The sequence below is a fragment of the Niastella yeongjuensis genome, assembly GCF_900110245.1.
In the GTDB taxonomy this organism is placed as follows: domain Bacteria; phylum Bacteroidota; class Bacteroidia; order Chitinophagales; family Chitinophagaceae; genus Niastella; species Niastella yeongjuensis.
The window spans coordinates 173014-230684 of record NZ_FOCZ01000005.1 but is presented as its reverse complement, the minus strand read 5'-3'; the positions used below and the strand labels follow the sequence as shown (position 1 = coordinate 230684).

The window sequence follows — 57671 nt, the reverse complement described above, 5'->3', positions numbered from 1 at the left end:
TTACAGATCGCAGGAGACCGGTTCAGCCCAACCTATACAAAACAACTGCAACGCTATCGGTATGGCATGGGCGTGTTTAAGATTGACTGGGCATTGCAGGAACCTATTCCATTTACCGCGCCTGAATGCCGTAACGCTGGTACCGTACATATCGGAAATACTATAGAAGAGATTGTTGAAGGAGAACGGTTAACAGCTGCAGGTATTCATCCGGAAAAACCATTTGTATTATTGGCCCAGCCAAGTGTGTTTGATGCAACACGAGCGCCGGCTGGTAAACACACGGCCTGGGCTTATTGCCATGTGCCAAATGGTTCTACCATCGATATGACAAGCGCCATCGAGAACCAGGTAGAACGGTTCGCCCCGGGTTTTAAAGACCTGATCATTGGGCGGCATACCTACAACACCCTGGAAATGGAAGCCTATAATCCTAATTATATTGGCGGCGATATCAACGGGGGGATTATCGATCTGCGGCAATTGTACACCCGGCCCGCTATGCGCTGGTCGCCTTATACAACACCGGCCAAAGGAATATACATCTGTTCTTCCTCAACACCGCCGGGAGGGGGTGTGCATGGCATGTGCGGGTATCATGCAGCCCGCAGAACCCTGCACGATGTATTTGATATAGATATACAAAAAGATTAAACAGAAAATATTAACTTGAAGGAACGGGATTCCTACAGCTATAAAATAATTATAACATGTCGTACCAGAACGCTAACGTAGACAACCTTACCACCAACGAGATCATCAATGAACCGGCTCCTGCAAAGAAATCCTTTTTTGCAGCTTTTACCGAAGACATCTGGGCCGTGACCATTGGCAGCACCATCATTGTGGCCATATTGTTATTGTCGACCCTGGTAACCGGGTTCAAATTGCAGTTGCCGGTATATCAATGGGAAACTACCGGTGACCTGGTAAATAAAGTGCTATCGCTTAAAAACATACTGGTGATCCTTCAAACAGGATTGATCTTCCTGCTTTTGAGCGGAACTGCGATTGGTTTATCGGGTGGCAGCATTAAGAATTTTGCAGCCGGGTTTGCTCTGATCTATGTACTGGCCATTATTGCGCAGGTGATTGCGGGCAACAAGCTGGTTGATTATTACGGATTAGAGTATGTGATCTTTGCACTGGTACTGGGTTTGTTGTTTGGTAATGTAATTAAACTGCCAGATTGGATGAAAGAAGCAGCCCGTTCAGAATTCTTTATAAAAACAGGGTTGATCATCTTAGGCGCCGGTACCTTGTTCACTGATATAATTAAAGCCGGGATGCCCGGGCTTTTGCAATCGGTGCTGGTGGTAAGTGTGGTTTGGTTTGTGGCGTTATGGATAAGCCGTAAACTAAAAGTAGATGATGAATTTGGTGTTATCCTTGCATCGGCTGTGGCTATTTGCGGGGTATCCGCAGCTATTGTGGCTGCCGGCGCTATTAAGGGCGATAAAAAGAAGTTGTCGTATGTAACTACGCTGGTATTGCTGGTGGCGGTTCCCATGATGGTATTGCAACCCTGGCTTGTAAAAGTGCTGCATATTCCCGAGATCGTTGGCGGCGCCTGGCTGGGTGGCACCCTGGATACTACGGCCACCGTAACCGCCGCTGCAGAAACAGTAGGAGAGAAGGCTGCCAAGGCCGGGGTGATCGTTAAATTCTCCCAGAATGTATTGATCGGCGTAGCTGCATTTTTTATTGCCATCTGGTGGACTTACCGGAAAAACACTGCATCGGAGACCGCAGAAAAGCCAGGCATTGGTGTGGTATGGGAACGCTTTCCCAAGTTTGTATTGGGTTTTGTGGCGGCATCCCTGTTATTCTCCTTTTTAATCCCAACAACTGTGACTGCCAATGTAGGCGGAACCTTAAAAGGACTGCGTACAGTATGGTTCGCTCTGGCCTTTGTATCTATTGGCCTGGAAGCCCGTTTCAGCGATCTGGTAAAAACTGAAGGCGGCCGGCCTGCCCTGGCATTTATCGGTGCACAGTTCTTTAATATCCTGTGGACCCTGTTATGGGCTTACCTGCTGTTTGGCGGCATCCTGTTCCCGGTCCCCGATATAAATTAACCCCCATCTATAAACATTTGCATACCGGGATATTGGTAAGGGATATGTATTTTAGCTGCCGAAAATTAATACCATGCAGCTTATTCGATATTCACTGTTTATTATCAGTATCCTTTTCCAATGTTCCGGGTATGCACAATCCGCCAGGGTGCGGGAAGATTTCGACAACAACTGGACCTTCCATTTGGGCGAAGTAGCCCATGCCAAAGATCTTGATTTTGAAGATGCGGCCTGGCGCAAACTGAACGTTCCGCACGACTGGAGCATAGAGCTGCCATTCGACTCAACAAGCCCTACCAATAATGGTGGCGGTGCCTTACGGGGCGGACTGGGTTGGTATCGCAAAACATTTACGGTACCGGCCACCGATAAAGGCAGGATCATTTATATAGATTTTGATGGCGTATACCGCAATAGCGAAGTGTTTATCAACGGTCATTCGCTGGGCATGCGGCCGAACGGGTATATTTCTTTCCGTTATGAGCTTTCCCAGTTTTTGAATTACGGCGGCAGGAATGTGATTGCCGTAAAAGTGGATAACAGCCAGCAACCCAACAGTCGCTGGTACAGCGGCAGCGGTATTTATCGCAATGTATGGCTGGTGAAAACCGGTACTACCCATATTGAGAACTGGGGTTCCTATGTTACTACGCCATCCGTTTCAACTTCCTCTGCAAAAGTTACTGTTACCACTTCATTAACCGGCACGGGTGAATATTGTGATGTTACCACCACCATTGTCAATGCTGCAGGTGCCCCTGTTGGTACACAAACACAAAAAGGCCTGCACATAGGTTCTTTACAAACCCTGCCGCAAACATTCAGCATAGCAGCACCCGTGCTGTGGAGCCTTGAAAATCCCTACCTCTATAAAGCTGTTACCAAAGTGATGAGCAAAGGCAAGGTGACAGATGAGTATACAACCACCTTTGGCATTCGCAGCTATAAATTCGATGGAGACAAAGGATTTTTCCTCAATGGCAAACAGGTGAAAATTGTAGGCGTGTGCAATCACCACGACCTGGGTTGTTTGGGCACGGCTGTAAATACCCGCGCATTGGAACGGCAATTACAAATTTTGAAAGGCATGGGAGTGAATGGTATTCGTACCTCGCATAACCCGCCCGCGCCTGAGTTGCTCGATCTGTGCGATAAAATGGGTTTTATTGTTATGGACGAAGCCTTCGATATGTGGAAGCGGTCGAAAACGCAATTCGATTACAGCAAAGACTTTGACGAGTGGTACAAGCAGGACCTGAAAGACCAGGTATTGCGCGACCGCAATCACCCTTCGGTATTTATCTGGAGTGTGGGTAATGAAATTCCGGAGCAACATGCGAAAGAGGGCGATACTTCCGGGGTGGCTTATCTGCGCGAAATGCAACGGATCATCCGGGGCCTCGACGACCGGCCAACCGTTACCGCCAATAATCATATTGACAATAATAATCAGCTGTTAAAATCAGGCATTAATGAATTGATTGGTTATAACTACCATCATGAAAGCTGGACCCCGGATGCCGTACAGCAAACATGGGGACACAAACCATTTATCGTAACTGAATCGGTATCGGCTATACAAACAAGAGGTCATTATGATATGCCTTCAGACAGTATGCGCATGTGGCCGCAGCGGTGGGACCAGCCTGTAAAAAACGCCAATACCGACCTTACCTGTTCTGCCTATGAAAACTGTTACACGCCCTGGGGTGCTACCCATATGGCTACGCTGAAAACGTTTTTAAAGTATGAAAGCATCGGCGGGATGTTTGTATGGACGGGTTTTGATTATATAGGCGAACCGACCCCTTATCCCTGGCCGGCCCGCAGTTCCTACTTTGGTATAGTTGACCTGGCCGGTTTTCCGAAAGATGTTTATTATTTGTACCAAAGCCTGTTCACTACCAAAGACGTATTGCATGTGTTCCCGCACTGGAACTGGAAACCCGGGCAACTGGTTGATATGTGGGCTTATTATAACCATGCTGATGAAGTGGAGCTGTTTGTCAATGGCAAATCGCAGGGCATAAAAAAGAAAGCCGGCGATGACCTGCATGTAATGTGGCGTGTGCCATTTGAAGCGGGCAAGGTAGAAGCCGTTTCGAGAAAGAATGGAAAAGTAGTGGCCACCCAGGTGATCATAACTGCCGGGGAGCCAGCGAAAATAATTTTACAGGCCGATAGAAATGCGATAAAAGGCGATGGAAAAGACCTGTCGTTTGTTACGGTAAAAGTGGTGGATAAAGAGGGCAACCTGGTGCCCGATGCAGCCAATAAAATTCAATTCAAAATAACTGGTCCTGGTTTTATTGCTGGCGTTGATAATGGCTGTCAAACCAGCCTGGAGTCATTTAAAGGCAGCGAACATGCCGCATTCAACGGATTGTGTTTGGCGGTAGTGCAGTCGAATGGAAAGCCGGGAATAATAAAACTGCAGGCGCAGTCGGCAGGGTTGGCTGCAGCAGCCATCGATATTATGGGTAAGTAGTGATCACTTACCCCCTAAAAATACTTTACCCGAACTTCAAGCATGTACCATATGCTTGGGAGTTCGGGCAAAAGCAGCGAATATCTTCTTAAATCAATAACAGTGTTGCTAAAACGGAAAGATTGGCTATTTACTATTGGAAACAGCCAGCTTGTAACGACTGGAAGGTATCAGCAATTAACTCGCTGAATTTCTTAGACGTTGTGGAAGGCGCAACAGTGCCTTGTTCAGTTAATACCACGTTACCAACCTGGTAAAAATTAGTAGTGTTGTTGTCGAAGATCTTAGTCACGCTATTATTTTTGAAATAATAGCAACGGCTAAAGTTCAACGAATCGGTGGTAAACACGAAGTTGGCTTTCATGATCTCTTTGTTAGCCTTGCTGTAGAACAACTCAACCCAGTATTTGCCTTCACGGGCTTTCCCACGGAAAGAAGCATGATCCAAATAACTATTTGCATCAATACCAGATACCATTGAGTCGATGGTGGGCTTTTGGTTAACAAAATTGATCATTGGCTGAGCCGGCGCCTGAGTGGCTGTAGTTTTATTACTAACATACTTTGCTGTAGTATTTTGGGCCAGGGCAGGTACGGCGGCTACGGCGGCAAGAAGGACTGTTAACAATCCAGTTTTCGTTTTCATCATACGAATGGGTTTTATTAAAACTACACAAGTTTCCCGGATTCTGCAATAGCTATGCCAAAAAAGGTTTTTTGAGGGTATGCATATCAGTTTTGACTTTCTTTTATATGTACTGGAATTCAACAGATTGCAGCCCTGCTAAATTTTTCAGCCGGGTGATTAGGGAATCGTTAGAATTTGGTTCGCCCCTATAAAAACACTAAAAGGTAATGGCCGGCGTTACTAAGAGTTATTAGTTATTGTAGTGTAAAAAGCACGGTGAAACTTTTGAACAGCTTGTTTTCATCACGTGTTTTAACTTAATTTCGCCCGCAATTTTCCCTTGACAAAACGCACAAAATCGTAACACACTCAATGAAATCAATAACCTGGTTCACGCGCCCTAGTCGCCTGGTTGTAGCAGCCTGTCTGCCGTTTATTATGAATGCCTGTTCCAGTGGGGAGGCCAATACCGGTAGCGCCCAAACAGCCGATTCAACAGCAAAACCCAAAGCAGAAGAAAAACCTGCAGTTGCTGATGTAACCAAACCTGCTTTAACGCTCGACACTGCGCTTTTCGATCGTAATAACACGCACCTGGCCAACGGTGATTCCTCTGGCAAGTGGCCCGTTAAAACAGCTTATCCCAACCCGGGTGCTGTTTTGCCTTATAAAAGAATTGTAGCTTATTATGGTAACCTGTATTCAAAGAATATGGGTGTACTGGGTGAATATCCACCAGATGAAATGCTGCAAAAACTGGGTGCTGAAGTGAAAAAATGGGAAGCAGCCGATCCTGCTATGCCGGTTCAGCCCGCCCTTCACTATATCGCTGTAACTGCCCAGGGTGCTCCCGGCAGAGATGGCAAATACCGGTTGCGTATGCCGTTTAAACAAATTGATTCCATTCTGGGAATGGCCGCGCGCATCAATGCCCTGGTTTTCCTGGATGTGCAGGTAGGTTTCAGCAACGTACAGGCTGAAATTCCCCTGTTGGAGCAATACCTGAAATTGCCGCACGTTCACCTCGGTATCGATCCTGAGTTTTCTATGAAAACAGGCAAAAGACCCGGTTCTGTGATTGGCACCATGGATGCAGCTGACGTAAACTTTGTAAGTGATTACCTGGCTAACCTGGCCAAAGCCAATAACCTGCCCCCCAAGATCCTGGTGGTGCACCGCTTTACCCAGAACATGGTAACCAATTACAAAAACATCAAAACAAACCCCAATGTGCAGATCGTAATGGATATGGACGGCTGGGGCGAACCTTCGCTGAAACACGATAGCTACAAAGCATATGTTTGGAGAGAACCTGTTCAGTTTGCCGGTTTCAAACTGTTTTATAAGAATGATATCCGCAAACAGAACAGCCACATGTTAACACCACAGGAAGTGCTGGCAGAAAAACCACAACCGGTGTACATACAGTATCAGTAAAATAAAACCAACAGGTTTTTAAAATATGAACCCTCCCGGCTAGTCGGGAGGGTTTTTTATTTCATCGTTACTTTCCCTTCGCCGGTCGATACATAATATGGCACTTTGTGTATTAAGGTGTATATTTAAGTACTCTAATTAAACCCTTCAAAACCCGGTTTTTTGGTCCACGGGCGGTTCGCCCCCAAATCCTGTGACAGCATTATTTAATTAAGAAGACCAACCAGTTCAGGATAATTATCGTACAAAATAGAATACAAGACTTTTTTGTGGCCCCTATTAAAACTTTGGATGAAAAAATATTTACTCAGTTTTGCTGCGGTCCTTATAGCGGCATCTGGTTTTTCCCAGCTGCAGACCTGTCCAACTAACATCAATTTTGGAACGGGCGACCTTTCTTTTTGGTCAGCCACAACCGGGTTGATGGGCGGGCCCACTCAAAGTTATCCGGCGCCTAATGTCGGTCTTACCACGATCCCTGAATATTCTATCGGTAATACAGGCGTACAGGTGATCACATCGCCGGGCACTGATCCGTTTGGCTTTTTTTCCACCATTCCTACTATTAACGGGTATGCTTACAATTATTCCATCATGCTGGGCTCAACGGCCACCTCACGTACCCTGGGGCAAACCGGTCGTAATCCCGGAGGTTTTACCCGCGCTATTACTTATATTATCAATGTGCCGCCCGGCTCTACAACAGATCCCTATACCATGACCTATGCCTACGCCATGGTGCTGGAAAACGGGACGCATAATTCAAACGAACAACCCCTGTTTAAAGCAACTTTAACTACACACGATAGCATTATAACCTGCGCCTCGCCCGGATATTATCTGCCCACTTTCAATAATGCGGCAGGTGGAAATGGCGGGTCTGGCACCGGCGCTACGCTCGATTCTGCAGGAGCCAAGGCCAATGGGTTTAGCAACAGCCCTGTTCCGTTCATGAACTTTTCGGGCAACAATACCAATGGCACCCTGCTGTATGATGTTTGGACGAAGGGCTGGACCGAAGTTACCTTTGATCTGTCGCCTTACCGGGGCCAGCAGGTTAACCTTACTTTTGAATCAGATAATTGCAGGCCCGGTGCTCACTTTGCCTACGCTTATGTGGCACTGCGTAATACCTGTGCCGGTTTGGAGATAAGCGGAAAACAAATAGCCTGTACCAATACTACAGTTGAATATTCAGTGCCGGCACTGGCAGGCGCTACCTATGACTGGACGGTTCCCACTGGATGGACGATCAACTCAGGGGCCAATTCCAATATTATCAATGTAACCGTGGGCGCCAACGGCGGCAAAGTAACCAGTCATGAAGTAAACGGCTGTGCCGATCTGCGCGATACGATCGATATTACTACCAAGCCGCCTACCGTGGCCGGCAGAATAATGAGCGACACCACCATTTGTTCCGGTATCAATAACGTTCCGTTATCCGCGGTAGATAAGGTGGGCGGCGTGTTGAAATGGATATCTTCAACCGATGGCATTACCTGGAATGAAATAGCGGTCGCCAATGACAAGTATTCCGCACAGAATCTGACTGCATCGGCCCGCTATGCGGCATTGGTACAAAACGGGCCAGCCTGTACCATCGATACAAGTACCGCGGCCTTTATAACGGTAGATCCCAAATCGGATGGCGGTAAAATAAGCCCTGACCTTACCAATGTGTGTTTGAATGAAACAACCCAGCCATTATTGTCATTGATAAACAATATCGGGGCAGTATTGAACTGGCAATCTTCTTTGAATAACATCGGCTGGGGTAGCTTTTCACCAGCGTATCAAAATCCTACTTACCAGTCGGGGCCCGTTTCTCAAACGATGTATTATCGGGCGATAGTGAAAAGTGGGGTTTGTCCGCCAGATACAAGCGATGTGGCAACCATTCGCTTTTACAATGTGCCGGCGCCGGCGGCCACTATAGATCCTGTAAACAGTTCTATCTGTTATGGTAAATCGGCTGTATTGAACGCTACAATTACAACCGGAACCAATTATGCCTGGAGTATCAATGTGCCTTTATCGCCCGGTGGTAGTGGGGTAGTGCCTTCACTGCCATACAGCTTAAGCACCACTGCAAGTCCAAAAGCAACTTCCAATGTGGTATTGTCGGTTACCAATGCCGGTTGCCCCAACGCGTTAAAAGATACTTTTCATATAGATGTTACCAACCCAATTATTGTAAGTGCAGGTAATGACACGGCTGTGGTGATTAACCAGCCCCTGCAATTCAATGCTACGGTAAATGATCCTAATGCCAATCGCTGGACCTGGGAGCCGCCAGCTGGTTTGAATACTTCCAATATTCCTAATCCGGTTGGTTTGTACAATGAAGGTGCACCGGCGGCGATCACCTATGTGGTAACAGCGGAAACGGCTATCGGCTGCACCGGGTCTGATACGATCACTGTAAAAATATTTAAAACCGAAGCTTCCATCTTTATGCCATCAGGCTTTACGCCAAACCACGATGGGCGTAACGATGTGATCCGCCCCATACTGGCAGGCGTTAAACAATTGATCTACTTCAGGGTATACAATCGCTGGGGACAACTGGTGTTCAGCACCAGTGAAGTAAACAAGGGCTGGGATGGAAACCTGGGTGGTTCCGAGCAGTCGTCCCAGAATTTTGTATACATGGTGCAGGCAATCGATTATACCGGCAAGGTGATTGTGAAACGGGGAAGTTTTGTACTGGTACGCTAATCCTGTGCATTAAAAATGCTGTACCCCGCAATTATTACAATAAATTATCAAGTTTTTGTTTCTGCATAAAAACCGCACTAAATGACATAAACCGCTGTGGAAGTTGTGTTGCTAATACGGTTTATGTATCTTTTTTTTGACACATGCATAATTTGACATAACGATAACGCTATCATTAACCGAGAATTAAAAATTGATTGCAAATGCAATTAATTTTTTTTTGCTTATAAGGTGCCGTATGTATAACTTGGTGCCATTACTAACTGAATTTCTCTGTTTTATCTACGTTCCTTTGACCACCCCAAAGAGTACAATATGACAGATGAACTAATTATGCAGAAATTCCTGGCTAAGGATTCTGATGCATTCAATGAGGTGTATAATAAACTTTATCGCAAATTATTTCTGTTTGCCAACAGCCTTATTGCCAATACTGAAGAAGCCCGGGATATTGTGACTGAATCGTTTATCAAACTTTGGTCTCAGAATAATCATTTTTCCAATATGTCTCACCTGCAGGTGTACTTCTACACCGTTATAAAAAATGCCTGCATCGATTATTTACGCCGTGATAAGTTGAAAGCGAAAATGGAGAACCGGCTGGTTAAAGAAGAACACATAAGCGAAAACATTATAGAGAAGAAATACCAGGAAGCTGAGCTGGTGCAGATCCTGTACGAACGCATTAACCAGTTGCCCGACAGAATGCAACAGGTGTTCAAGCTCACTTACCTGGATGGGTTCAGCAGAACGGAAGTGGCGCAAATGTTGAATCTGTCAGAAAATACGATCCGTAATACCAACGCTGCTGCCATGAAAACACTTAGGTTAACCCTGGGGGTTGAACAGGTCATGATCCTGATCTTCATCACTTTTCTGTTTATGATGGCTGCCTAATGGTAAGCACGTACGGTCTTCTTTAATTCCCTGATTTGAAATTTGTTACTGCGCTGATTTTAATATCTACCCTCCAGGAAGTACAGAACTGCACAAAAAAAGTACAAAAATTAACAAAGGCACTGGTACAAAGTTTCCACTCATCCGTATTTATATAGCCCGGAGCTTTGATAACCCTGATAAATCATTGTGTAATGAAGGACAATAGCATCATCAACGAAATAATCATTAAAGTAGTTATCGGTGAAGCCCTTACTTCAACGGAACGCACAATGTACGACGAGTTTATAGCCGATGAAGGGAACAGGGAACTGGTGGAGAAATTCAAAAATGGGGATTACCAGCTTCAAAAGTTGAAGGAGATACATGTTATTGATGTAGATGGCGGGAGGGCCATTATTGAGGCAGAATTAAATCGGAATTATGGAAAGCAGGTAGATATACAAAGAAGGCCGACGAGAAAGATATTTCGGGATGTAGCAACCTCAGCAGCAGCAGTATTGGTTATACTGACTGCTGCTATTTTTTTATGGCGGTATTTCAATCATGATAAGACCATCAAAGTTAAAGAGGAAGTAAAAACGATAGCGGGAAAGATCATTGGGCCTGCTCAACGAATGGCCGCTCTTACTTTGTCCGATGGCAGCAACATACTGCTTGATAGTACCAAAGCCGGGCAGTTGGCCCAACAGGGCGGAGCGGTTGTTTTGAATAACAACGGTACGTTGCAATACCAGGTCAAAACAACAGCACCGGAAGTTTTATATAATACGCTTACTACTGCCTATGCCCAAACTTATGACATCGTACTGGCCGATGGAACAAAGGCATGGTTAAATGCCGGCGCTTCCATCAAATACCCGGTTACATTTACCGGCAATGAAAGAAAGGTTGAAATAAGCGGTGAAGTATATTTTGAAGTAGCCCACAATCAGAATAAGCCATTTATAGTTCATGTCTCCGGTGAAAAAGGACCAATAGATGTACAGGTTTTAGGAACCCATTTCAATATCAACGCCTACGATGAGGAAGCAGTAATAAAAACCACGCTGCTCGAAGGTTCCGTACAAATCAAACACAACGATTATCAAACCCTGCTTACACCTGGTCAGCAATCACAGGTGGGCAATGGTGTTCCCCAGGTAATAAATAAGGTCAATGTAAATGCAGTTGTTGCCTGGAAGAACGGCGTATTCAGCTTTGAGAATGCCGATATCGACGTGGTGATGCGTCAATTGATCAAGTGGTACGATATTGAAGTAATATATGAAGGCACCAAACCTTCCGACAAAATAAGCGGTGACATGCAACGGAGTTTAACGCTGCCCCAGGTAGCTGAGAACCTTGAATTTATGACCGGTCTGCATTTTAGAATTGAAGGTAGAAAATTGATTGTGCCGGCAGCATCACCCGATAATTCCCAAAAGAACACTAAGCAATCTAAATAACCTCATTTCTATTTTCCCCCTATGCACATTGCTCAATAAAAAACATTTTTGAAAAACCCGCTTAGCCATCTTAAAATTAAAAACACCTATGAATTCTTAATCATGTATGACCATAAAAGAAAGCCGGTATGTCCACGAAACACACCGGCTGAAAAAGGTCAATAACAAAACCGATTAGAATCCTATTATTCAACCTTTCAACACCTAAGGTATGCAATTTCGCAATTACCTGCCGGTTTTTATTGCTTGTAGCACCGGTCAGCCCATTAACCATTTAAAATCGCTCGTAAGCAAACAATTCTTACGAATTATGAAACTAACTGCCATCCTGTTAACCATTGTATTGTTGAATGTAAACGCAACGGGCGTGTCCCAAACCGTTACATATTCAGGCGATAACATATTGCTTGAAAAAGTATTTACCGTCATAAAACAGCAAACGGGCTATTTGTTCCTGTACCCGGCCGATGTGGTCAAAGACGCTTCAAAAGTGAGTATACATGTAAAAAATGCTCCATTGGAAGAGGCGTTGACCCAGGCGCTGAAAGGCCAGCCGCTCAGATACATGATCCAGAATAAAACGATCGTGATCTCAAAGAACAGGGAGGCTGGTGACAATAAGAAACCAGATGATAAGAATATAATAGCACCGCCGGTAGATGTAAAAGGGCGGGTATTAAATCACAAAGGCGAGCCGCTCGCCGGCGCCAATGTAAAAGTAAAGGGATCTTCCATTGGCGGTATTACCAATGCCGATGGCGTTTTTGATCTGAAGGGAGTGGGGGAACAGGCCGTGTTGGAGATCTCTTATCTGGGGTTTGAAACGCAAACTATAAAAGTGGATGGAAGAACGAATCTGTCTGTACAGTTAACGCTGGAAGTAAGTGAAATGGCCAGTGTGTCTGTATCAGTATCTACCGGTTATCAACAGATCCCAAAGGAAAGAGCTACCGGTTCTTTTGTTCAGATAGATAATAAATTGTTGAACCGCAGTACATCATTAGATGTAGTGGGCCGGTTGGAGGGAGTGGCGAGTGGGGTGGCGTTTAACCGCAACAGTACATCAAGTCAGCCTACTTTAACTATCCGGGGCAGAAGCACCATCTTTGGCTTTGCACAACCATTGATAGTTTTGGACAATTTTCCTTATGATGGAGACATTTCCAATATCAATCCCAATAGCATTGAATCCATAACCATCTTGCGCGATGCGGCTGCCGCTTCTATTTATGGCGTGCGGTCTGCCAACGGCGTTATTGTGATCACTTCTAAAAAAGGAAGTGCTAACAAGGCCCCACAGGTTAACTTTAATACCAATGTTACTATCGGTGAAAAACCCAATATGCATTATTTCCCTTTAATGTCCTCCGCAGATTTTATTGATGCGGAAAAGGATTTTTTCTCAAGGGGGTGGTATGCCGGTCAGGAAAGCTCCTTAAGCAAATCGCCTTTGACCCCCGTGGTGGAATTGTTGATAAAGAAGCGGGATGGACTGATCTCCGCTGCTGAAGCCGATCAGCAAATAGAAGCCTGGAAACAAAATGATGCATTAGCTCAGTTTGAGAAATATTTTTTAAGGAACGAGGTGATCGTGCAGAATGCCCTGTCTTTATCGGGTGGTGGCGACAAATCGAAATACTTTGTAACATTAAGCTATGATAAAGATAAAAGCAGCTATGTAGGAAACAGTTTCGACCGGTTTTCGGTCAATGCTACCAATAGTTTTACCCCGTTTAAGAATGTTGATTTGAATACCGGATTGATGTATACAAACACCAAGCTGGTGAACAATAACCCTGGTATTAATGATGTTTTCACTTCAGCAGCCGGGAGGAAGTTTTATCCTTATGAGCAACTGGCAGATGAGAACGGGCATGCGCTTCCGGTTAACTATGGATTCCGCGATACCTACAAAGCATTAAAGGAAAGCCAGGGGTTTTTAGACTGGCAATACCGGCCATTGGATGAGCTCAATATGGCACACAATGTAACGCAACAGAGCTATAACCGGGCAAGCCTGGAGATCCGGAAAACATTTTCACCCAGTTTTAATCTTGAAGTGAAATACCAGTATGAAAAGCAATTGAAGAAACAGAATAACCTGCAAAGCCTGGCAACTTATTTCACGCGGAATCTGATCAATCTTTATTATAATCCCAGTGGTGCCACCGATCCGTTAAAATACCCCGTTAAGGTAGGCGATATCCTGGATCAAACCAACTCCGAACTGGAAGGCCATACGGGGCGTGCGCAGGCAAACTTTAACCATACCTGGCAACGACATAAGGTAAGCGCTATTGGTGGTTTTGAAGTAAAGGAACTGCATACCATCAGTACCCCCACTCGTTTTTATGGGTACAATGATGAAACGGCGGTTAGTAAACCGGTTGATCTGGTAACCCGGTTTCCAACGAATCCACAGGGTACGTTAGCAAGTCTCCCTCCTCCAGGTACGATAACCGATATAACAGATAGATTTCTTTCCTATTATGCCAATGGTTCTTATACATATAATGACAAGTATGTGTTTTCAGCCAGTGGCCGTTTTGATAATACCAATTATTTTGGCGTAAAATCAAATAACCGGTTGTTGCCTTTATGGTCAACGGGTGTTAAATGGAATGTGTCACGCGAAGGGTTCTTTAAAAGCAATCTGTTCGATCAACTGGCGCTGAGAGCAACTTATGGCGTTAATGGAAATATCAATAAAGATCTTACTGCTTATACAACGGTGCAGTATGGCACTGATGGGGTAACCAAGGCCACCAACGCTACCGTTTTTAATCCACCCAATCCTGCTTTGCGGTGGGAAACAGTAAATATGACGAATGTAGGAGTGTTGTTTACGTTAAAGAAAAGTGTGTTGTCGGGTACTATTGAATATTTTTCCAAGAAGGGTGATGATCTCTTCGGTGATGTGGCCATGGATCCTACTACCGGCATCACCGTTTTCAAAGGGAATGTATCGAATATGAAAGGGCAGGGTGTTGATGTTCAGTTAAATGGCAAGGTGGGATTGGGTAATCGATTTGGTTGGAACCCCGCCTTTTTATTCAGCTATGCCACGGATAAAGTAACAAATTATACAAAAGTATTTAATGCCCGTGCACAAATACTGGGCGGTAGTGGTGATATGTCAGGTATTGTTTTGTCGCCATTAGTCGGTCGTCCGGTATTAAGCATCTACAGTTATCCCTGGGGCGGACTTGATCCAACTAACGGTGACCCAATGGGGTACGTTGACGGGGAAAAAGTAGATTATAATACTGCATTAGGAAAGGCTACCCCAGCCAATCTGGTGTATAACGGTCCGGTAAACCCAACTATGGTAGGGGCTTTTAGAAATGATTTTTACTGGAACAGCTTTTCTGTGTCTGTAAATATCACATATAAACTAGGGCACTATTTCAGAAGGCCTTCTGTTGACTACGGACAGTTTTTGATTGCCTGGGCTGGTAACAAGGATTTTGTAAACAGATGGCAAAAGGCAGGAGATGAAGCATTTACGAATGTGCCGTCTGTTCCCGCTACACTTCCTACCAGCCAGGGTAACAGAGAATATAGATTTTATGCAAATTCAGACATCCTGGTACAAAAGGCAGATCATGTTAGGTTGCAGGATATTGTAATAAATTATGATCTTGAAAAAGAGAAGATCCACCGGCTGCCCTTTCAACGGGCGCATCTCTACTGCAATATGACTAATCTCGGTATTTTATGGCGTGCCAATAAATATGGCATAGATCCGGACGCCGTTCCCTTTACGGATACAAGAGTATTGCCACAGCCCCGTAGTGTGACATTGGGAGTCCGATTCGATTTTTAATAATTGAAAAAAACAGATTGACCTGTTCCTGTTCAATCAATAAAAATTATAACATGCTTAATTATAAATTATTGTTGTTTGTATTGGTGAGTATGATGATCGTGTCGTGTAAAAAAGGCTGGATTGAGATCAAATCCAATAAATCGCTGGACGTACCAAATTCAGTAGAGGATTTTCAGGCTTTATTAGACAATTCGTCCCTTATTAATGACAGCCGGCCGTCATTAGGAGAAGTCAGCGCTGATAATTATTATACTCCTTATACTAACTGGCAATCATGGAGTCCATATGATAAAAATGCGTATGTGTGGGCTGCAGATATCTATAACAACAGTCCTACCGATAATGCCAACTGGAATAATCCTTACCGGAACGTGTTTTACTCAAATATAGCGTTGGAAGGCCTTGAAGAGTATGAATTAAACAGGAAGGGAACAACGGAATGGAATAATGTAAAAGGGAGCGCCCTTTATTTTAGAGGAGAGGCGTTATTTTATGTATCGCAGATCTATACCCGGCCATATAGTTCAATTGCTGCTGATTATGCAGGCATTCCCTTGCGGTTAACTACAGCTATTGCCGAAACATCCGTACGGGCCGGTTTACAGGAGACGTACCAGCAGATCCTGAGAGACCTGCAGGGTTCATTGAATTACCTGCCGGATGTACCGGTGTATAAGGTACGGCCATCGAAACCCGCTGCTTACGCCTTGTTGTCGAGGCTTTACCTGGTGATGCAGGATTACCCCAATGCATTGCTGTATGCAGATTCCTGTTTAAAAAAAGTTGATTCGATATTGAACTATAATACATTATCATCAACAGCTAATTATCCCGTTCCCGGGCTCAACAGAGAGGTTATTTTTCAGGCTACCATAAACGATGATCTGCAGGGTGGGCTGGGGGTTAACTGTATTGTTGATTCGGTCCTGTACAAGAGTTATGATAACAATGACCTGCGAAAGACCATGTTTTATAAAACAGGTACCTCGGGCCAGATAAATTTTGTTGGCACCTATACAGGCGGTACAGCCAGTTCCGTAAATAAAGCATTTGGTGGTATTGCCACCGATGAGGTATACCTTACCCGGGCTGAATGTTATGCCCGGGCTGGCAACGTGGCGGCTGCCCTGAGCGATCTGAATAAGTTGATGATTGCGCGCTGGAGAACCGGCACGTTTGTTCCCTTTACTGCGGCTGATGCAGGCGAGGCCCTGACTATCATTTTACGGGAAAGAAGAAAAGAAACCCCGTTCCGCGGTTTAAGATGGCTCGATTTAAGAAGGTTGAACAGTGAAGGAGCCAATATAACCTTAAGCAGGACATTGAATGGTGAAAAATATACACTACCCCCTAATGACCCAAGATATGCACTGCCCATACCGCCTGATGTAATTAACTTGTCAGGAATACCGCAGAACGACCGTTAGATTGATTCAGAGCTTATAGTCCGTACCCGTTTTAATTTATTACCTATGACGTAAACCTTATACGATGCAAAAACTACATTCAATAATATGGTTGCTGCTGTTGGTAAACATTGTTAAAGCCCAATCTGTCAGTATATATAAGACTGATTCATTTCGAATAAACCAACTGAGCCCCAATTTTGTATTTGACACGCTGATCAATTATAAAAAGGAGACCCTGGCACTGGCCGACTGGAAGGGCAAGCCTGTTATCATTGATTTTTGGGGGACACATTGTTTGTCCTGTCTTAAGTACGACATTCCCAACCTGGAAAATTTTCAAACTCGATTTGGAGATTCGGTGCGGGTGTTGCTGATAGCTTCCAATAGTCTTGAAAAAGTCAGCAGGTTTTATGAATCACGAAAAAAGGCCAACAAACCACTGGTGTTGCCCTGTGCAATCAAACAGGCAGTATTCGATTATTTTCAAATAAAGGAATTGGGTACACACGTTTGGATTGATGATCAGGGGTATATAAAAGCAATTACCGATTACTCCCAGGTTACGGAACAAAACATTGCTGCCTTTATCAATAAGAAGGAGGTTCATTTAAGGGAGAAGGAGAAGCTCTCCGCAATTGACTTTAAAAGATATATTGTTACTGTAGCCAATGAAATGGACAGTAATAATGTACTTTTTAATTCATCCCTTACGAAATATTTAAAAGGCAAAACCACATCTTATCCTTATTTTCTAAAAAATGTTGGTACACACCTGGAGGCAACGAATGTAACAATTGGCCTTTTATATCGGATAGCCTTTGGTGATTCCACTGGATTAGTGCCCTATAACAGATGGGTGATTGAATCTGCACATCCGGAAACAATTAAAATGCCCCCAAATGCTGATTTTAATGAATGGAGAAAGGATAATACCTTTTGTTACGAACTACGGGTGTCTAAAGAGAAACAGCATGAAATCTTAAAAATTATGCAGGATGACCTGAAAAGAATGTTTGGGGCCAATGTGTTTTTTGAGAACAGGGTCCAAAAATGCCTGGTGCTTACGGCGGATAAAAATACTCATATTCAGGCCGACAAAACGGCCAGGCCAAAAGTTAGCTATAACGCTGAGGGAAGTTCTGTAATAAATCTTCCTTTTGCCAAATTTTTTGATACGATTGATCATTACAATCAGGAAAAAATAATTTTTGATGAAACGGGTATTACTGAAAATGTGACCATTGCATTAGACGCGCAAATGAACGACATCAATGCATTAAGTGAGGCATTGAAGAAATATGGATTACATCTTGAATACCAGGATCGGTCCATAAAAATGCTGATCATCGGGGACCCTGTTAAATAGCAGGAAGGTTGTATTCAACTACTGTTTTACCATAAATGGCATATAACATCTTGCCAATAATATGAAATTGATAAGGTTTGTTCCCTTTATAGGGAGGGATGTAAAAGCTGGCAATGTAGTTTCCGTTAGTAACACTATAAGCATCGATTACGGTATTCTCTGCAAAATCTAACGGAAGCTCATTGTCAGCTTTTAACATCGACTGTAAAAAAAGCTTTCCGTTCGCTACGGTGCCAAGATCATTCACAAATTGAGGTGGTTGCTTCATGGTTAATGACGATCCTACACGCGCTATCTTTATTTCCCTTTTGGTAATTGTGTCAATGGTTTTTCCTTTTACTATTAGATTGAGGTTTGAGTCCATACATATAAAGCCATTCTGATAAAAATACGTATAGCAGGCCAGGTGTGTGGTGGTGTCGAAATATAAGATCCCATCCGTGGGGAAAATAGAGGTGCCCGTTTTTTCACTAAAATGATCTTCTTGTCTTGCTGTGGGGGTGTTCAGATTTATCCTTACAAATAAGGGGTCTTTTGTTTTCCGGTCGTTTGCCCGTAAAATAAACTGATCGTTTGAAATGCAGGCTTCCTTAGTATAATAGTAAGGAAGAATATGATTACTTGTTTTTTGAGCATCCAGGTCATAGTCTATAATCCCCGGCAAACTTCTACAGGAAATATAAAGATGCCGGCCATAAAGAAAATGGCGGGTCCCTGAGTTTAGTCTTTTTTCAGGTGGTATATCGAGGGATATACTGGTTAATGAATCTAAAGAAAGAGTGGTAGTATATACCGTATAGGGATTGTTGCCTTGTAAATATACTTTGCCTGCCCTTGATCCGGAAATTCTGTAGATCGTGGAAGGGAATGTTTGCCGGTTGCGGGGTTGTAAAATAGCAGGAAGTAACCGGCGGGTAAACCCATTTTTTTTATCAATTATATTTCTCGACAGAAAAGCAAGTAATCCTATGATGGCAAATGAAGAAAGAAAAAGGGTTGTTAAGATTATTACAGGCCGCTTGTTTTGCATATAAAATGGGTTGAGAACTAACCACCGGCAACGGACCGGTGGTTAGTTGCTGATTAATGTGTTTTTGCTCTGTCATTGATGGCCCGGCCTAATCCCTCATCCCAGCAACAGGCGGGTTCAGTCTGATCCAGACAGGTGCCAGGGTCCAATTCACTACATGAGGGAATATCTGTTTGCACTTTAGTAGCATTCACAGTAGTTGTACCCGCAATAGCCAGTACCAGCGTTAAAGCCGCCAGTGATAATTTGATTTTTTTCATAAATAACATTTTAATTTATTATACCTACTCTGTTTCAGGTTTTCGGTAACCCCTTACTTACGCGTAAATATTTTTGGATTTGGTGGTGTTTGCTTTTAGAAGAACACCTGCCCCGGCAATCACAATGAAGAATGCATTGAATACGATGTGTTGCTCCCAACTCATATACTCCAGCACCCCGCCACAGGAACAAGGGATATAATAGCTGAAGTTCAACATGATCACCAGGTAGGCGGTGAATAAACTCATCAAAAAGAAGGAGGCGTATAGCGCAACAAGCCGCGTTCTTTTAAAGGCTAATAATACGGCGATCACTATTTCAATGGTTGGAATGCTCCAGGCCACTAGTTGGTAGTACGAGGTAATGAACGGCGATTTACTTAGTTGAACCGAAAAGCGGTCGTATGCCGATAGCTTACTCAACGAAGAATAAATAAACAAAATGATCAACAACGAGCAAATGAGCTCTATGATCAGGCTTTTGTTCAACCAGGAAGTTACAAGCCGTTTTTGCAAAAAAACTTCCCTGGTTAAGTAGCTGCTACTTAACAGATCCTTTTTCATTTAAATATGTTATAATGGTTATAAGGGTAACGTGCTTTCCTGCGAAGAAGGTTTTACAGATGCCGTTTATAACAGTGAAAGGAGAAAGAAAAATGAGTATTGTTACCAGTACCTCTTGCAAGTTAATGCCTGAAGATTGGCGAATCCGGTTAAATTCATGGCGAATCCGGTTTTTCTTTTGTGTGGGCTAAAGGAAAAGGATGGTGAGTTTGTTACCTAAGAATTTTTTTCGCCATTCCATCGGTGCCATACCAGTTGTTTTTTTAAATTGTTTTACCAGGTTGCTTACATCGTAGCCCACTTTAACAGCCACTACTTTTACCGGTTCATCGGTTGTTTCCAACATCTCTTTTGCTTTTTCAATACGCAAACCAATGAGGTATTCATTGATCGTTTTGTTGTTTACGAGTTTAAAACCTTTACGCAGTTTACTTTCATTGGTGTTTACGCGCCGGGCGAGTTCAGCCTGGGTGGTAGCGCATTTATATTCTTTTTCCAGAATAACTTTTACCTGCGCAATTTTATGCAGGTCGTTGTTTGATAATTTCATAGTTAGGTTTGTTTTGATGTGTGTACTCAAACAAATGTAACTTGTTTTATCAGTTCGGTTAATATTTAAATATTGCGCATATAAAGTTAAAAGCGTTATGCGTTATAGTTAGTTGTTGATTAAAGTGATAAATGTAAAAGCCCCGATCATGCAATCGGGGCTTTTAAAAAAAAGTGTACGTTGTTTTTTATTTATTTGCAGGGCCAGTGATCTTTTCATTCACACCATCCCAGGTATATGCCGCATTTTTCTTCTCAGTAACCTTCATAATGGCATCGCCATTTTTGTCTACTTTGTCTGTGGCTTCTTCTGTCTCGCTATTCCAGCAGATCATATCTGGCTTGCCATTTTTTTCATTGGGAAAGGTGAAGGTTTCGGAGTGATAGAACGCACCTGCATCACTCATGCTTTCTTTATCAGGAAAGCGGAGCAACTGATTGCTTTTTGTAAATGCAAAGTAATAATCGTAGGTAGGTATGCCACAGGCTTCTCCGGAAAATTCAAGCACAATGATATTCTGTACATTGGTAAGGCCCATGCCGCTCATGATCTTTCCAAAACTTGAGTTGGCGCTTTCATCATCATAGGTGATCAACGACCGGCTGGTAAGCACCTTGCCATCCTGTACTACTTTTAACCGCACCAGGAACCGGCGTATGTTGAATTTATCACCTTTACTGATGCTATCAGCACGGCGTTCAATCCCATACACGAATTTAATATTACCCCGGCGCAGCGGCATACAGCTTATCAGGCCCTGCCAGATATAACCATTCCTTGGAGCTCCGTTTTTGGTGTAGTTGATTTTCAGCCAGGGGCCTTTTAGTCCACGGATGGTAAGGGCATTGGCTGTTATGCCGGTAACAGTTATATTATCGCCGGCAAACAGGGTATCTATGGGTGTTTGTTTGGTATCGGGGGAAATGCGGATCAGGGCAGTATCGGCAAAAATGTAGCGGTCGGCCGTGTCGTTGTTATTAAGCATCCAGCTACGCATATCGGGGAAATCAGGGGCGTCCTGTGCCTGTACAAAATTGCCAACAGCCAGGAACAGGATCAATAAGGGTATTTTCATGGGCGCAAAATAATATTTCTACGGGGTAAATCATAGTAGTTTGCTCATGCCCATTTACTATCTTTGTTGTTATAGTAATAATAACCCCAAACTGACGCTTATATGGTCCGCCTGTTTAATAGCCAGAAATTCTCCCTGATCCACCTGCTCGTTTTTCTTTTATTGTTAGGAAATATTGGATGCCAAAAGGAAATGTCTAAAGACACCCTGGGTGCCGGCGGTGTCGTTGGCGGCGGTGGTGGCGGCAACACTACCGGTGGAACAGCTGTATTTACGTTGGAACCGGCTGGCAGCCGTTGTTCCGATGCGGCAGTAACGGGTATATTTGAGGCAGGTACCACGTTGGGAGCGGATGCCCTGATAACGGTTACCGTAAATGTTACCAAAATCGGCGACTGGACCTATGCTACAGCTGCTACCAATGGATTTTCATTTGCAGGTGCTGGTAACTTCACGGCAACAGGTTTACAGGTAATTACCCTGATGGGGGTAGGGAAGCCTACCCGCAGCGGTATTTTCAGTTTTCACCTCAAAATTGGAACCGGCGCAGATTGCGCGGTTGCTGTAGGGGTAGTGCCTGCCGGAACCGGGGGTGGTACTGGTGGCAATACGCCAAACAGTTTTTATTATAAGGCCACTATCGATGGAACAAACTATAATGTAAATATAACTGCTACCACCACTGATTATGAACCCGGTGTCTCTATGGGTGGTTCTGACGATGTAGTATTTGGTGGCGGCATTACCTGGGCCAATCCGCCTTTACCAGCAGGTAAAACCGAATTCGGCATTACTAAAGGTATTATGCACCAATATATGAGTGCCACTACAGCCCAATTCAAGGCATTTTTTAAACCCGCTACCTATCTTTATACAGCTGATGCTTCGGCCACAGATGGGATAACCATTTCCTGGACAGACCCCAGTGGCAATGCGGGTACCAGCGGTACTGATAATATCTGGAACAGCGATGCCGGTTCAAAAGACCAAACGAACAGTGCTTTCACGATCCTCAGCAATACGGAATACATAGATGTTGCGGGCGATTATTATGTGATTGTCAAGGCCCAGTTCAATTGTAATTTGTACAATGTAACAACCGGCGCAAAGAAAGTATTGACAAATGGTGAAGCAGTAGTGGCTTTTGGGATGTTTTAAACCCGGGTTCTCTGCCTGAAAAATACTCAATCAGTAAAAAGTACCACAAAACCCATAAAAATCACCCTTGCTGGTGGTAGGTCTTTTTTAGCTTTGTGCTATAATTGAAGGCCATGTCACAGCAGCATCTGCCAATATATAGTATACACAATTTAAAGGAGTCGCGGTTTTTGCCGAAAGACTTCATGGCAGATCACTTTCCCCATTACCTGGAGGAACACAAAGACCTGCGTTTTCCGCATAAGCATTCTTTTTATCAGCTTGTTTATTTCACGGGTGGCAGGGGCAGTCATTCCATTGATTTCGTTCATTTTCCGGTTGAACCCGGCCAGCTCTATTTTATGATCCCCGGCCAGGTACACAGCTGGGATTTTGAAGGGCAGCCCGATGGTTTTATCGTAAACTTTTCAGAACAGTACCTCAGTGATTTTTTAGCGAACCCCCGCTACCTGGAGCAATTCACTTTCTTTTCCGGCATTGTGCAGGAACAAGTGATCGTGTTGCCTGAATCTGTATGGCCAGCTTTACAGGACCTGTTTGAGGAGATCGTGCACGAAGGCAATGCTGCAGCCGCGTTAAAGGATGATATGGCAAGAACCGCGCTGGTGCAATTATTTATCCTGGTTAGCCGGCATACAGGTGTGGATACCACCAAACAAACCACCAATTACAATACCGTTGTATTACGCAACTTTCAAAAGTTGATCGATCAGCATTATAAAGAAAAGAAGCTGACGAAAGACTATGCCGCCATGTTATACATAACCCCCAATCACCTGAATGCCCTTTGTAAGGACGTTACCGGTCGTTCAGCCGGTGAACTTATCAGGGACAGGGTATTGCTGGAGGCAAAACGGTTGCTGGTGAATGCGCGGCTCTCCATTTCACAAATAGCGACAGAGCTGCAGTTTATGGACAACTCCTACTTTTCAAAGTTCTTTAAAAAGTATGAGGGCCAAACCCCGGAAGTATTTAGAAAACAACACGTAAAAAGTTAATATATGGAAGCAAGCATTAATATAGAAACAGCAGATAAAAAACCCAGCGTATTCACTGTGTTTAAATGCAAATGTCCCCGGTGCAGAAGAGGTGACATGTTCGAGAACAAGAACCCTTACGCATTAAAAACAACTATGAAAATGAACAAGGAGTGCCCCGTTTGCGGTCAGCCTTTCAATATTGAAGTAGGATTTTATTATGGGTCCAGCTATGTAAGTTATGCTGCGTCCATAGCGTTAAGCGTAGCCACCTTTGTAGCCTGGTGGGTATTGATTGGTTTTTCTTTACAGGATAACCGGTTCTTTTACTGGCTCACCTTTAATTCTGTTTTTTTAATAGTCGCACAACCTTACTTAATGCGTTTGGCAAGAACCGGCTGGTTGATGTTTTTTGTTCGATACGATATTAACTGGAGAACCCCGCCCACACAGCGGTTGGAAAGGATAAATGAGGAGCAGGAAAAGAACTGGTGATGTGGGCGTTTTCATTTACTGGTTACAAGGCAGCTTTAACGGACCAATAAAAAGCTGCCTTTTTCTTTTATACTATTTCCCAACAGGTCTTTCCCTTCTGCCACCCAAACATAGGTGCCCATACCGCGGCTTTCAAACACCAGTTGTCCCCAGCGGTTATATACCCTGCGTACTAACAGTGATGGTCATTCAAAAATTAAAGGATCTTTTACCAATAAATGGTTGTTCCTTAAGCAAAACCATCGGGCTCTGCCCGGATTTTAAGACGTGTAAGTTTTACAATAAAAACAACCCCCGTTTAGCACTGTTTAGCAATACTTTGTATAAGGCTAACAAGCGTTATATATTTTTATTGTAATTTCAACGCTATAAGGCAATTGGGGGAATGCAGCATATTGACCACGAACTACATACTGACCAGGTTCTGTTGCAACAGCTTTCGCAAAACGATCAGGCTGCCTTTACTGCCATTTACGAACGTTACTGGAAATCGCTTTTTCGCGAAGCCATGAACGTGCTTCGTTCCCAAAAAGAAGCAGAAGACTGTGTACAGGAACTGTTTGTTTCCTTATGGAACCGCCGCCTGGCCCTTTCTATAACTTCCCTCCGGGCTTATTTACATACCGCTGTACGCTATCAATGCATCGATCGTATTGAGAAAAATATGATCCATGGCGGATATCTCGAGGATTTCACTACCTACCTGGAAGCGAATCAAACCATGCCTTCCATTGAAGAAGAATTATATGCCCGGGAACTGGCTGCCAATATTGACCAGGTAATGGATAAAATGCCCGATAAAATGCGGGAGGTGTTCCGCCTGAGCCGGCAGGAGCATTTAACCCACCGGGAAATTGCCAACCGTTTGCAGATCTCAGAAGAAACGGTGAAAAAACAGATCTACCTGGCCTTGAAAATTCTTAAATCCAACCTGGGCAATACTTCCCTGGCTGTGCTCATAATGGCCACATTCGTGTATAAATAATTGAAAAAGAATGTTATCAAATCTCCATTCCCCTTCACTGGAGGGGGGAATGGGGGAAGCCTGCAAACTTCATAATTTTTTAAAAAAAACTTCATTTTCTTCTACCACCTCCTTTCCCTTTTTCCGACTAGTACTTATCTAACCTGTCTGCCTAATTAAATTCAACCTTAACCTAAAACCCTGAATGAATTTCTATGGATGCTAACCAATTCAGCGACCTGTTACAGCGCTATCGCCTGGGTACCTGTTCTTCTGCAGAAAAAGAATGGGTAGAAGGGTGGTACAACGAACGGCGTAACAACATATACAATCCGTTGACTGAAGAGGAGGAGGAAATTGTTGGCGAAAGGATTTACAGCAACGTACAGGAAGTGCTTACCTCAGCAACTGCTGAACGCGTAATACCCATCTGGCGTAAGCAACGCACGTGGTGGGTGGCGGCTGGCACCATGATGTTGATGGCCACCGCTGGTTATTTTTTATTGACCCGTAAAGATCCGGTACCCGAAATTGTACAGACCCCTAAACCCCAAACCCAACCAGTGATGCCGGGCGGGAATAAAGCGCTATTAACCTTGGGAGACGGCTCAGTGATCGTGCTCGACAGTGCTGCCAATGGTGCCCTCAGCCAGCAGGGAAAAGCCATCGTGCTGAAAAAGCAGGATGGTGAGCTGGTCTATCAATCCCGGCACAATGGCAATCAGGATGTCATCGCCTGGAATACGATCAGCACCCCGCGTGGTGGCCAGTATCAGGTGGTTTTGCCCGATGGCACCAAAGTATGGTTGAACGCGGTATCCTCTTTGCGCTTTCCCGCCGGCTTCACAGGAAAGGAACGGGCAGTACAATTAACAGGCGAAGCCTATTTTGAAGTGGCTGAAGTTAAAATGCCTGGTGAAGGAAAGAAGATGCCTTTTAAAGTGTATATAAATCCTTCTCCGGCAGCCAATGAAGGGAATCGAGTGGAAGTGTCTGGAACACACTTCAATATAAAGGCCTATAATGATGAGGCTGCTATAAATACCACCTTACTGGAAGGGGCGGTAACGATGATCAGTCCCAAAGTCCGTGCTTTTTTGAAACCGGGTCAACAGGCACAGGTAAGAAAGGATGGGCAAATGTATGTAGATGAGCATGCCGATCTGGAAGAGGCCGTTGCCTGGAAGGAAGGTCGCTTTGTATTCAATGAAGCCAGCGTGGAAACTGTAATGCGGGAAATAGCCCGGTGGTACGATGTGGAAATAGTGTATGCCGGTAAAGTACCTGCAGAAAAATTTGAAGGGGAAATACCCCGCAACAGCAACATAACAGAAGTATTCAAAATATTAGAACTCAGTAATGTACACTGTAAAATAGAAGGACGAAAAATAACAGTACTGCCATGAAAAAAGTAAGGCGCTAAACAACTGCCTTAAACCGTAGACCTTGTTCATATTAACTGCTAACCCGATTGTTCATCAAAACCAAAACTGTCACAAACATGAGAAAGACCTGATTTGACTGTACACACTAACTGCCATAAAAAAGGAAGCCGGAAGCGCTGGAACGCAACCGGCCGAATTTGGGCAAACTCTCTAAAAGCGTCGAAACTGTTATTTGTTTACCCAATTTTAAAAGTATGATTTTTACTAATCTTTACCAAGCTGTGCGCATACCACAGCGGGTAAAGTCCAAAACTATTCTGGTTATGAAGTTAACCGCTGTTTTCATATTGGCGGGCTTCCTACAGGTATCTGCGGCGGGTTTTTCACAAACGGTAACCGTTAACAAAGAGAACATTCCACTGCAGAAGCTTTTCCGGGAAATAAAAAAGCAAACAGGCTATGTGTTCTTTTATAACATGCGCCTGTTGCAGAAAACACATCCCGTAAACATCGACGTAAAGAACAAAGGCCTGAAAGAAGTACTTGACCTGGTTTTTGAAGCGCAACCTGTAACCTACAGCATTGTGAACAAGACCATTGTGGTAAACGACAGGGCGCCCTTGCCTGTGCCTGCTGAAGAAAAAAAGGTTGATACCATCCCTGCCGTAGAAATTCACGGTAAGGTGATCGATGCTGCATCGGGTACGCCGGTGGCAAGCGCCAACGTGTTGGTAAAAGGCACCCAGGTGGGCACCGTTACCGATGCGCAGGGTAATTTCGTTGTCAGGGCAAAACCGGGCGCTGTACTATTGGTAAGCTTTGTGGGTTTTGAAAATATAGAGGTCAGGGCAAAAGAAGGAGATCTGTCGGTAAAACTAAAAGCCAAGGATCCGATGGCCGATGTAGTGATCACCGGTTACCAGCAGATCAAAAAAGAAAGCTTTACCGGTAATGCGGTTACGGTATCGGGTGAAGACCTGAAGAAGGTAAACCCGGTAAACATTTTACAAAGCATACAGGCATATGATCCTTCTGTACAGGTACAGCAGAATAATCTGCTCGGTTCAAACCCCAATGCCCTGCCACAGGTGAATATCCGGGGCTCCGCTTCTTTGCCCTCTGGCGATAAAGGGGTGCTTACCCGTAATAACCTGGCCGGAAATATAAATCTGCCTACGTTCATCCTGGATGGTTATGAAGTGACGGTTGAAAAAATATACGATATGGATGTTAACCGCATCCAGTCGATCACTATCTTAAAAGACGCAGCGGCTACTGCGGTATATGGTTCACGCGCAGCCAACGGGGTAATAGTAATTACTACCAAGGCGCCGCAGGATGGCAAGCTGATGGTTTCATACAGCAGCGATCTGATGTTTTCTACGCCCGATTTAAGTGATTACCACCTGTTGAATGCAGCCGATAAACTGCAGTATGAAAAACTTGCCGGGGTGTACAATTCCTCGGCAATTCCAATTGACGTACAACAGGAAAGTTATTATAACAAATACGCCAACGTATTGGCAGGGGTGAATACCTATTGGCTGTCGCAGCCGGTTACCACGGCATTCGGACAAAAACATTCCATGTACATCGAGGGTGGTAACGCCGCCCTCCGCTATGGGATCGATCTGCGCTATCAAACCCAGCCGGGCGTAATGAAAGGTTCAGGCCGCGACAGGTATGGTATCGGTTCTGTGCTTTCGTATGCACCCAATAGAAAATTTATCTTCAAAAACTCACTGAATGTTACGCAGGTAAACAGCACGGAGTCGCCGTATGGCTCGTTCATCAACTATGTATCGATGAACCCATACTATCCTAAAACCGATTCCAATGGCCATATTATACAGGCCGTAGACAATTGGATAATAGATACCCATTTGTCAGACTCTGCCCAGTATAAAAATTCAGCTGTGCTGAATCCTTTATACAACAGCACCCTGCACAATTTTGATCAAACAAAATATATAGAACTCATCGATGCGTTTTCAGCCAACTGGAACATCAGCCCTGCGATGACATTAAGGGCCCTTATCAGCGCTACCAAACGCAGGTACACGGGCGATCGCTATATGTCACCGCTAAGCAATGAGTTTTATAACTATGATCCCACCCGCGTAAAGGAGAAAGGTAGTTATGACTACAGTACGAACGATGAGAACATCTTTGATGGGAACATTACATTGAATTACAATAAGCAGCTGGGTGACCATTACATCAATCTGGCCACGGGAGCCAACGTGCAAACTTCTACCAATGATTCCAAATCTATTTCGGCGGTAGGGTTTCCAAACGACCGGTTTACCAGCATCGCTTTTGCAAACAGTTATAAACCAAACAGTGCACCGGTTGCTGACTTTCAGCAAACCCGGCTGATAGGTGCGTTGTTATCGGTTAACTATTCCTATCGGAACAAATACATGGCCGATATCTCGGGCAGGTTAGACGGTTCTTCCAAATTTGGTACAGACAATAAGGTAGCGCCTTTCTGGGCGTTGGGTATTGGCTGGAATTTGCACAAGGAAGATTTTTTGCTGAACAGTTCCATCAGCACACTGAAGCTGAGGGCCAGCACAGGGGTAACGGGTCAGGTGAACTTTGCACCCTACCAATCAAAAACAACCTATGATTACTATACCGGTAACTGGTATTCAACCGGAATTGGGGCAGCAGTGACCACATACGGCAACGAGGCATTGAAGTGGCAGAAGACCAACAACTATGATGTTGGTGTAGACCTGGGTTTGTTACACGACAGGCTGTATGTTAGCGGAAGGTATTATGAAAAGATCACACACGGTATGCTTGCTGATATTACGCTGCCCCCTTCAACCGGTTTCTCTTCTTATAAAGAGAACCTGGGCGATATAAAGAATACCGGTGTTGAGATGAACCTGAAAGCTACTGTATTTAAAAGCCGCGACTGGTCGGTGACGCTGATCGCCAATATGACCCGCAATACAAACAAGATCCTGAAAATTTCCAATTCGTTGAAAACATACAACGATAATGCCGATAAACAGCAAACGTCGGACAATTATAGGGGAGAACCTTTGTTGCGCTTTATTGAAGGCCAGTCGATGAATACTATTTATGCGGTGCGTTCATTAGGGATAGATCCTGCGAACGGAAAAGAGATCTTTATTAAAAAAGATGGCAGCCATACCTACACCTGGGATGTAAAAGATATTGTACCGGTTGGCGACAATACCCCTGCCGCATACGGCTTTTTTGGAACGAATGTTACCTACAAACACTGGATGTTGTATGCGCTCTTCAATACCAGGTTCGGTGGCAAGGAATACAACCAAACCCTGGTAGACAGAGTAGAGAATGCCGATCCGCACAATAACGTCGACAGCAGGGTGCTGACTGAACGGTGGAAACAACCGGGTGATAAAGCACTCTACAAAGGCATCACCGATCTTAACTCCACCAATGCTACAGACAGGTTTGTGCAAAAAGATGACCTGCTGGAATTGTCATCGGTATTCCTGTCGTACGATTTTGATAGAAGGTTGTACAGTAAACTGTCTATGCGCAGTCTGCGGGTTTCCTTTACTATGAACCAGGGTTGGCGCTGGGCTACCATGAAGGCCGAACGGGGTATCGATTATCCCTTTGCGCGGAGTTATACATTTTCTTTACAAACAAGCTTTTAATAAGGTGATATGAATAAATATATATTGATCGCAATCACTTTGTTGTCATTGACATCGTGTAAAAAATGGCTCGATGTAACGCCTGTATCACAGGTGCCTGAGGAGGAGTTGTTTAAATCACCGGAAGGATATCAGGATGCGATAAACGGTATTTACACCAGTTGTACCAATATGAATTTGTATGGGTATGAATTGAGTTGTGGTTTCCCGGAAGTACTGGCGCAAAATTATTATTTACCGCAGGAAGATGTGCTGCATTACCAGCCAACTGGCAATTACAATTATAAAGACCCGTTTTTTATTGAAAGAAAAGATACAGTGTGGACGGGTTTATACCATGGCATAGCCAACTGTAACCTGATACTTAAACACCTGGAAGAAAACAAAGACGTGCTCACTGGTGATATGCGGGCCCTGGTGAAGGCAGAGGCGCTGGCGCTGCGTGGTTATTTGCATTTTGATGTGTTACGGTTGTTTGCACCCTCATACAAAATCAATCCAACAGCGAAAGTCATACCTTATGTAACTCAGTTCTCCAATAAGGTAACAGCAGTGTCCAGTACCACCGATGTGCTCGACAGCATCGTAACCGACCTGGAACAGGCTAAGGAACTGATGCGGCCGGTTGACCCTATTCTTTCAGCCGCTTATATCCCCAGCTATGTAACCGATAATGATAATCGTCCGGCAGAGCAGCAGAATCCCAACCTGTTTTTACAGAACAGGCGTCACCGGATGAATTATTACGCCATTTGCGGCGAACTGGCAAGAGTGAGCCTGTACAAGGAAGATAAGGCCAAAGCGCTTAGTAATGCACAGGAAGTGATCAATTCGAATAAATTCCCCTGGACAAAGAGTTCCGATTTCAATCAATCAGATACGAAGAAAAAAGACCGTATCATGTATAAGGAGCTGGTGTTCGCCTGGTATGCGCCGAATATGAAAGATACCCTGGCTTTCCGTTTCAATGCCGGTTTAAAAAGCCTGGTAGTTGAATCCAAATACAAAGATGTGTTGTATGAGTTGTCGAATGGTGGTTCGCAGGATATGCGGCGCACGGGGTGGTTTCAGGATGTTCCGCCGGGCTCCAACTCTTACGGCTGGAATGAATTACAAAAATACAAACGCGATTTTGAAGCAAATCCGTACGACCTGGTTATACCCGCTATCAGGCTCACTGAAATGTATTATATCGCATCGGAATGTGCGTATGATCAAAACCCCACACTGGCTGTTGGTTATTTAAATACGGTACGAAAGAACCGGCAGGTATCTGATGTGGTGGTGACCAGCAAAGATGGGTTGATAAACGAATTGGTGAAGGAAGCGCGAAAGGAGTTTTACGGCGAAGGCCAGATCTTTTACATGTATAAACGGTTGAACCGGGATATTCCCAACCAGATAGGCGGATCCACTCCTGCATCTGACAGGATGTATACCCTACCACTGCCTAATGATGAAATAGAATTTGGTAACCGTTAAACAACCGCATCTGTTATGAAGAAAATTTGGATCCTGTTACTGGCGGCTGTTGTATTGATCACAGCCTGTCAGAAAAAAGAGATAAAAGGCTTTCAGGGCACTGCCAATATTGTTTTCGCCGTGAATAGCCAGGACAGCGTATTGTATACGTTTGCCCTGCATCCTGAAAGAACAAAAGATACCGTTTGGGTACCTGTAAATATTTCAGGTGAACGTTCAGACAAAGACCGCGCATTTTCGATAACAATAGTCGATTCAGCTACAACGGCTGTAGTGGGCAAACACTTTGATGCCTTAAAAGACCAGTATGTGATACCAGCAAATGCCGGATCCATGTGGTTGCCGATAATCATCTATAACACCGATCCCTTATTAGAGCAACGCGCATTGAACCTGGTATTGCGGCTGGTGCCAACGGCCGATTTTAATACAGAGATCAAAGACGTCAGCACTGTACGGGTGGTATTCTCGAACAGGTTCGAAAAACCAGCCTGGTGGTTCAGAACGCCGGGCGGCCCTTATTCAATAGTGAAGCATAAATTATTCCGGCTGGCCGCTACAACCGACGAGGTTTCCACAAAAAGTGAGAATGCACCCATTTGGATCTATTATACGGCCAGGTTATCGGCTTTGTTGACCAGTCCGGACACGTGGATAGCCAATAACCCCGATAAAGGATACGACATGAAACTGAATGCAGACAGTAGTGGCAATAAGATCTTTTATGAGATCGCATCGCCAAATATTTCTTTCCGGTATGAAAAGGATCCCAGTTCGGGCGAGTTTTATTTTATCGATGAAAATAACGGACAGGTAAAGTGATTTAAGTTAACTGCTTAAAAATATTTTAATGAAACGATTATTATTGGTTATGCTTGCAGCGGTTGCGCTGTTACAGCTGGCCTGTTATAAAGATAAAGGCAACTACGATTATCACCCGGTTGTTGAGCCGGGCATTGGAGTGGATTCGCTGTATAAGGTACCCCTTGGCCAAAACCTGGTTATTGCCCCCCAGTTAACCACCACCGATGCTAATTCCCGGTTTGGGCTTAGCTGGCGGTTGGGAATTCCCAAAAAAGTATGGGATACCACCCTATATGGCCCCACATTCTCCTATAATTTCACTATGGACCCCGACGTATACCCTGTACTGTTAACAATTACAGACAGCTCGAACGGGATGAAATACTTTCGCAATTTCAATGTTCAAATAACAACACCCTATACAACGGGAACCCTGGTTTTGAGCAATGAAAACAATATCTCGCAACTCAGCTTTATTCAACCAGACAACACCGTTTTACCCCGGGTTTACAGAACGTTGAATGGAGAAGACCTGCCCGGCCATCCCCTGCAGGTATTTAATCCGGTAAAGCTACAGATCAACCCCGTACCCGCATTGGGTTACTGGGCCACTTTTGGCGATACCGACGATGGCGGTGTACACATAGGCACCAATTCCATGCTGAAAATAAATACCCTGCGCACTAATTTTTTCACCAGGCCTGCAAAGGCGAAACCTGGTTACCTGGAAACTACCGGTGATGGCGTTTTACAAGGCGTTATTAACGGGAAAATGTATCAGGGTACCTGGCAAACCTTTTATGGTGCTGATGTGTATGGCTTTTTTGGCGAACCAGCTAATGGCGATTATGAAGCATACGCCCGTGTTGTTAAAATTATCGACCTGATATCATGTGGTTATGATATCAATCGCAAAAAAATTATTGCTTTCACCTATATGGGTGCTTTTGCCTATGCACCCACTTACCAGGTGGACAATACCACGGAGTTTGACCCACAGGATTTGAAACTCGATATGCTGTTTTTACATTCGATTTCAGAACACGGCTATGCATTTGGTAAGGCAGCCGATGGCTCCGTGTATGAGTTGAAGTTCACAGCAGCATATAGGGGATATGTTTTAATATCGCCTGAATATAAGCATACTTTCCCTCAACCTGCACTCATTACACCCACTACCAAGTGGGCAGGTAGTCTGGACGGCAAGGTCCTCTTTTATTTTACCTCGGGTGATAAAATTTACAGATATGACCCGGCTATCCAGGATTTACGGCCACTGGCCATCGACTTCGGGGGTAAAAATGTAACTATGATCAAATTGAAGGATAACACTACCATGATAGCAGGAGTGGAAGGATCACTGTATTACATCGATATAGACTCCCAGGAGCTGGGCACCTTAATTAAAAAGATCGATGGCATTCCCGGAGACCCCATCGATGTGGCAGAAAGACAATAAATATTCAAATTATAACAAAACGATAGATGAACAAGACTTCACTGAGACCATTCCTACTGAAAGCAGCCGCTTTGCTGTTGATTGCCAGCCCGGCTGTAGCACAAAAGAAAGTGCCGCAATTTGTGATCACCGCCAAGGTGGCTCATTTTACCGATAGCGTGGTGTACCTGAACTATGGCACCCTGGGTGCTTCCAAAACCGATACGGTAAAAGTTACCAATGGCAGCTTTACTTTTAAAGGTCATGTAAATGAACCCGTTCCCGGTTTCTTATTTTCCAAAACCTACAAAGTAAAGATCGAACTGTTTATTGAAAATACGCCGATCTCGATAGTAGACGATGTAGATAGTACGTACTATGCCAAAGTAACCGGTAAAGGTGTTACCCAGGAGTTTGAAGCATTTAACCAAAAGCTGATGGACAACCGCAGAAGAACTATTGCGTTGTTTCAAAAAGCATATGATGCCAAACAGGCTGGTGATAGCGTAACTGCGAAAATGCTGCAGGCAAAGGCCGATAGCCAGTACAACTGGGAATTCAAAGCCCGTATTGCCTATCCTGGCGAACACCCAAAAAGCTATGTAGGCGCCAAGGAATTACTGGCCTATACCAGCACCAATACACTTGGTTCAGCAATTAAGATGTTCGATAAACTGGATCCATCCATCAAAGCTTCTAACATAGGCAAAGAGATCGCAGCCCGTATCGAACTGTTAAGCAAGGTAGAAGAAGGCAAACCCGCACAGGAATTCACCCAAAGCACACCCGATGGTAAATCAGTAAAACTGGCCGATTTCAAAGGCAAGTATGTATTGATCGAATTCTGGGCCAGCTGGTGCGGACCGTGCCGTGCAGAAAATCCCAACCTGCTGAAACAATACAAAATGTATAACACCAAAGGATTTGATATCCTCAGTGTATCGCTCGATAAAGACAAAGAACCCTGGTTGAAAGCAGTAGAGCATGACGCCCTGCCCTGGACACAGGTTTCTGATCTGAAAGGCTGGAACAATGAAGTAGCCGTGTTATATGGCATTCGTGCCGTGCCAGCGAGCTTCCTGGTAGACCCTTCAGGTAAAATTGTTGCCACCGGTTTACGCGGTGAAACCCTGAACCAAAAGTTGGAATCGCTTTTCGGCAAAGCCAACTAACCTTACATCAACAACATGAAAAGCCAATTATAACCTTGAATGGTGGGCCGTCAGTGAAGAGTAATGCATCCAATGTCCAATTCATGAATAATACCGCCTGATTTTTTATTAATGGATGAATGCTCGAACCCACCATTCAATTTTTATCACTGACCTGAAAGTCTGCTCAAGGGGCGCCCCGATTTTTCGGGGCGCTTTTTTATGCATTACATGCCCGCCCGGTTCTCTTCCTCATTTTTATTTATTTGCCTGCCCTTGTAAGTAGATCTGCCAAAGCTGTAGCTTACTGTTAGTATCGCTCTTCTTATCCCAAACCAATGCGTGAACCGGTTATCGATAATGCTTTTCTCCCTGAAAATACGTTGTACGCGATAGGTGTTCAGGATGTCGTTGTAATTGACTTTGGTATTCAACCTGCCTTTCAGCCACGACCGTTGCAAACTGAGGTCTATATAAGAAAGCGGTCTTCCAAAATAAAGCCCGTCCCCGTTGGGTGAACTGTAATAATAATATACCTCGAAGGTAAAATCCCTGGGTAAGCTAAACACCTGGCTGCCACTGACGGTGAACCAGGTAATGGGAATGGTATAGGTTACGCCATGATAAGGCGTTTGTTCTTTTTTATAATAACCGGCAAGGGTATTGCTCATGCGCCACCATTTGGTAACAACAACAGGAGCGCTTGTTTCAATACCGGCAAAATCGTTGTACGGCAGGTTACGGCCCAGGTACTCCAGGATATTGGTGGTGGGGTTGTATTCAGGATAGCGTGTCATGGGATCTTTTTCCCGGCCCATGTTAACAGTTACGGTAAAGGCTTTCTGCGAATAGGAGAGGGTAAGCGCACTGGTTTTGGAAGGCAGCAACAACGGATTGCCGACCCAATAATTGAGCGGACTAAAATAAAAGCGAAACGGGTTCAGGATCGGAAAAGTGGGGCGGGTGATCCGCCGGCTAACGGATACATGCAGCTGTTGATTGGGTGTGATGTCAAAAGTGACGGTAAGGCTGGGCAGCCAGGTGAGGTAATTTCTTTTGGTAACCTGGCTCAGGGTAACCGCATTGCCAATACTGTGTGTATGTTCAGCGCGCAAACCGGCTATAAGGTTGAATTTATTCAGTTTTCGTTCATACGTAATATACCCGGCGGTAATGTGTTCATCGTATTGAAAATTATTAGTGCGGTTGCTGTCCGTCACAAACAGGTTAGCTGTACTCAGGGTATCATAATGCAGTTCATTGCGGGTAGTGGTAAGCGCCAGTTTGACGCCGGCTCGCCATTTTCCCTTGCCCAGTTCACCCGACAGGTCAACCTGTGCTGTACGAATAAAAATATCGTTTTTCATATTGGTTAACCAGTATTCCTGCAGTTGGTTGGTGAGGGTGTTTTTATTTTGAATGTCTTCTGTTTGCTGGTTGCCGATCGTTGCCAGGGAAGTCAAAACCTGTAATTGTGTTTTTCCCCAGCGGGCGGTGTAATTCAGGTTAGCAGCATAATTGTGCTGTACCGGATCGGCATTGTTGTTACTACTGGTATTGAATAATACCTCTTTGGCCAGCGAATCGGTGGTATGCAGGGTATTGAAAGAATTGGTGGTGCAGTTAAGGTGGGATGTTCTCAGTAACACTTCCAGCTGTTGGTCTTTATTTATGGCATACTCAACACCCAGCTGTGCGCTGTAGTTATTATTGTTAGTGAGCATTTGGGTGTTGGTGGCCATTATGTTGGTATTGGCCAAATGTTGCAGCGCATAGTACCGGCGAATGGTGGTGCCTGTTGTATACCCCAGGCGGGCAGTGTAAGCCAGCTTTTTTGATTTATACGTGAGCAGCAGGTTATTGTCTGCCTGCCGGTATTGGTTTTGTTGCAGGCTGGCACTTATCATTCCTTTCCAGCCAAGCGTTATATCGGGTTTCAGTTTTATATTGATGATGCCTTTGTATTCGCCATCATATTGGGAAGAAGGGTTGTTGATCACTTCAATGGCGGCAATCAGCTCGGGCGAGAGGTTGTTTAGGTATTGTTGTAATTCCCCGGCGCTCATGGTCTGGGGTTTTCCATTGATAAAAATACCTGGCGTAATTCTGCCCGATAACAACAGGGAACCATCACCGCCAACTTCCAGCCCGGGCAGTTTTTTCAGCACATCCATGGCATTGGCGGCCGTTTTAAACAATTTGTTACCGGCAATATGCATGATCAGTTTACCTGCCTCGCGTTGATAGGTAGGGCGTACCACCTCTACTTCCTTCAATATGTTGGCCCGGGTAGAATCCTGGGCGGAAGCAGATAAACAGCCGAAAAGCAGCATGGTAACAACCAGGTACATTCTTTCCATTATTAGCATTTGCACAAACCTAATAATGACGGCAACAGGTGGGGTTTGGTTTTGCGAAATCAGGCGTACGGAAGTATAAAACCGTACTGTCGTCATTTACAAACCAACTACGATCAGCCTGTTATTTATAATTTGTTTTTAGTATGCTTTCTTTAAAAAGCGCCGGTGTGGTGTCTTTTATTTTCTTGAAGGCGGTGTAAAATGTGCTTTTTGAGTTGAACCCAACTTCATAACCGATGGCTTCAAAAGTAAGGAGCTCATTCGTCATGATCAGTTTACAGGCGAGGTTGATGCGGTATTCATTGATATAGGTAGAAAAGCTTTTGCCCAGGTTCTCATTCAACAGCTGCGATAATAAATGCGCAGAGATATTAATGGCCCGGGCTACATCACTCAGTTTAAGATTTGGATCTTTATACAACTCTTTATCATGAATAACCTTTTCCAGTTTTTCAGTCCAGAGCTGTACATCGGTGGCCGCTATTTTCTTTTTTTCAGGTTTGTCGGGTGATGCAGGCAGGGCAGGATGCAGCAAATTCTCTATGTGGGCACTGTGCAGGTAAAAGAAAATGGTGATGTATAAAAAGAAAGAGAACGCCAGGGCGCCGCAGATATAAATGCCATAGATCACTTTAAACAGGGCCAGCAGATAAACGACAAAAACGAACAGGTTACCGCCATACACCAGCAGCCAGAATTTTTCGTTGGTTTTTAGCGGTTGTGTACGGGTAAAAATAACCGGAGCCAGTAAAAAGCCTGAGATGGCCAGGTATACGAGCCATTGACCGTAAATAATGTACACAATGATGTTGTTCCAGATATGGGGAAAAGCCTGATAGGACACATCTATACCCCCCAGTAATAAAATGCCCACCACAATGCCCCAGTGCCATTTCCAGGTAAGTGGAACGCGGGTAACACCCTGCAGCGATGATTTCAAAAAATGATACAACGCAGGCCCGATAAGGAAGCAGGCCGATAACCCGGCTTGCAGACAAATTTTGGGCAGTGCCGGATTGAAATACAGGAACACGGATTTTGCCACCCGCAAGCTGATTGCCAATAATAGCAGACCCAGAAAAAAAGCGGGGACCGACCGGCCTTTTTTACTGATAAACAAATACAGGCTCAGTACAATACCATTGACCGCGCCCAGGGCGCTAACGAGAAACAATATTTGCTGACCGATATTCATGGTCAGCCAAATTAATGATTTAGAGCAAACAATTGTTTATCCTTTATTTAATAGCTCGTTTTTGGTGGATAAGAGGCGGCACCTACTTTTGCAATTGAAATGAAAACTATGAATTTTATACGGATCCAATTTGCTGCTTTCCTTGCATTCCTTTGTTGCATAAGCACAGCCGAAGTGGCAAATGCCCAAAACATAACCTTCGACAATTGCAAAAAATGCATTGTACTGGCCGAACAATCCGTACACCGCGTGGCTATTCTCGATTTAGATAATAAAAAAATAGTGTGGGAATGGTTGCCTGAACAATCGCCCGTGATAAAACCGGAGCATGTAGCCTGGTTTAAAAATCCTTCCGATGCCAAAGTGGTCTATAATGGCACAGCCATCCTTACCAATGCATCGGGTGGAGGTGTGGCCCTGGTGCGCATTGCCGACAAAAAAGTATTGTTCTATGCATATGCTGGTGGCAACACGCATTCCTCAGAAATATTACCCGATGGAAATATTGTAGCGGCTTCCAGTACCGGCAATTTCATGACGGTATTTCATACCGACACCTTGCAGTTCCCCGATAAGGTGTACAGCAAAACCATTTACCTGGAGTTCGGTCACAATGTAGTATGGGACAGGAAACAGAAAGTGTTGTGGTCTGCCACACAAAACAAATTAAAGACCTTTACCTATAATTTCGATTGTACGCACCCGGACCTGGTATTAAAAGATTCAATTGCATTGCCTGTTGGTGGGGCTCATGATCTTTTTCCTATGTACAATCAGCAGGGATTGTGGCTGTCTACTGAAAAAGCTACCTTTCAATATCGCTTTAATGATAAGAAATTGATCTCCGTGCCCGAATCGATCCCACATATTAAAAGTGTAAGTTCCGGACCTGCAGGTTTCCCGACCATCATTATCATTCCCGATGGTAAACCCGGCAGCTGGTGGACCGATGAAATCGGTGAGTTGGGTAAACAGCCGGTTTATAAACAACCAGGCCTGAAGATCTATAAAGCCCGCTGGTTTCTCGACAATGCGTTCAGTTATCCGCCCATCAATCAGTTGAAAACCTGTAAATAATATTTATTAATTTGGGAATCTTACCATTACCAGATGAATAAAATATTTAACCTGTCCCTTGTAAGTGTCCTCTTTTTGTTATGTAGTATTTCAGGTATTTGTCAACCTGTAAATGGGGTGAAAGCGTTAGATAGTGTACGAAAATACTTCGAGCGCAATTATGTTGGATTTGCTGATAAGGTAACCCCTGTTACCAAAGCCGCTTATCAGGAACATAACCGGCAGGCCTATGCTTTTGCAAAGCGGGCGCGCTCCGGGGCCGACTGTTATTTTGTGATCGATTACTGGCTTGGCTATTTTAAGGACCATCATGTATCCATAAAAATTCCGCCGCCTGATTCGGTAGAAACGATAAAGCCGGGAGATCAAGGGTTGACACAAGTAACAGATACAAACGCTGTAGAAGGGATCTATTATAACATGGACTCTGTATACAAAATCGGGGTAATGAAAAGCAAAAAGGGCCTGCGTTCGTATGTGGGGGTGATCCTGGAATCCCGGGCGCCTACCTGGAAACCCGGCCAGGTGAAGTTTGAGTTGTTTGATGCGGGAAATAATCAATACAAAGGCATCTGGTACCTGAGGAACCACAGCGCTTATATTTCCACCATGCAGGGCGAGCTGCAAAAAGCATTAACGGGGGAGGGTTGGACCAAAGCCAATGCCATCACGGGAAAGGAACCGGTTACCTTTTTATTTGAAGAAGAGAAATCAGTAAATACTTATTTCAAAAAGTTAAATGACTCTACCGGTTATCTGCGCATTAGGACATTTGATCTCTTTGAAGCAAAACACATAGACTCTGTGGTTAGGGCCAACCTGGCCAATATACAATCCATGCCAAGGCTTGTGATTGACCTGAGAAACAATGGCGGCGGCGGTGATCGTTCCATGTCATTTCTACGGCCAATCATTTATACCAACCCGGTTAAGAACATAGGTGTTGATCTGTTGCTGACACCCGATAATATTACGGCCTGGGAAAAAGCTATTGACAAATACCGCGCTGAAATTTCTAAAAAAGAGCTCGATCGAATGATGCAGCTGTTGAATATAGGAAGAGGGAAGGCGCGTACCTCCGTTAATTTTGCATCGGATTATACCGATACCCTGCTCAATGTATGGCCTATGCCCGCAAAGGTCGCGATCGTTGTTAATCACGGCTGTGGCAGCACTACCGAAGAGTTTTTATTATTAGCCAGGCAAAGTACAAAAGTGGTGTTGGCCGGCGAACCATCCATGGGTGTGCTTGACTACTCGAATGTTGTTGAAAGGGATTTTTACAACCCCGATTTTGAATGTTATTATTCTACCACCCGTTCAAGAAGAATAGATATGGGGCTGGGCATCGATAATGTAGGTATACAACCTAATATCCCGCTCGACTTAAACAATAACAACTGGCTGAATGAATTGCTGGTGAAATTATAAATGTAAAAGACCTGTAAGATGCATCCTTTGAGCTTCAGGTTGTAATAGGCTTAATTGCATCCGCCAGCTGGCTGATGCAATTAAGCATAATTGGTTTGACCTGTCAGGTCCGATTAAACCTACTGATCATTTAAGCCTCCATGACGGACCTTACAGGTCTTGCTACTTGAGTGCTGCTCCTTGTGCCTTTACCTTTTCGTTTCTTTCCCCACCATACAATAAAACCTGTAATGGGTAAACTGGCGCTTATTAAACTGATGAGAAAGGCAATGCACTTGCCGGCAATACCGCCAATAGCGCCTATATGAATATCGTAATTCATACGCACCAGTTTATCGGCGCCGCTGCCTTGCTCAAATGGCTTATTGTACAGCGTTTTGCCGGGGATCTCCTGCAAAGTGTACTGGTCGAAGTAACGCGTATGGTTTTTATAAAACGTCCCTTCTTGTGGGTTAAAAGAGGCTGTAATGGCATCACTTTGTTTTTGTGCAAAGGTGATCTGCAAACTGCCTTCGTTTTTATATTCGCGGCGCATGTTGGCCCACACATTGTCCTCTGGTGAATACAAGGCCGTTTGTACCGGGATGTGTGTGGTGTCAGAAAACACCGTGCCTCTTCTTTCCGGCATTTGTTTACCGCCCGATGCTACCCAGTAAATGGTTTTGGGCACCCATTTAAACCCAAAGTACAAACCGGTAATGCCAATGATCAGGGCGCCGGTCAACGCATAAAAACCCAGTACATTGTGCAGGTCGTAGTTCACGCGTTTAAAAGAAGCCTTCCACTTTATTTTGAAACTCTTGTTTACATTGGCCTTGCGCAGGTTCTTGGGCCACCACATAATAAGCCCGGTGATCAGCAGCACTACAAAGATGCCGGTACCCCAGCACACTACCTGTTGCCCGATTTCACGGGGCAGCCACAGGTTGTAATGACCAATGAGTATGATGCGAAAGAAATCCTTTTCCAGGGCTTTTGCTTTTAATACACTGCCTGAATAAGGATTCAGGTAAACCATCATGTAGCCTGTCTTTTTATCGCGATAGGTGGCAATAGCTGCCTTGCCTTTACCGGGATACTGAATTGCATTGATCACCTTACCGGGTTTTCCGGCCTTATCGCCGAGCTGATGCAGTTCGGCGAGGTGTTTTAATTCAGAAGGCGGCAGGTATGGTTTTTCTTCAACAGGTACAAACTGGTAGGGTTGGGTTACACTGCTGATCTCTTTTTGAAAAGCGTATATACAACCGGTTATGCTTACAATAAACACAATAATACCCGATACCAGTCCCAGCCATAAATGCAGCCAGTCGTTTACAATGCGAAATATGGATTTGCCACGTTTTTTCATGTGCTGGCCAACTAGAATTTATAGGTTACGGTCATTCTCATGTTACGGCGTGCTTCTACTATATACGAGTAATAGGTTTTCGCACTGTTAGGGTTGGTATCCAGCGAAGCGGCCGTTAATAATTTCCGGTTGTCGAGCAGGTTATTTACCAGCATGGATACGCCGAATTTGTTCTTTTGGAAAGAAACCCCGGCATCGGCGCGGAAATAGTTAGGCATGTTCGGGGTGGTGGTGGTGCCTACATACCGGTCGGCCAGCCATTGAATACCGCCATTTACGCCAAAACCGTTGAGGGCGCCTTTGCTAAAGCGGTAGCTTAACCAGGCATTGGTAGTGTGCGCGTTTGTATTAGGCGTTACAGTGCCCACTGCTTTGGGATCAATATCTTTAGAGATCTTAGAGCTGGTGTAGGCATAGTTTGCTACCAGGTTCAGGCCTTTTACCAGTTCACCATTAAGGTCGAATTCAACGCCTTTTGATTCGGTTTCGCCCAGCTGTGTCTGGAAAGTCATAGCGCCATTTGTGTGGGTGGGATCCGGGTCGGCAACTAAAGCATTCATCCGGTTGATCTGGTATACGCTCACACTGCTCACCCAGCGGCCGCCAAACCATTCTTTTTTCACGCCAAACTCGATGTCGTTTCCTTTTATAGGTTTGAAAGCATTGCCCCAGAAATCGGTACCGGGTACAGGCACAAACGACTGGTCATACAAACCATATACAGAAGTCTGTTTGTCGATTGAGTAACTAACACCGGCACGGGGTGAAAATACCTGGTCTTTTATATCGCTTGTTTCAGTTTTACCAACGGTTTCAGCATAGGTGAAACGCAGGCCAAGCGATACGCGTAAATTATTGTTGAAGAAGCCCAGTTCGTCCTGAACATACGCCGAAGCATAGTTGGTATAGGTGGCATAAGCAGTAGAACCGGAGCGCGTACGGATGTTCACCGAGCGATCGAATTTAGGAATGGAATCCATAGACAACCCGTAGATAGGGTTATAGATGTTAAAGACTGGTTCATAAGGCTGCTTAGTTACCGGATCTATAACGCGTGCAAAACGAACTTTGGGATTACCTGAGCGGAAATCGCCCCAGAATTTTTTATTTCCGAAATCAAGTCCGCCCAAAATACGATGGCGAACGCTGCCGGTTTGTTCTTCCCCGGATATGGAAACCTGCGCAAAACGGTTCTCGCCCGCTTCATCGCCGATATTATAATAACGCGTCATTCTGCCATCTGCAAAAAGCGAGTCGGGCCACATACTGCCGCTGGCCATGGCGAAGTTGAAATAGGCTACCTGCGCATGTGCTTTCCAGCGATCGTTCAGCTGGTGATCCAGGTACACATATACGCTGTGGTCCCTTATTTTACCGGGCGGCAATGATGGGTCGCCATAGAAGAAATCATTGGCTACTTTTTCGTCGGCCAGTTTTTCTTTAGAGAAGGAGTAGTTACCGTTCGACAGGAATTTTATAGCCTGGTAGGTGTATTCAAACGTAACGGAGGTTTTGTCGTCTATCTGATATTTAATAACCGGCGCAATCACTACGCGGTTATTGAAATTGAATTTGGTGAAATAATCTTTTTGTTGGGCGGCCAGGTTCAGGCGGTATAACAACCGGCCGTCCTTGCTCAGTTTGCCATCGAGGTCAAGCGCGGCACGATAAGTACTGAAACTACCGGCGCTCATGCTTATGGATTGATGGGAAGAACCGGTTGGTTTTTTTGTTACCACATTATAAAAACCGCCGGGCTCGCCAGCTGCGAGCATAAAACCAGCAGGTCCTTTTACAAACTCGATGTTTTCGATCATGGCCGCATCTTCGGCAGTAGGGCCCCAGCTGGCATCGATGTTCATGCCATTGCGGAAGGCGGGGATCTTGGAACCACGCATGCGGATGTTCGCATATTGGTTGTCCCAGTGACCCATACGTGATACACCGCTCACATTGCGGGTTATGCCATCTACTACATCAAACACCTGCTGATCGGCCAGGGTACGTTTGCTGATCACCTGAATGTTTTGCGGGGTTTCCAGGATGGAACTGGGCAAACGGAGGGAGGAAGATACGCGGTCTACTTTATAGCGGCCACCAGAGCTGATCACTACTTCGGCCAGTTGCGCATCTGATAATTCCAGTTTGAAAGAAATATTGTTTTGTTTGCCATTTTCAGCGAGTACAACCGTTGCTTCCAATGGCTTGAAACCATTTACGGTTACATTTACATGATAGGTACCTGGCGGCAGGTTTTTGAAAATATAGAAACCGCTTTCGGTGGTAAGGGTCATTTTGCCGGTCCCTGCCAATTGAACGGCTACGCTTTCGGCCGGTTCGTTATCGTTTGTAAGAATTTGTCCGGAAATAACGCCTTTATTGGTATTTATCGGCTGTGCCTGCACGGACAGCGATACCATAAGGCAAAAGAAGATCTGTAACGCAGCTGACAATAGTCTGCTGCATTGTTTGTGTAAACAATTCATAATTAGTGGTTACTAGCGGGTGAATAAATCGGAGTGCAAAACTATTTGTCTGTTAATTGTTAAGGTTACGCTTTTGGGAATTGCATTTATGTAATAGGGAAAAAGTCGGGTATTTGACTGGTTAACTGGTTGACGAGTAGGAAGAAGGGCAGAAGGCAGAGGGCAGAGAGCAGAAGGCAAAGGGCAGAGGGCAGAAGGCAAAGGGCAGAGAGAAGAAAGGCAATGGGCAGAGGGCAGAGGGCAGAGGGCAGAGAGCAGAAGGCAAAGGGCAGAGGGCAGAGGGCAAAGGGCAGAGAGAAGAAAGGCAATGGGCAGAAGGCAATGGGCAGAGGGCAGAAGGCAAAGGGCAGAGGGCAGAGGGCAGAGAGAAGAAAGGCAATGGGCAATGGGGAACAGCCGTAAGCAAATACCCCCCCTGTGCGCCTCCCAAAGCCCCTCCTTCGCCAAAGCTTCGGCGGGCGAAGCAACCAAGAACCTACGAACCTAATAACCCAATAATTTAAACTTAGGACCCGGAAACTTTCAACTTTAAACTTTCAACTTAAAACTTTCAACTTTAAACTTTCAACTTAAAACTGTATTTCCCACTGTCATTCTTTCTGCCCTCTGCCTTTTTTTCCCGTTCTTTGCAGAAAATACGGTAATGGCAAACAGCAACATCAAAGTAGGCGAGTTCAACACATTAAAAATAGCCCGGGGCTTCGAATTCGGCATGTACCTGGGAGAGGATAAAGACGTGGTGTTGCTGCCCAAACGGTTTGTTCCGCCCGGCGTTAAAGTGGGCGACGTATTGAAAGTTTTTGTATATCACGACTCGGAAGACCGCTTAATTGCTACCACCCAGCATCCCCTGGGCGTAGTGGGCGATATTGTAAACCTGGAGGCTGTGTCGGTAACCAAACAGGGCGCTTTTTTGGATTGGGGCCTGATGAAGGACCTTTTTGTGGCCAAATCACAACAATTGATGGGCATGCGGGTAGGAGGCCATTACCTGGTGAAGATCTACCTCGATGAAATGACGGGCCGCGTGGCCGCCACCGAAAAGATCGAGCGTTTTTTAAGCAATGACCACCTCACTGTAAAAGAACAGGACCCGGTTGACCTGGTAGTATACCGCCGTACCGATATCGGCTATGTAGTGATCATCAACAACCAGCATACTGGTGTATTACATCACAATGATATCTTTCATGAAATACAGGTAGGCGATAAATTAAAAGGATACATCAAAAACATCCGGGAAGAAAACCGCATCGATGTAGGTTCCGGCAAAATGGGGTATCAACGGGTAGAAGATGAAGCCGGTAAAATAATGCGGTTGCTGCAGGAAAATAACGGCTACCTGCCTTACCACGATAAATCAGATCCCGAAGAGATCTATTCCTTTTTTGGAATGAGTAAGAAGACCTTCAAAATGACAACGGGCAATTTGTACAAAAACAAAAAGATCATTTTTACCCAAACGGGTATCAAACTCGTGGAAGAATAAACGAAGATGGAAAAAGCCTCCTATTTGCCTCCCCCTAATGGGCGAGCTTTCGCGCCCGTTAACCAACGATTAACAAAAAGCCGGCATTTCACGAATATTGCCCCCGTTTAGGTTGCCTCCATTGAAAAAAATGATGTCTTTTTAATTGAGCAGCATGCTTTTTCCGTTTTGCGTAAACCCATTTCCCGATTGCGTAATGGGAAAACATGGTTGATTTGCATCTTGCGCTCCAATTAAATAATGCTCATGAAAAAGACTCTGGTACTCGCGGCAGGCTATGTTACCCTGGCCATGACCTTGTTCTCTGTTGGTTGTAAGAAAGATGATAATAATGATGCACCCAGTTACACTGTTCCTACTACTTATTATTTCACCAATGTCGATTCTTCCAATGCCAAGACTTATCTGTCTATGCTGGCAGAAATGGAAAATCTGATCAATACCGGTAATACCGCCAATACCGTGGTAAGCGCTGCCAAACTGAAAGGCATGTTTACCAATACCGGCAACTATTTTACCGATACCACTTTTAGCGGCGTTAAATATAACCTGAATACTTCCGGTCTTCAATTGGCCGGAAATACCATACCTGCGGCAGCTGTGGTGGTAAATGCTGCGTTAGACAGTATTGGCGCAGCCAGCTCAACCGGTAAACCTGCTGCCAATGGACAAGCGGGCGTAAGCGATAAAAAGACCCTGCTTTCTGCCAATGGTATTTACTGGCGCCAGTTTTTCACCAAATTAATGATGGGTGCTTTCATTGGCCACCAGATAGCAGATGTATACCTGAAGGATTCCCTTAACAGCAGCATCAGCCTCGAAGCCAAACAACATGCATGGGACCAGGCGTTTTTCCTGTGGAATGTACCTGTTAACTTCCCAGCTAACCGTGCCGGTGTAAAATACTGGGGTTCTTATACCAGCCAGATCGATTCCGGTATTGCAAAACCAGTGGTAAACCTTACTGGTATCAATTCAAACACTACGCTGATGAACGCCTTCCTGAAAGGACGTGCGGCACTGGCTAACAATGACCTGAATACAGCAAAAGCGCAGGCGGCCATCATTATTCCATTCTTCGAAATAATGGAAGCAGCTGCTACCGTGCATGAAACCAACGAAGCAAAAGGCAACCTGCCTAATGGCGCTGCTGCAGTATGCGGCAACATGTCTGAAGCACTGGGCTTCTGGACTGGTTTAAAATTCAACAATACCAAAAAGATCAGCGATGCTGATTACGGTGCGGTATTGACTTTATTCGGTACAAACTTTTACAGCCTGACACCTGCCGGCATCACTGCCATCCAGGACAAGATCAGCAGTATCTACGGCTGGGATGCAGTTAAAACCAATCTGTAATCACACCGGTAATAGGCTATATTTGCCATCTTTTTGAAGATTCCCGTATATCATTTCAACGTATTGATATGAAACATAAAAAATTAGCAGCGGCAGTAGTGACAGGCACCTTTTGTGCCACCCTGGTATTGTTTTCGTGCAGCAAGTCTGACAAGAACGATGATTCGCAAGGCGGCGGCAACCAGTCCGACACGGTACTGGTGAACCTGGGCGCCAATGTGATATCGCCGGCGTTCAACCAACTGGCTACCGCTACGGCTGGCCTTGAAACCGTTGTTACTGCATTTACTAACTTTCCCACATCAGGTTCGTTATTGGCGATGAAAAATGCGTTCAAGGATGCATACAAAGCCTGGGAAGGCGTGAGTGCCTACCAGTTTGGTCCCATGCTGGACCAATCCCTGACTACGCACTTCACTAATTCATTCCCTGCCGATACAGCTATAATAAAAAGCAATATCGCCGGCGCCAGTTATACCATGGATGGCTTAGGCAATTTTGCAGCCCAGGGCTTCCCTGCGTTGGATTATCTGCTGTTTGCCTACAACGATAATTATGTAATGGCCCGTTTTACAACAGACGCCAATGCAACCGGTGCAAAGAATTACCTGAAGGCCCTGGCTGGTGCGCTGAAAACAAAAGCGGCCGCAGTAGCCAATGCTTGGTCTGCCACAGGCGGTAATTATGTCGATAAATTCTCCAAAGCAACGGGTGTGGATGCCGGCAGCTCTCTGAGCCAGCTGCTCAATGCCTTTGTGCAGGACTTCGATGTAACACTGCAAAACTATAAGATCGGCATTCCCATTGGTAAATACGGACCCAATACACTGCCCATTTCTCCCGAGAAAGTGGAAGCGTATTACAGCGGTTATTCTGTTGCCTTATTGATAGCGCAATTGCAGGCTATACAAACTATGTACCTGGGCGGCAATGGCGGCGGTATCGATGATAAAGTAGCTGCTACCACAGCCAAAAACAACGGACTGCCGTTGAACGATGCCATCAAAAACCAGATCAATACCCTGCTGGCAAAACTGCAAACCCTGCAAGATCCTTTGTCGGCAGCTGTACAAAATAACATAACCACTGTCAACGATACCTATACCGAGGTACGCAAACTCACGGTACTGCTTAAGGCCGACATGAGTTCCGCGTTAGGTGTAAAGATCTCTTTCCAGGATGATGATGGTGATTAATCATTTTAAACGTTACAGGCATATAGCCCCGCTTGCCGTGCTGCGCATGGCTTTCGGGGCTGTATTGTTTGTAAGTACGGTACGTTTTATTGTAAAGGGATGGGTAACGGATTTCTATATTACCCCCCGTTTTCATTTTCCCTTTTATGGATTTGAATGGTTACACCCCGGCAGCGCCGGTTGTATGTACACGGTGTATGGATTAATGGCCGCAGCTGCATTTTGTATTTGCACGGGGCTGTTTTACCGCATTGCCACCATAGTATTCTTTTGTTGTTTTGGCTATGCAGAAATGCTTGACAAAACCTACTACCTGAACCACTATTACCTCGTTACAATATTTTCCTTTCTGCTCATGCTGGTGCCCGCGCACCGTTATTGCTCGCTGGATGTATTGCGTAAACCCGCTTTGCGCGTAACACAGGTGCCTTCCTGGACCATCCTCATCTTTAAATACCAGTTGTGCCTCATCTATTTTTTCGCCGGATTGTCTAAACTTACGCATGACTGGTTAATAGAAGCACTGCCACTCCGCATCTGGCTGCCGGCAAAGGCACCAACCGTTCCCGTTATAAGCTCCTTGCTGCACCATGACTGTGTAGCCTGTTTTTTCAGTTGGGGCGGCATGCTGTTTGATCTGTCGATCGGGTTTTTATTGTTGTACCGGCCCACGCGGCGGCCTGCTTATATTTTGGTGATCATCTTTCATGTACTCACCGCGCTCATTTTCCAGATAGGCGTATTCCCCTATCTCATGATGAGCGCCACATTGATCTTTTTCTCGGAAGACTTTCACCGGTCAGTACTGCGCAAAGCAAACAGTGGGGAAGAAAAGCAGCTGGTGTTCAGCCGTCCTGTTCGTATTACTTTATTGTGGGCGTTGAGCGTATATTTCTTATTGCAAGTGCTGATGCCCCTGCGTTTTCTCCTGTATCCCGGCAGCTTGTTCTGGACAGAAGAAGGGTATCGTTTTTCGTGGCGGGTCATGTTGATGGAAAAAAGCGGTACTACTTATTTTTATATAAAAGACCCTGCTACGGGCAGGAAGTTCCAGGTGAACAATGGCAAATTCCTTACCCCATACCAGGAACGAATGATGGAAACCCAGCCGGATATGATGTTGCAATATGCGCATATCCTGGCTACTGAATATAAAGAACGCGGTATAACCAATCCGCAGGTAACAGTAGAAAGCTATGTCACCCTAAACGGGCACGGCAGCAGGCTGTTTATAGATAGTGCACGTAATCTTGCCAGTGAAAAGGAAACCTGGTTCGGTCATAAGAACTGGATATTACCCATGGATGAAAAAAATTAAGATGAAATCTGTAGCTATTATAGTATTTGTATTGTGTGGGGTTGTTACGCAGGCGCAAAAATCCAAAACGCTGGATACCGTGCTGGTGAAACAGGGCGATCAGAAGCATACTGGTTTTACCCGTTTGCGCGATGTGGAAGGCACCGCTATTTATGCGGGTAAGAAAACTGAAGTGGTGGAGATGAAGGATGTAGTAGGAAATAAAGCAACCAATAACAGCCGCCAGATCTATGCAAAGGTGGCCGGTTTGAATATTTGGGAGAACGATGGCGCCGGTATACAACTGGCCATTGGCGGCCGTGGACTGAGCCCTAACCGCGTGTCGAATTTCAATACCCGGCAGAACGGCTACGATATGAGTGCCGATGCATTGGGTTACCCTGAAAGTTATTATACACCACCCTCCGAAGCGGTGGATCGCATAGAGATCGTTCGCGGCGCCGCCTCTCTGCAATACGGTACCCAGTTTGGCGGTATGATCAATTTCAGAATGAACCGGGGCGATACCTCGAAGCTGGGCGTAACCGCCCGGGTAACCGGCGGCTCCTGGAATTTCCTGAACGCTTCAACCAGTGTGGGTGGAACCGTTGGCAAACTGAACTACTATGGCTTCTACCAACACAAGCAGGGCGATGGCTGGCGGCCCAATTCAGAATTCAACTCCAATACCGCCTACGCCGCTACTACCTACAATTTCAATCAGCGGTTATCCATGACCTTGCAATACACGTATATGAGCTACCTGGAACATCAGCCCGGCGGATTGACCGATGCTGATTTTGCCAAAGATCCACACCAGTCTGTGCGTACCCGCAACTGGTTTAAGGTAAACTGGAACCTGGGTTCTGCCTCCCTGGATTACCGCATCAGCAACAAACTGCATATTGATACGCGTTTCTTTGGTCTGATGGCGCAGCGCGATGCCCTGGGATTGCTCACTTTTATCAACCGCATCGACGATGGTTCAGACCGTAATTTATATATAGATCATTATCGCAACTGGGGCAATGAAAGCCGGTTGTTGTATCAATACCAATTGGGTAAGTTAACCTCCACCGCGTTGGTAGGCGTACGTTATTATGAAGGACATACGCACCGCGAACAGGGCTTTGGCAATGCCGGTGCGGGCGGAGCAAAAGACGATTTCACTTTTAATCCTACGTATCCAAACGATTCACTGCGGTATTCAGACTATACCTTCCCCAACCACAATACCGCCTTGTTTGCAGAAAATATTTTTCGCCTCACACCCCGGTTGAGCATTACACCCGGTATCCGGTACGAGAACATCACTACAAGGGCGCAGGGAAATTATACCAATGCGATCTTTGATTTGTCGGGCAATCCCATTAACCCGCAACGGATAACCGATAACAAATTCAATAAACGGCATTTCCTGTTGGGTGGGGTAGGGGCTGCCTATAACCTGCCGGGAGAAATGCAGTTGTACGCCAATGTATCCCAGAATTATAAGGCCCTCAACTTTAATGACCTGCGTACCCTGAATCCCAACCTGAAAGTAGATAGTAACCTGCAGGATGAAAAAGGGTATTCAGCCGACCTGGGCATTCGCAAGAACGCCGGCATTTTGAATTTTGATGTGAGTGTGTTCATGATCAACTATGATAACAAAATAGGAAGCATCCTGTCTGTCGATAATAACAACTTTCTTATTTATAACCTGCGTACCAATGTATCGCAAAGCCGTCATTATGGGGTAGAAACCTATGCGGAAGCCGACATCTGGCAATGGTTGAAGGGGGCACAGGCAAACACCAGTGTGTTGTTGTTTTCCAATTTCTCACTCATCAGCGCCAAATACGTAAACAGCAAAGAAAGTGCTATCGAAGGCCGCCGCGTTGAGTTTGTACCAAACGTAGTGTTTAAAACAGGATTGTCTGTGCGTCGCCGTAAATGGACTGCTGCTTACCAGTTTTCCTATACCGGCAGTCAGTATACCGATGCCACCAACGCCAGCTATACCGACAATGCCATCGATGGCCTTGTTCCTGCTTACAACATCATGGACCTCTCGGGTGAATATTATATTAATAAACACTTTACGGTATTTGCCAGTATCAACAACCTGGCCAACGCCCATTATTTTACCCGCCGGGCCGATAGCTATCCCGGCCCGGGCATTGTTCCTGCCGATGCGAGAAGCTTTTATGTGACGGTGCAGTTTAAATTGTAAGGCAGAGGGCAGAGGGCAGAGGGCAGAGGGCAGAGGGCAGAGGGCAGAGGGCAGAAGGCAGAGGGCAGAGAACCTCATCGCGGCCACGAAGCATTAACAAACTTAAGAACTTATCACTATAAAAAACGGGCTATCCACTTATTGGCGGATAGCCCGTTTTGTATTTTTTCTCTGCCCTTTGCCCTCTGCCTTCTGCCCTTTCTCTCGCCTTCTGCCCTATCTCTCGCCTTCTGCCCTATCTCAGCGCTCCATAAAAAAACGAACTATTGTCTTTATACAACCCACCCACCAGAGGCAAAAGGGGATTGTTAGTAGTAACGTAGTCTACTTTAAAAACAGCATTGGCAAAATAATCCTGCAATGGTTTATACTCCTTCGAACGTTGGGCCCAGTTGCCGTCGTAGCTGGCGTTGCTCAATGTAAGCATGCCGTTTACATACGTGTACGGATAAGTGGCAATGGCTTCAAACGTAGGTGCATTGGAGCCGTTGTGAGTAATAAGGGTGGCGGTATTGGAGCTGGCCAGTACAAACCGTACATCTATCAGCTGGCGTTTGGGATTCATTTGCCCAAAGAGCGCCTGACAGGCAAAGTATACGTTGTTGAAACCAGAGTTGATACCTGTTGGCGGATTCGGTGGTATATATAGTTCCCGGTACAGCCCATTATAGGCAAACAGGTTCTGCATTAGTAAAATAGGCACACTGCTTTGATGCACCACGTATTTGTTGCCATGGTCGTCATATAGCACGAAGTAGCCGTTCTCCATGCCGGCACTCACAAAAGTGATCCCGTTCACGGTAATGCCGCCGCTGGAGAAAATGAGTCCCACATCTTCAAAATTGAATTTACCATCCGCTTTTTTTACTTCGCCGTTGTTATCGGTGTATTGGAATACGACTGTTTTATTCCCCTTGTCGAAGAGGAATTGCACTTTGTTGTTAAGCCCCGCGATGTTGATGAAGTTATATGTTTTTCCAACGAAGTAGTTATTAATGGCATCGATGTTGGCTTTGTAGGCAGCGCTCAGGTAGCGATCCTTTTGTTCGGCGGTCACTTTCACCAGCACCAGCTCATTCTTGTACTTAAAACCGCGTAATAGGACGCTGTCGCCATTAATGCGCTCATATTCGAATTCCACGTCGCTTTGCAAACCAGAGCCGGCATTGCCGCCATAAGTGGCGGGATTGGGGTCCTGCAATAGGGAGATGTAATTATAGGTATCGAAGATGAGGGTGGCATTCATCACCCATTTTATACGATAGGTAGAAGTGTTGGCCTGGGTAGCAGTTGCGCTGTCGAGGTCGGCCACCATGGTGATGGATCCGGGCGATTTAAAATCCATATAAAATCCGTACCCACCTTTGGCCGAGGTGGTGAGCGAAGCCTTCCAGCCGTATTGGGAACTGTTCAATGCGCTGTTGAGCTCATCGATACGGGCCGACATCCTTTCTTCGGGTGTTTCTTCGAAGATCTTTGTGTCGTCTTTTTTGCAGCCTGTGGCAAACAGGGTGGCAGCAAGTATATATAGCAATTGTTTCATGGTTATATCAGGTTATAATTTTCCATAGAAATAATTGTCCGGTTCGTTGTTTACATAAAACCCGCCGTACTTCAGGTAATTACCACCGCCTTCAGCGCCTGGCGGCATCCAGTCGGTTTTAAAGGGGTTATTCTTCAGGTAATTATTCAGCGGGGCAAAACCAGCTGCGGCCTGTTTGGCAATTACATATGGCAGGGTGGTGCTGGAGCTGCTGTCGATTGGGGTGAAGGTGATAATATCATTGGCACTAATGGTATAATTGAAATCGTACCAGGCTACCAGGGGGGTGCCGGTGGCGGTGGTAAAGGATTGTTGCATTTGTATTATCGTGGGCGATTTAAAGACCGCCTTAAAAGAATCGAGCGTGTAGTTGGCCGTTTTAAGCGCTGCTTTTACGTTCTCCCAAATCGCTTTGAATTTGGCCGACTGGCCATATTGCGTATAGACCGGCTCGTTAAAGTTCATCGTCAGCTGCGGGTTGATGAGGTTCTTTTGCCAGGCGTACAAAATGCTCTTGCTTTTGTCATTGTAGATAACACGTAGTACTTTGCTTACTTCATTTTGCAGATCGCGGAAGTTGATGCTCAGGCTTTGTTTGAAATAATCTACTACCAGCGCTTCTTTCTTTTTCAATTTTGTTAATCCGTCTGCGCTGGCGGTTTTAGCGCAGCTGTCGTACCACAGCTGGCCCTTTGTCAACAGGTAGGCTACTGTTTCTGCAAAATCTTCGTTGTAATTCATTCTCGCATACCTGGAAATAAATCCAAGGTTTTTGGCAACGTCAGCGGTATTGTTATCATCTGTCCAGTTGGTGAGGTAATCGCTTTTTGTTACCAGTTGGTATTCCGGTTGTATAGCGATAGTCTGGTTCAGGATATGGGTGAATTCGTGGTGAATGGTGAGCATTTTGGTACTTACCTGGGCGGGGTTGGTAAAGTCGAGGTTATTGAGATCGTACAGAATTACGCGGCGGCCGCCATCAGCGGAGCCCTGGGTAAAGGAACCATCGGTATTATAAGATGCTGAGCCAAACAACACAAATTGTTTGGGTGTATGGGTTTTAATGAACGCCACACCCGCTACTTTTTCGTAGGTTTTCAAAAATACATTGATGATAGCCTGGGCTGTCGGCTGTACTTTATCCAGCTTAACCGGCGATACATCCTTACCCACGTCACCCAGCAGGTCCCGTTCGTAGCGGTATTGCAGTTGGATGTTATACGGGTTGGTTAAATTATCGGTGATCCAGTTGTCCAGATCGGTTGATGGCGGATTGTCTATTACGTATTTCGACATATCTACATCGAGGGCTGAAGATTTTCTGCACGAGGCTGCACTCATGAGCAACAGCGCGCATAAACCTGTATGTAATATATTTTTCAGTGTCATGGTTATCTGGGATTTAAAGGTACACCTGAAGTAGTCACTTCTTTTGGTAATTGAAACACCCTTCTCGGGTCGCCGGATGGCAGTTCAATAAAGGTTTCCGTACCGCGTTGGTCTATCTGGTTGTGTTTTACCGTTAGGTTGTTGCGAAGGATGTCCATCCAGCGAATGCCCTCCATGATAAATGCCCGTTTTTTAGTATCCAGCAGGGCAGCGAGCATGGCTTGTTTGTCATCCGTTTTGCCGGTAAAGGTCTTTGCCTTGACAACGGTGAGTCCGTTTTTAGCGGGGTCATATGTCCGGATCCGGGCGCGGGCGAGCTCATTCAGATCGGCAATAGCCAGGGGATAATTTGCTTTTTGAATATAGGCTTCGGCCCGGTTCATCAACGCTTCATCTACTGTGAACAGAGGCATCATGATATATGGAATACCGGTTCCCTGGGCTATATTGGTGGTGTAAAAAAATTCCTGGTATTTACCCGGCGTCCAATTGGGTTCGTCAAAGTTTCTGAAATTGGTGCGGAAGGGAAGACCAAATACTGTGGTGCCATTTCCTTCGTTTTTTACTTTCTCACCAAAGCCATAGCGGTTAGCTCCGGCGCCTTCCTTGCGTTGATAAATGGATTGGGTGTTTGCCAGCAGGAGATTAAAGGGCCGTTCGGCTTTTGTATTTTCCTGTACTATTTGGTCGCCTGAAAGGGACCACAGATCGCCGGCATATTGGTGCAGGTTGTCGTAAAAATTGTTTTCGGGAAACAGGGCGCTTACCTGTTCTATCACTTTATCCCAATCGCCTTTAAACAAATAAAAACGGGCTGCAAATGCATGCGCCGCCTGGGGCGTAAAATGATATTTAGGTACTTCCCAGGAGCCTGGTTTCAGCAGCTTCATCCCTTCGGTGAGGTCCTGTTCAATGTTTTCATACACGCTTTGCACGGTGCCCCGGTCATATTGCTGAAATACCACATCTTCAGGTTTGTCAACATAGGGGATGCCCATACTTTCATTTGGTCCGCCGGGCACATAGGGCGCAGCAAAATGCATTGCCAGCATGTGGTGCGCATAAGCCCGGGCAATCAGCGCTTCGCCTTTATAGGTAAGCCCCTTATCGCCGAAGTTGTTTGTTTCGATGGCATCAAGGGCATGGTTGGCCGAAGCAATAGCCCGGTAACAGGCGAGCCAGTATTCGGCCGGAGTGCAGTCGCCGGTACCTTCCGGATCGCGCCAGAAATACAAATCGGTAAAAGGCTGCGCTTCTTTCGATGCAATGGTGGTTCTGTCTTCCGAGTTATCAGAAGCCGTTTCATTAAAAAGATACGTCCTGTCGGGATAGGCAGTCACCAACAATTGGGCTACCCTGTCAATGGTATTTATATCGGTCCTGTTATCAGGATTTTCGTTCAGGTATTTCTTACAACTAACTAATGTTAGAAGAAGAGAAGAGTATATAATGAGGTGCTTCATTTTTTTAAGTTCATGTTACAATTGTAGCATTTCGTTTGTTGGTTGCTGAGGGCCTCCCCCCACAGTTGCTTTTCCCTGGCTTGTCGCGAAGGGGCCATTGCCTATTGCTCATTGCCTTTTTCCTACTGCCTACTGCCCACTGCCTTTCGTAATCAAAAGCCAAACTTCACCGCCAACGTATACTGTTTAGGTACCGGCATTGCCACCCCGCCACTATTAATAAACTCAGGATCGGCGCCATACAGATTCTTATCTGAATACAACAGGGCAATGTTATTACCTGCCAGCGACAGATGTGCGTTCCGCATTTTTACCGCCTTCAGCCATTTGGCCGGTAGTTCATAATCGAGCGATACTCTTTTCAGTCGGATGAAATCACCTTTTGCCACTGCTTCGGTACTGAAATTATAGGCATTGTACGGGTATTGTCCGTTTATAACAGTACCGTCATTGTTCACCACGCTGTTGGCAACATGGTACACGCCCAATAAAGAAGGGATGTTGGTGCGTTGTTCATCACC

At 45.2% G+C, this 57671-nt stretch carries 41 protein-coding genes (2 of these 41 only partly in view); 27 read left to right on the top strand and 14 right to left on the bottom strand.

What is annotated here, in order from left to right; translation table 11 throughout:
- The 3 genes from BMX95_RS15020 to BMX95_RS15010 all read left to right on the top strand — a co-directional run.
- Positions 1–654: the 3' end of a phytoene desaturase family protein gene (locus BMX95_RS15020; protein ID WP_280517378.1), read on the top strand. Its footprint begins 783 nt before the window's first position; 654 of the gene's 1437 nt are visible here — the last part of the coding sequence; its start codon lies beyond the left edge, outside the window; the stop codon is at positions 652–654.
- A 56-nt stretch (positions 655–710) separates the two neighbouring features.
- The gene (locus BMX95_RS15015; RefSeq protein ID WP_081203262.1) at positions 711–2078 is read left to right on the top strand and encodes a YeiH family protein; all 1368 of its coding nucleotides are present in this window, start codon (positions 711–713) and stop codon (positions 2076–2078) included.
- A 73-nt stretch (positions 2079–2151) separates the two neighbouring features.
- Positions 2152–4566 (top strand): glycoside hydrolase family 2 TIM barrel-domain containing protein, encoded by a 2415-nt coding sequence (locus tag BMX95_RS15010; RefSeq protein WP_081203261.1) that lies wholly within the window; start codon positions 2152–2154, stop codon positions 4564–4566.
- Between the two features lie 133 nt (positions 4567–4699).
- Here BMX95_RS15010 and BMX95_RS15005 read toward each other — a convergent pair whose 3' ends face one another.
- Positions 4700–5215, bottom strand: a complete 516-nt coding sequence (locus BMX95_RS15005; protein ID WP_081203260.1) for a Vir family protein — start codon at positions 5213–5215, stop codon at positions 4700–4702.
- A 351-nt stretch (positions 5216–5566) separates the two neighbouring features.
- Between BMX95_RS15005 and BMX95_RS15000 the strand changes: the two genes are divergently transcribed.
- The 7 genes from BMX95_RS15000 (at position 5567) to BMX95_RS14970 (ending at position 18301) form a co-directional block, all read left to right on the top strand.
- Positions 5567–6631, top strand: coding sequence for a hypothetical protein (locus BMX95_RS15000; protein ID WP_081203259.1), 1065 nt, complete (start codon positions 5567–5569; stop codon positions 6629–6631).
- Between the two features lie 291 nt (positions 6632–6922).
- On the top strand, positions 6923–9352 hold the full coding sequence (locus BMX95_RS14995; protein WP_081203258.1) for a T9SS type B sorting domain-containing protein: 2430 nt from the start codon (positions 6923–6925) through the stop codon (positions 9350–9352).
- Between the two features lie 315 nt (positions 9353–9667).
- Positions 9668–10249: an RNA polymerase sigma factor gene (locus tag BMX95_RS14990; protein WP_081203257.1), complete on the top strand. Its 582-nt coding sequence runs from the start codon at positions 9668–9670 to the stop codon at positions 10247–10249.
- Between the two features lie 194 nt (positions 10250–10443).
- Positions 10444–11697 carry a FecR family protein gene (locus tag BMX95_RS14985; RefSeq protein ID WP_081203256.1) on the top strand — a complete coding sequence of 418 codons (1254 nt, stop codon included), beginning with the start codon at positions 10444–10446 and terminating at the stop codon, positions 11695–11697.
- A gap of 211 nt (positions 11698–11908) precedes the next feature.
- Positions 11909–15523: a SusC/RagA family TonB-linked outer membrane protein gene (locus tag BMX95_RS14980; RefSeq protein WP_081203255.1), complete on the top strand. Its 3615-nt coding sequence runs from the start codon at positions 11909–11911 to the stop codon at positions 15521–15523.
- Positions 15524–15576: 53 nt separating this feature from the next.
- Complete coding sequence (locus tag BMX95_RS14975; RefSeq protein WP_081203254.1) at positions 15577–16953, top strand: RagB/SusD family nutrient uptake outer membrane protein; 1377 nt, start codon at positions 15577–15579, stop codon at positions 16951–16953.
- A 64-nt stretch (positions 16954–17017) separates the two neighbouring features.
- Complete coding sequence (locus BMX95_RS14970; protein ID WP_081203253.1) at positions 17018–18301, top strand: TlpA family protein disulfide reductase; 1284 nt, start codon at positions 17018–17020, stop codon at positions 18299–18301.
- Here the strand turns inward: BMX95_RS14970 and BMX95_RS14965 are convergent.
- The 5 genes from BMX95_RS14965 to BMX95_RS14945 all read right to left on the bottom strand — a co-directional run bounded on the left by BMX95_RS14965 (position 18294) and on the right by BMX95_RS14945 (position 21780).
- A complete protein-coding gene (locus BMX95_RS14965; protein WP_081203252.1) occupies positions 18294–19331 on the bottom strand; it encodes a hypothetical protein in 1038 nt (345 codons plus the stop codon). The two genes, BMX95_RS14970 and BMX95_RS14965, sit on opposite strands and share 8 nt — an antisense overlap.
- A 53-nt stretch (positions 19332–19384) precedes the next feature.
- Positions 19385–19591, bottom strand: coding sequence for a hypothetical protein (locus BMX95_RS14960; protein WP_081203251.1), 207 nt, complete (start codon positions 19589–19591; stop codon positions 19385–19387).
- A 57-nt stretch (positions 19592–19648) separates the two neighbouring features.
- Complete coding sequence (locus tag BMX95_RS14955) at positions 19649–20155, bottom strand: MauE/DoxX family redox-associated membrane protein (RefSeq protein ID WP_081203250.1); 507 nt, start codon at positions 20153–20155, stop codon at positions 19649–19651.
- A 187-nt stretch (positions 20156–20342) separates the two neighbouring features.
- Entirely contained in the window at positions 20343–20705 is a 363-nt protein-coding gene (locus BMX95_RS14950) for a helix-turn-helix domain-containing protein (protein ID WP_081203249.1), read from the bottom strand.
- A 187-nt stretch (positions 20706–20892) separates the two neighbouring features.
- Positions 20893–21780 (bottom strand): hypothetical protein, encoded by an 888-nt coding sequence (locus BMX95_RS14945; protein WP_081203248.1) that lies wholly within the window; start codon positions 21778–21780, stop codon positions 20893–20895.
- A 102-nt stretch (positions 21781–21882) separates the two neighbouring features.
- On the opposite strand from BMX95_RS14945, the gene BMX95_RS14940 reads away from it, so the two are divergent.
- From BMX95_RS14940 to BMX95_RS14895, 10 genes are all read left to right on the top strand, one after another.
- Positions 21883–22938 (top strand): hypothetical protein, encoded by a 1056-nt coding sequence (locus BMX95_RS14940; RefSeq protein ID WP_081203247.1) that lies wholly within the window; start codon positions 21883–21885, stop codon positions 22936–22938.
- Positions 22939–23051: 113 nt separating this feature from the next.
- Positions 23052–23936, top strand: coding sequence for an AraC family transcriptional regulator (locus BMX95_RS14935; protein ID WP_081203246.1), 885 nt, complete (start codon positions 23052–23054; stop codon positions 23934–23936).
- A 3-nt stretch (positions 23937–23939) separates the two neighbouring features.
- Complete coding sequence (locus BMX95_RS14930) at positions 23940–24410, top strand: DUF983 domain-containing protein (protein WP_081203245.1); 471 nt, start codon at positions 23940–23942, stop codon at positions 24408–24410.
- Between the two features lie 385 nt (positions 24411–24795).
- Entirely contained in the window at positions 24796–25395 is a 600-nt protein-coding gene (locus tag BMX95_RS14925; protein ID WP_081203244.1) for an RNA polymerase sigma-70 factor, read from the top strand.
- A 194-nt stretch (positions 25396–25589) separates the two neighbouring features.
- Entirely contained in the window at positions 25590–26780 is a 1191-nt protein-coding gene (locus BMX95_RS14920; RefSeq protein WP_081203243.1) for a FecR family protein, read from the top strand.
- Between the two features lie 302 nt (positions 26781–27082).
- On the top strand, positions 27083–30424 hold the full coding sequence (locus tag BMX95_RS14915) for a SusC/RagA family TonB-linked outer membrane protein (protein WP_242673223.1): 3342 nt from the start codon (positions 27083–27085) through the stop codon (positions 30422–30424).
- A gap of 9 nt (positions 30425–30433) precedes the next feature.
- Positions 30434–31906, top strand: coding sequence for a RagB/SusD family nutrient uptake outer membrane protein (locus tag BMX95_RS14910; RefSeq protein ID WP_081203242.1), 1473 nt, complete (start codon positions 30434–30436; stop codon positions 31904–31906).
- A 15-nt stretch (positions 31907–31921) separates the two neighbouring features.
- Positions 31922–32728: a DUF4843 domain-containing protein gene (locus tag BMX95_RS14905; RefSeq protein ID WP_081203241.1), complete on the top strand. Its 807-nt coding sequence runs from the start codon at positions 31922–31924 to the stop codon at positions 32726–32728.
- A gap of 28 nt (positions 32729–32756) precedes the next feature.
- A complete protein-coding gene (locus BMX95_RS14900) occupies positions 32757–34169 on the top strand; it encodes a PKD-like family lipoprotein (RefSeq protein WP_081203240.1) in 1413 nt (470 codons plus the stop codon).
- A 26-nt stretch (positions 34170–34195) separates the two neighbouring features.
- Positions 34196–35320: a TlpA disulfide reductase family protein gene (locus BMX95_RS14895; RefSeq protein ID WP_081203239.1), complete on the top strand. Its 1125-nt coding sequence runs from the start codon at positions 34196–34198 to the stop codon at positions 35318–35320.
- 206 nt (positions 35321–35526) lie between these two features.
- Here BMX95_RS14895 and BMX95_RS14890 read toward each other — a convergent pair whose 3' ends face one another.
- Together BMX95_RS14890 and BMX95_RS14885 are read right to left on the bottom strand one after the other, a co-directional pair.
- Complete coding sequence (locus BMX95_RS14890; protein WP_165759058.1) at positions 35527–37659, bottom strand: TonB-dependent receptor domain-containing protein; 2133 nt, start codon at positions 37657–37659, stop codon at positions 35527–35529.
- A gap of 121 nt (positions 37660–37780) precedes the next feature.
- The gene (locus BMX95_RS14885; RefSeq protein ID WP_081203237.1) at positions 37781–38854 is read right to left on the bottom strand and encodes a helix-turn-helix domain-containing protein; all 1074 of its coding nucleotides are present in this window, start codon (positions 38852–38854) and stop codon (positions 37781–37783) included.
- 108 nt (positions 38855–38962) lie between these two features.
- Here BMX95_RS14885 and BMX95_RS14880 point away from each other — a divergent pair, with 108 nt between their 5' ends.
- Positions 38963–39931, top strand: coding sequence for a DUF6528 family protein (locus tag BMX95_RS14880; RefSeq protein WP_090519442.1), 969 nt, complete (start codon positions 38963–38965; stop codon positions 39929–39931).
- Positions 39932–40048: 117 nt separating this feature from the next.
- On the top strand, positions 40049–41362 hold the full coding sequence (locus BMX95_RS14875) for a S41 family peptidase (protein WP_165759057.1): 1314 nt from the start codon (positions 40049–40051) through the stop codon (positions 41360–41362).
- A 130-nt stretch (positions 41363–41492) separates the two neighbouring features.
- Here the strand turns inward: BMX95_RS14875 and BMX95_RS14870 are convergent, their stop codons facing one another.
- A complete protein-coding gene (locus tag BMX95_RS14870) occupies positions 41493–42713 on the bottom strand; it encodes a PepSY-associated TM helix domain-containing protein (protein ID WP_081203234.1) in 1221 nt (406 codons plus the stop codon).
- 11 nt (positions 42714–42724) lie between these two features.
- Positions 42725–45199: a TonB-dependent receptor gene (locus BMX95_RS14865; protein ID WP_242673222.1), complete on the bottom strand. Its 2475-nt coding sequence runs from the start codon at positions 45197–45199 to the stop codon at positions 42725–42727.
- Between the two features lie 643 nt (positions 45200–45842).
- Between BMX95_RS14865 and BMX95_RS14855 the strand changes: the two genes are divergently transcribed.
- The 5 genes from BMX95_RS14855 to BMX95_RS14835 all read left to right on the top strand — a co-directional run bounded on the left by BMX95_RS14855 (position 45843) and on the right by BMX95_RS14835 (position 52755).
- Positions 45843–46688, top strand: coding sequence for a CvfB family protein (locus BMX95_RS14855; protein ID WP_081203231.1), 846 nt, complete (start codon positions 45843–45845; stop codon positions 46686–46688).
- A gap of 246 nt (positions 46689–46934) precedes the next feature.
- On the top strand, positions 46935–48047 hold the full coding sequence (locus BMX95_RS14850; protein ID WP_165759056.1) for a DUF4856 domain-containing protein: 1113 nt from the start codon (positions 46935–46937) through the stop codon (positions 48045–48047).
- A 68-nt stretch (positions 48048–48115) separates the two neighbouring features.
- On the top strand, positions 48116–49243 hold the full coding sequence (locus tag BMX95_RS14845; RefSeq protein WP_081203229.1) for an imelysin family protein: 1128 nt from the start codon (positions 48116–48118) through the stop codon (positions 49241–49243).
- Positions 49227–50561, top strand: coding sequence for an HTTM domain-containing protein (locus tag BMX95_RS14840; RefSeq protein ID WP_081203228.1), 1335 nt, complete (start codon positions 49227–49229; stop codon positions 50559–50561). The genes BMX95_RS14845 and BMX95_RS14840 overlap by 17 nt, the downstream gene beginning before the upstream one ends.
- A 1-nt stretch (position 50562) precedes the next feature.
- Positions 50563–52755, top strand: a complete 2193-nt coding sequence (locus BMX95_RS14835) for a TonB-dependent receptor family protein (RefSeq protein ID WP_165759055.1) — start codon at positions 50563–50565, stop codon at positions 52753–52755.
- A 235-nt stretch (positions 52756–52990) separates the two neighbouring features.
- On the opposite strand, the gene BMX95_RS14830 is transcribed toward BMX95_RS14835, so the two are convergent.
- The 4 genes from BMX95_RS14830 to BMX95_RS14815 form a co-directional block, all read right to left on the bottom strand.
- On the bottom strand, positions 52991–54298 hold the full coding sequence (locus BMX95_RS14830) for a DUF4302 domain-containing protein (protein ID WP_081203226.1): 1308 nt from the start codon (positions 54296–54298) through the stop codon (positions 52991–52993).
- Positions 54299–54310: 12 nt separating this feature from the next.
- Positions 54311–55687, bottom strand: coding sequence for a substrate import-associated zinc metallohydrolase lipoprotein (locus BMX95_RS14825; protein WP_081203225.1), 1377 nt, complete (start codon positions 55685–55687; stop codon positions 54311–54313).
- A gap of 2 nt (positions 55688–55689) precedes the next feature.
- On the bottom strand, positions 55690–57150 hold the full coding sequence (locus tag BMX95_RS14820) for a RagB/SusD family nutrient uptake outer membrane protein (RefSeq protein WP_081203224.1): 1461 nt from the start codon (positions 57148–57150) through the stop codon (positions 55690–55692).
- Between the two features lie 152 nt (positions 57151–57302).
- Positions 57303–57671 carry the final stretch of a SusC/RagA family TonB-linked outer membrane protein gene (locus BMX95_RS14815; protein ID WP_081203223.1) on the bottom strand. The gene runs 3066 nt beyond the window's last position, so the window shows 369 of its 3435 coding nt (coding positions 3067–3435); the start codon falls outside the window, past its right edge; the stop codon is at positions 57303–57305.

Bases quoted from the DNA above. Each gene is read 5' to 3' on its own strand.
- BMX95_RS14950 (WP_081203249.1), bottom strand. From the start codon at position 20,705: ATGAAATTATCAAACAACGACCTGCATAAAATTGCGCAGGTAAAAGTT.
- BMX95_RS14995 (WP_081203258.1), top strand. From the start codon at position 6,923: ATGAAAAAATATTTACTCAGTTTTGCTGCGGTCCTTATAGCGGCATCT.
- BMX95_RS15005 (WP_081203260.1), bottom strand. From the start codon at position 5,215: ATGATGAAAACGAAAACTGGATTGTTAACAGTCCTTCTTGCCGCCGTA.
- BMX95_RS14820 (WP_081203224.1), bottom strand. From the start codon at position 57,150: ATGAAGCACCTCATTATATACTCTTCTCTTCTTCTAACATTAGTTAGT.
- BMX95_RS15000 (WP_081203259.1), top strand. From the start codon at position 5,567: ATGAAATCAATAACCTGGTTCACGCGCCCTAGTCGCCTGGTTGTAGCA.
- BMX95_RS14840 (WP_081203228.1), top strand. From the start codon at position 49,227: ATGATGATGGTGATTAATCATTTTAAACGTTACAGGCATATAGCCCCG.
- BMX95_RS14825 (WP_081203225.1), bottom strand. From the start codon at position 55,687: ATGACACTGAAAAATATATTACATACAGGTTTATGCGCGCTGTTGCTC.
- BMX95_RS14975 (WP_081203254.1), top strand. From the start codon at position 15,577: ATGCTTAATTATAAATTATTGTTGTTTGTATTGGTGAGTATGATGATC.
- BMX95_RS14880 (WP_090519442.1), top strand. From the start codon at position 38,963: ATGAATTTTATACGGATCCAATTTGCTGCTTTCCTTGCATTCCTTTGT.
- BMX95_RS14905 (WP_081203241.1), top strand. From the start codon at position 31,922: ATGAAGAAAATTTGGATCCTGTTACTGGCGGCTGTTGTATTGATCACA.
- BMX95_RS14925 (WP_081203244.1), top strand. From the start codon at position 24,796: ATGCAGCATATTGACCACGAACTACATACTGACCAGGTTCTGTTGCAA.
- BMX95_RS14835 (WP_165759055.1), top strand. From the start codon at position 50,563: ATGAAATCTGTAGCTATTATAGTATTTGTATTGTGTGGGGTTGTTACG.
- BMX95_RS14965 (WP_081203252.1), bottom strand. From the start codon at position 19,331: ATGCAAAACAAGCGGCCTGTAATAATCTTAACAACCCTTTTTCTTTCT.
- BMX95_RS14920 (WP_081203243.1), top strand. From the start codon at position 25,590: ATGGATGCTAACCAATTCAGCGACCTGTTACAGCGCTATCGCCTGGGT.
- BMX95_RS14940 (WP_081203247.1), top strand. From the start codon at position 21,883: ATGGTCCGCCTGTTTAATAGCCAGAAATTCTCCCTGATCCACCTGCTC.
- BMX95_RS14910 (WP_081203242.1), top strand. From the start codon at position 30,434: ATGAATAAATATATATTGATCGCAATCACTTTGTTGTCATTGACATCG.
- BMX95_RS14895 (WP_081203239.1), top strand. From the start codon at position 34,196: ATGAACAAGACTTCACTGAGACCATTCCTACTGAAAGCAGCCGCTTTG.
- BMX95_RS14845 (WP_081203229.1), top strand. From the start codon at position 48,116: ATGAAACATAAAAAATTAGCAGCGGCAGTAGTGACAGGCACCTTTTGT.
- BMX95_RS14945 (WP_081203248.1), bottom strand. From the start codon at position 21,780: ATGAAAATACCCTTATTGATCCTGTTCCTGGCTGTTGGCAATTTTGTA.
- BMX95_RS14850 (WP_165759056.1), top strand. From the start codon at position 46,935: ATGAAAAAGACTCTGGTACTCGCGGCAGGCTATGTTACCCTGGCCATG.
- BMX95_RS14855 (WP_081203231.1), top strand. From the start codon at position 45,843: ATGGCAAACAGCAACATCAAAGTAGGCGAGTTCAACACATTAAAAATA.
- BMX95_RS14915 (WP_242673223.1), top strand. From the start codon at position 27,083: ATGAAGTTAACCGCTGTTTTCATATTGGCGGGCTTCCTACAGGTATCT.
- BMX95_RS14930 (WP_081203245.1), top strand. From the start codon at position 23,940: ATGGAAGCAAGCATTAATATAGAAACAGCAGATAAAAAACCCAGCGTA.
- BMX95_RS14990 (WP_081203257.1), top strand. From the start codon at position 9,668: ATGACAGATGAACTAATTATGCAGAAATTCCTGGCTAAGGATTCTGAT.
- BMX95_RS14980 (WP_081203255.1), top strand. From the start codon at position 11,909: ATGCAATTTCGCAATTACCTGCCGGTTTTTATTGCTTGTAGCACCGGT.
- BMX95_RS15010 (WP_081203261.1), top strand. From the start codon at position 2,152: ATGCAGCTTATTCGATATTCACTGTTTATTATCAGTATCCTTTTCCAA.
- BMX95_RS14870 (WP_081203234.1), bottom strand. From the start codon at position 42,713: ATGAAAAAACGTGGCAAATCCATATTTCGCATTGTAAACGACTGGCTG.
- BMX95_RS14970 (WP_081203253.1), top strand. From the start codon at position 17,018: ATGCAAAAACTACATTCAATAATATGGTTGCTGCTGTTGGTAAACATT.
- BMX95_RS15015 (WP_081203262.1), top strand. From the start codon at position 711: ATGTCGTACCAGAACGCTAACGTAGACAACCTTACCACCAACGAGATC.
- BMX95_RS14900 (WP_081203240.1), top strand. From the start codon at position 32,757: ATGAAACGATTATTATTGGTTATGCTTGCAGCGGTTGCGCTGTTACAG.
- BMX95_RS14885 (WP_081203237.1), bottom strand. From the start codon at position 38,854: ATGAATATCGGTCAGCAAATATTGTTTCTCGTTAGCGCCCTGGGCGCG.
- BMX95_RS14985 (WP_081203256.1), top strand. From the start codon at position 10,444: ATGAAGGACAATAGCATCATCAACGAAATAATCATTAAAGTAGTTATC.
- BMX95_RS14955 (WP_081203250.1), bottom strand. From the start codon at position 20,155: ATGAAAAAGGATCTGTTAAGTAGCAGCTACTTAACCAGGGAAGTTTTT.
- BMX95_RS14830 (WP_081203226.1), bottom strand. From the start codon at position 54,298: ATGAAACAATTGCTATATATACTTGCTGCCACCCTGTTTGCCACAGGC.
- BMX95_RS14960 (WP_081203251.1), bottom strand. From the start codon at position 19,591: ATGAAAAAAATCAAATTATCACTGGCGGCTTTAACGCTGGTACTGGCT.
- BMX95_RS14890 (WP_165759058.1), bottom strand. From the start codon at position 37,659: ATGGAAAGAATGTACCTGGTTGTTACCATGCTGCTTTTCGGCTGTTTA.
- BMX95_RS14865 (WP_242673222.1), bottom strand. From the start codon at position 45,199: ATGAATTGTTTACACAAACAATGCAGCAGACTATTGTCAGCTGCGTTA.
- BMX95_RS14935 (WP_081203246.1), top strand. From the start codon at position 23,052: ATGTCACAGCAGCATCTGCCAATATATAGTATACACAATTTAAAGGAG.